Annotated in this window: 44 protein-coding genes (2 of these 44 cut by a window edge); 21 read left to right on the forward strand and 23 right to left on the reverse strand. The window is 38.9% G+C overall.

The genetic code is table 11. From position 1 onward, the window contains the following. On the reverse strand, positions 1-241 hold the start of the coding sequence (locus tag KCG35_RS00490) for a 5'-nucleotidase, lipoprotein e(P4) family (protein WP_215817694.1). The gene continues 596 nt to the left of window position 1, outside the view; the window shows 241 of its 837 coding nt (coding positions 1-241); it begins with the start codon at positions 239-241; its stop codon lies beyond the left edge, outside the window. A gap of 276 nt (positions 242-517) precedes the next feature. Here KCG35_RS00490 and KCG35_RS00495 point away from each other — a divergent pair, with 276 nt between their 5' ends. Together KCG35_RS00495 and KCG35_RS00500 are read left to right on the forward strand one after the other, a co-directional pair. After that, the gene (locus KCG35_RS00495) at positions 518-1,117 is read left to right on the forward strand and encodes a CDP-alcohol phosphatidyltransferase family protein (protein WP_215817695.1); all 600 of its coding nucleotides are present in this window, start codon (positions 518-520) and stop codon (positions 1,115-1,117) included. A 116-nt stretch (positions 1,118-1,233) separates the two neighbouring features. Further along, a complete protein-coding gene (locus KCG35_RS00500) occupies positions 1,234-1,620 on the forward strand; it encodes a hypothetical protein (RefSeq protein ID WP_215817696.1) in 387 nt (128 codons plus the stop codon). A 304-nt stretch (positions 1,621-1,924) separates the two neighbouring features. On the opposite strand, the gene KCG35_RS00505 is transcribed toward KCG35_RS00500, so the two are convergent. Together KCG35_RS00505 and KCG35_RS00510 are read right to left on the reverse strand one after the other, a co-directional pair. Continuing rightward, positions 1,925-3,289, reverse strand: a complete 1,365-nt coding sequence (locus tag KCG35_RS00505) for an L-serine ammonia-lyase (protein WP_215817697.1) — start codon at positions 3,287-3,289, stop codon at positions 1,925-1,927. Between the two features lie 33 nt (positions 3,290-3,322). Next, positions 3,323-4,603 carry an aromatic amino acid transport family protein gene (locus KCG35_RS00510; RefSeq protein WP_215817698.1) on the reverse strand — a complete coding sequence of 427 codons (1,281 nt, stop codon included), beginning with the start codon at positions 4,601-4,603 and terminating at the stop codon, positions 3,323-3,325. Between the two features lie 701 nt (positions 4,604-5,304). Between KCG35_RS00510 and nfi the strand changes: the two genes are divergently transcribed. The 4 genes from nfi (at position 5,305) to phnP (ending at position 9,450) form a co-directional block, all read left to right on the forward strand. Continuing rightward, positions 5,305-5,988 carry a deoxyribonuclease V gene (gene nfi, locus KCG35_RS00515; protein ID WP_215817699.1) on the forward strand — a complete coding sequence of 228 codons (684 nt, stop codon included), beginning with the start codon at positions 5,305-5,307 and terminating at the stop codon, positions 5,986-5,988. 140 nt (positions 5,989-6,128) lie between these two features. After that, entirely contained in the window at positions 6,129-7,007 is an 879-nt protein-coding gene (locus KCG35_RS00520) for a substrate-binding periplasmic protein (RefSeq protein WP_215817700.1), read from the forward strand. 287 nt (positions 7,008-7,294) lie between these two features. Then, complete coding sequence (locus KCG35_RS00525; RefSeq protein WP_215817701.1) at positions 7,295-8,569, forward strand: hypothetical protein; 1,275 nt, start codon at positions 7,295-7,297, stop codon at positions 8,567-8,569. A gap of 122 nt (positions 8,570-8,691) precedes the next feature. Then, positions 8,692-9,450: a phosphonate metabolism protein PhnP gene (gene phnP, locus KCG35_RS00530; RefSeq protein ID WP_215817702.1), complete on the forward strand. Its 759-nt coding sequence runs from the start codon at positions 8,692-8,694 to the stop codon at positions 9,448-9,450. A 65-nt stretch (positions 9,451-9,515) separates the two neighbouring features. On the opposite strand, the gene KCG35_RS00535 is transcribed toward phnP, so the two are convergent. After that, complete coding sequence (locus KCG35_RS00535; protein ID WP_215817703.1) at positions 9,516-11,831, reverse strand: mechanosensitive ion channel family protein; 2,316 nt, start codon at positions 11,829-11,831, stop codon at positions 9,516-9,518. 471 nt (positions 11,832-12,302) lie between these two features. Between KCG35_RS00535 and KCG35_RS00540 the strand changes: the two genes are divergently transcribed. Both KCG35_RS00540 and KCG35_RS00545 read left to right on the forward strand, forming a co-directional pair. Continuing rightward, positions 12,303-13,397, forward strand: coding sequence for an ABC transporter substrate-binding protein (locus tag KCG35_RS00540; protein ID WP_215817704.1), 1,095 nt, complete (start codon positions 12,303-12,305; stop codon positions 13,395-13,397). Between the two features lie 386 nt (positions 13,398-13,783). After that, positions 13,784-15,301 (forward strand): trypsin-like serine peptidase, encoded by a 1,518-nt coding sequence (locus KCG35_RS00545; protein ID WP_215817705.1) that lies wholly within the window; start codon positions 13,784-13,786, stop codon positions 15,299-15,301. A 91-nt stretch (positions 15,302-15,392) separates the two neighbouring features. Here KCG35_RS00545 and KCG35_RS00550 read toward each other — a convergent pair whose 3' ends face one another. The 11 genes from KCG35_RS00550 to KCG35_RS26615 all read right to left on the reverse strand — a co-directional run bounded on the left by KCG35_RS00550 (position 15,393) and on the right by KCG35_RS26615 (position 28,675). Continuing rightward, a complete protein-coding gene (locus KCG35_RS00550; RefSeq protein WP_215817706.1) occupies positions 15,393-16,517 on the reverse strand; it encodes an RNA ligase RtcB family protein in 1,125 nt (374 codons plus the stop codon). Positions 16,518-16,791: 274 nt separating this feature from the next. Continuing rightward, positions 16,792-17,172, reverse strand: coding sequence for a hypothetical protein (locus KCG35_RS00555; protein ID WP_215817707.1), 381 nt, complete (start codon positions 17,170-17,172; stop codon positions 16,792-16,794). A 54-nt stretch (positions 17,173-17,226) separates the two neighbouring features. Then, positions 17,227-18,150, reverse strand: a complete 924-nt coding sequence (locus KCG35_RS00560; protein ID WP_215817708.1) for a substrate-binding domain-containing protein — start codon at positions 18,148-18,150, stop codon at positions 17,227-17,229. 270 nt (positions 18,151-18,420) lie between these two features. Next, a complete protein-coding gene (locus tag KCG35_RS00565) occupies positions 18,421-19,152 on the reverse strand; it encodes a glutamine amidotransferase-related protein (protein WP_215817709.1) in 732 nt (243 codons plus the stop codon). Positions 19,153-19,171: 19 nt separating this feature from the next. Beyond that, a complete protein-coding gene (locus KCG35_RS00570; protein ID WP_215817710.1) occupies positions 19,172-20,368 on the reverse strand; it encodes an iron-containing alcohol dehydrogenase in 1,197 nt (398 codons plus the stop codon). A gap of 4 nt (positions 20,369-20,372) precedes the next feature. Continuing rightward, complete coding sequence (locus KCG35_RS00575; RefSeq protein WP_215817711.1) at positions 20,373-21,767, reverse strand: aldehyde dehydrogenase family protein; 1,395 nt, start codon at positions 21,765-21,767, stop codon at positions 20,373-20,375. Positions 21,768-21,827: 60 nt separating this feature from the next. Next, on the reverse strand, positions 21,828-23,180 hold the full coding sequence (locus tag KCG35_RS00580) for a glutamine synthetase family protein (RefSeq protein WP_215817712.1): 1,353 nt from the start codon (positions 23,178-23,180) through the stop codon (positions 21,828-21,830). 131 nt (positions 23,181-23,311) lie between these two features. Then, on the reverse strand, positions 23,312-24,748 hold the full coding sequence (gene eat, locus KCG35_RS00585; protein ID WP_215817713.1) for an ethanolamine permease: 1,437 nt from the start codon (positions 24,746-24,748) through the stop codon (positions 23,312-23,314). A gap of 465 nt (positions 24,749-25,213) precedes the next feature. Continuing rightward, a complete protein-coding gene (locus tag KCG35_RS00590; RefSeq protein WP_215817714.1) occupies positions 25,214-26,143 on the reverse strand; it encodes an endo alpha-1,4 polygalactosaminidase in 930 nt (309 codons plus the stop codon). 463 nt (positions 26,144-26,606) lie between these two features. Then, complete coding sequence (locus tag KCG35_RS00595; RefSeq protein ID WP_215817715.1) at positions 26,607-28,397, reverse strand: GspE/PulE family protein; 1,791 nt, start codon at positions 28,395-28,397, stop codon at positions 26,607-26,609. A 146-nt stretch (positions 28,398-28,543) separates the two neighbouring features. Further along, positions 28,544-28,675 carry a hypothetical protein gene (locus tag KCG35_RS26615; RefSeq protein ID WP_255561848.1) on the reverse strand — a complete coding sequence of 44 codons (132 nt, stop codon included), beginning with the start codon at positions 28,673-28,675 and terminating at the stop codon, positions 28,544-28,546. A 175-nt stretch (positions 28,676-28,850) separates the two neighbouring features. Here KCG35_RS26615 and KCG35_RS00600 point away from each other — a divergent pair, with 175 nt between their 5' ends. The 5 genes from KCG35_RS00600 (at position 28,851) to KCG35_RS00620 (ending at position 31,975) form a co-directional block, all read left to right on the forward strand. Beyond that, positions 28,851-29,909 (forward strand): Mut7-C RNAse domain-containing protein, encoded by a 1,059-nt coding sequence (locus KCG35_RS00600; protein ID WP_215817716.1) that lies wholly within the window; start codon positions 28,851-28,853, stop codon positions 29,907-29,909. A gap of 165 nt (positions 29,910-30,074) precedes the next feature. Beyond that, positions 30,075-30,281, forward strand: a complete 207-nt coding sequence (locus KCG35_RS00605; protein ID WP_215817717.1) for a hypothetical protein — start codon at positions 30,075-30,077, stop codon at positions 30,279-30,281. 515 nt (positions 30,282-30,796) lie between these two features. Next, the gene (locus KCG35_RS00610; RefSeq protein ID WP_215817718.1) at positions 30,797-31,000 is read left to right on the forward strand and encodes a hypothetical protein; all 204 of its coding nucleotides are present in this window, start codon (positions 30,797-30,799) and stop codon (positions 30,998-31,000) included. Between the two features lie 164 nt (positions 31,001-31,164). After that, positions 31,165-31,488, forward strand: a complete 324-nt coding sequence (locus KCG35_RS00615; protein ID WP_215817719.1) for a hypothetical protein — start codon at positions 31,165-31,167, stop codon at positions 31,486-31,488. A 1-nt stretch (position 31,489) separates the two neighbouring features. After that, positions 31,490-31,975, forward strand: coding sequence for a hypothetical protein (locus tag KCG35_RS00620; RefSeq protein ID WP_215817720.1), 486 nt, complete (start codon positions 31,490-31,492; stop codon positions 31,973-31,975). 185 nt (positions 31,976-32,160) lie between these two features. Here the strand turns inward: KCG35_RS00620 and KCG35_RS00625 are convergent, their stop codons facing one another. Beyond that, positions 32,161-34,038 (reverse strand): ricin-type beta-trefoil lectin domain protein, encoded by a 1,878-nt coding sequence (locus KCG35_RS00625; RefSeq protein ID WP_215817721.1) that lies wholly within the window; start codon positions 34,036-34,038, stop codon positions 32,161-32,163. A 213-nt stretch (positions 34,039-34,251) separates the two neighbouring features. Between KCG35_RS00625 and KCG35_RS00630 the strand changes: the two genes are divergently transcribed. The 4 genes from KCG35_RS00630 (at position 34,252) to KCG35_RS00645 (ending at position 38,305) form a co-directional block, all read left to right on the forward strand. Continuing rightward, the gene (locus KCG35_RS00630) at positions 34,252-34,848 is read left to right on the forward strand and encodes a hypothetical protein (protein WP_215817722.1); all 597 of its coding nucleotides are present in this window, start codon (positions 34,252-34,254) and stop codon (positions 34,846-34,848) included. 390 nt (positions 34,849-35,238) lie between these two features. Beyond that, entirely contained in the window at positions 35,239-36,432 is a 1,194-nt protein-coding gene (gene proV / locus KCG35_RS00635) for a glycine betaine/L-proline ABC transporter ATP-binding protein ProV (RefSeq protein ID WP_215817723.1), read from the forward strand. Between the two features lie 49 nt (positions 36,433-36,481). Beyond that, positions 36,482-37,327, forward strand: a complete 846-nt coding sequence (locus tag KCG35_RS00640) for an ABC transporter permease (protein ID WP_215817724.1) — start codon at positions 36,482-36,484, stop codon at positions 37,325-37,327. A gap of 111 nt (positions 37,328-37,438) precedes the next feature. Continuing rightward, entirely contained in the window at positions 37,439-38,305 is an 867-nt protein-coding gene (locus tag KCG35_RS00645; protein WP_215817725.1) for a glycine betaine ABC transporter substrate-binding protein, read from the forward strand. Positions 38,306-38,462: 157 nt separating this feature from the next. On the opposite strand, the gene KCG35_RS00650 is transcribed toward KCG35_RS00645, so the two are convergent. Both KCG35_RS00650 and KCG35_RS00655 read right to left on the reverse strand, forming a co-directional pair. After that, complete coding sequence (locus tag KCG35_RS00650; RefSeq protein ID WP_215817726.1) at positions 38,463-38,969, reverse strand: protease complex subunit PrcB family protein; 507 nt, start codon at positions 38,967-38,969, stop codon at positions 38,463-38,465. 283 nt (positions 38,970-39,252) lie between these two features. Further along, a complete protein-coding gene (locus KCG35_RS00655) occupies positions 39,253-41,103 on the reverse strand; it encodes a cellulase family glycosylhydrolase (RefSeq protein ID WP_215817727.1) in 1,851 nt (616 codons plus the stop codon). Positions 41,104-41,866: 763 nt separating this feature from the next. Between KCG35_RS00655 and KCG35_RS26215 the strand changes: the two genes are divergently transcribed. The 3 genes from KCG35_RS26215 to KCG35_RS00670 all read left to right on the forward strand — a co-directional run bounded on the left by KCG35_RS26215 (position 41,867) and on the right by KCG35_RS00670 (position 46,651). After that, positions 41,867-44,431 (forward strand): glycosyl hydrolase family 18 protein, encoded by a 2,565-nt coding sequence (locus tag KCG35_RS26215; protein ID WP_230408918.1) that lies wholly within the window; start codon positions 41,867-41,869, stop codon positions 44,429-44,431. A 249-nt stretch (positions 44,432-44,680) separates the two neighbouring features. Next, the gene (locus KCG35_RS00665; protein ID WP_215817728.1) at positions 44,681-45,808 is read left to right on the forward strand and encodes a hypothetical protein; all 1,128 of its coding nucleotides are present in this window, start codon (positions 44,681-44,683) and stop codon (positions 45,806-45,808) included. 51 nt (positions 45,809-45,859) lie between these two features. Beyond that, a complete protein-coding gene (locus tag KCG35_RS00670) occupies positions 45,860-46,651 on the forward strand; it encodes a crotonase/enoyl-CoA hydratase family protein (RefSeq protein WP_215817729.1) in 792 nt (263 codons plus the stop codon). A gap of 14 nt (positions 46,652-46,665) precedes the next feature. On the opposite strand, the gene KCG35_RS00675 is transcribed toward KCG35_RS00670, so the two are convergent. Together KCG35_RS00675 and KCG35_RS00680 are read right to left on the reverse strand one after the other, a co-directional pair. Beyond that, positions 46,666-47,535, reverse strand: coding sequence for a YjjW family glycine radical enzyme activase (locus tag KCG35_RS00675; protein WP_215817730.1), 870 nt, complete (start codon positions 47,533-47,535; stop codon positions 46,666-46,668). Between the two features lie 38 nt (positions 47,536-47,573). Continuing rightward, complete coding sequence (locus KCG35_RS00680; protein ID WP_215817731.1) at positions 47,574-49,103, reverse strand: YjjI family glycine radical enzyme; 1,530 nt, start codon at positions 49,101-49,103, stop codon at positions 47,574-47,576. A 222-nt stretch (positions 49,104-49,325) separates the two neighbouring features. Here KCG35_RS00680 and KCG35_RS00685 point away from each other — a divergent pair, with 222 nt between their 5' ends. Beyond that, positions 49,326-49,946, forward strand: a complete 621-nt coding sequence (locus KCG35_RS00685) for a hypothetical protein (RefSeq protein ID WP_215817732.1) — start codon at positions 49,326-49,328, stop codon at positions 49,944-49,946. Between the two features lie 123 nt (positions 49,947-50,069). Here the strand turns inward: KCG35_RS00685 and KCG35_RS00690 are convergent, their stop codons facing one another. The 3 genes in view from KCG35_RS00690 to KCG35_RS00700 are tightly spaced (at most 8 nt apart) and all read right to left on the reverse strand, a layout consistent with a single transcriptional unit that may run on beyond the window. Next, on the reverse strand, positions 50,070-51,356 hold the full coding sequence (locus KCG35_RS00690) for a retron St85 family RNA-directed DNA polymerase (RefSeq protein WP_215817733.1): 1,287 nt from the start codon (positions 51,354-51,356) through the stop codon (positions 50,070-50,072). An 8-nt stretch (positions 51,357-51,364) separates the two neighbouring features. Continuing rightward, positions 51,365-53,224, reverse strand: a complete 1,860-nt coding sequence (locus tag KCG35_RS00695) for an SWIM zinc finger family protein (RefSeq protein ID WP_215817734.1) — start codon at positions 53,222-53,224, stop codon at positions 51,365-51,367. Then, positions 53,217-57,671, reverse strand: partial view of a HEAT repeat domain-containing protein gene (locus KCG35_RS00700; RefSeq protein WP_215817735.1) — the 3' portion only. It continues 2,067 nt past the right edge of the window; the window shows 4,455 of its 6,522 coding nt (coding positions 2,068-6,522); its start codon lies off the right edge, out of view — the gene reads right to left on this strand; its stop codon occupies positions 53,217-53,219. Before KCG35_RS00700 ends, KCG35_RS00695 begins: the two co-directional genes overlap by 8 nt.

The following is a 57,671-nucleotide window of genomic DNA, read 5'->3' on the forward strand; positions in this document are numbered from 1 at the left end:
AAGACAACCGCCTATCAAGCTGAAGTTTTGCGATATTAAACGCTTGATGACATAAAGCACGGTACTCACCTGCACTATAGACCCACAACGCACTCAATATAGACTGTTGTGCTAATTGTTGCTTATCAGTACTAAAGGTATTATTCGATGTGGCACAACCAGTAATGCCTGGACCCATTAGGCTTAAAAGCATAACCCATAACAATAATAAACGTGAGCGCACCTTGTAAGCCAATACCATAATCTGATTCCCTTCTACTCTCAAGAAGTTTACCAAATAAGATTAGCCAATAGCGTAAATCTTAACCTAACAGTTAGGTTACTTAATCGTGGCATTAATATTTATTACTTATTGTAGTGTATAACTATACTTTAATTTTTATATTTGTTTATAAACAACAACTAATAATATACTACTAGAAGTGGAAAAAATGAAAAAAGTATATGTTATAATAAGCCACCAAAATAATATAGTTACTATTTTGGACTAACCAACTTTTATTAAGAAAAAAATGCTATGCCAACAATTTATGATTTAAAACCTAAATTTCAACAACTATTACAACCTATCGTTAATAAGCTTGCACAAGCTGGATATACGCCAAACCAAGTAACTATTTCCGCATTAATTATGTCAATTATTTTTGGGAGTTTAGTTGCATTATTCCCTGCAAACACAGCTCTATTATTACTACTTCCTTTTGTCTTATTCATAAGAATGGCGCTTAATGCAATTGACGGTTTATTAGCTAGACAACACAACATGGAAACAAAACTTGGACAATTAATTAATGAGTTAAGCGATATTATTTCGGATACAGCTTTATATCTTCCCTTTGCACTTATTGAAAATACCTATGCGCCTTTCGTCATCATCTTCGTAATACTAGCAATTGTTGCAGAAACAACAGGTATCCTTGCGATGGTTATAAGTCATCATCGGGCTTATGATGGGCCAATGGGTAAAAGTGACCGGGCTTTTTCATTTGGATTGCTAGCTATTTTACTTTCCTTTAGCACACCAACCTATTTAATCAATTGCCTATTAGCTGTTCTTATGATCCTCTCGCTATTAACAATAACAAACCGTTGCAAAGCAGCATTATCAGTAAATTAACAACACCTAATAAATAATCACCTTAATATTTAGGCTGGCCGAATATACAGCAATTAAACTATTGACATAATATGTCTTATTTCGTAAGGTATCTACTGCGACTTCAGGAGGTTCCTATGACAGCCCCAACGCATGATAGCTTTATACAAGCATACCACAAAGGCAATGTTCGTATTCAGTTTGATATGGAGCAAGCATTAGAAATACTCTTGCAACATCAGACTGATCCCAATATTCACAAAGCCTTCTTAAAGCTGAAAAAAGCTAAAAAGAATACTAAGTGGCTACTTGCTGGTGGATTAATTGCTTTATTAACACCATTTAAAGCGCTCTGTTTCCTTGTTCTACTATTCCTAGCACTCATGTATCTGGGAGAACGTTACGCAAGAACTTATATCACACGAGAGATGTTATCTAATGAAACTTTTTATAACGAAATGATAAAACAAAAGGTTGTAAATATAATTGTAAATCAATCTAGCAACTCAATACCAGAAATGTAGTGATACAGCACTCATATCATATTCGAGTTGTACTTCGATTGGGTCCATATCTTGAAAATAATCTTTACTAGCAAACAGCCAAGGAAGGCAAATTATCACTTTTCATATACGTCACAAAAAATACTCTTCGCACAGGATATACTAACGTTAATGAATCACTGTATATAATTTATCTGTGAAATTTTTTATTACCAAATAAAGCGAGTACTTCATTTATACCTACTCAAAAAGAATACATTATTAATAAAGTACTCGCTGATAGCTCCGTTAACAAATAATGTCGTTATAAACAAAGGAAACTAGTTTAACAACGTGCAATAATTTTAACAGCAAGTCCTCCTTGAGACGTTTCTCGATACTTACTATGCATATCCTTTCCTGTTTCATACATAGTTTCTATTACTTTATCAAGAGAGACTTTTGGAGAAGATGAGCGACGCAATGCCATTCGACTTGCATTAATTGCTTTCACTGCAGCTAAAGCATTGCGCTCAATACAAGGTACTTGTACTTGCCCAGCAACAGGATCACAGGTTAATCCTAGGTTATGCTCCATGCCTATCTCTCCAGCAACAGCAACTTGCTGTGGTGAACCGCCCATAATTTCGGTCAGCCCAGCAGCCGCCATAGAGCATGCTACTCCCACCTCTCCCTGGCAACCAACTTCTGCGCCAGATATTGATGCATTCATTTTATATAACTGACCAATACCACCTGCAGCCATGAAATAAGCGTTCAATTCCAAATCTCCTACAGGATGAACAAACTTATCATAGTAAGCCAAAACAGCAGGTATTATTCCTGCTGCACCATTTGTTGGTGCTGTCACAATCCTGCCACCAGCAGCATTTTCTTCACTCACTGCCAATGCATACATATTAACCCAGTCTAAAATTGTCATCGGGTCAACAGAAAGCGCATTATTTGCAGAGAGATAACGATGTAAGGCTGCAGCCCGACGAGGCACTTTAATTGGGCCAGGAAGATACCCTTCAGTCTCTATTCCTCGAGCAATTGCTTGCTGCATTACATTCCATATTACTTTCAATTTAGCCGCAACAGCTGACTTTTCATAAAATGAGAGTTCATTTAAGTAAATAACTCGACTTAAACTTAACCCATGTTTATCACATTGAAGCAATAACTCTTCTGCAGATCTGAATTTATATGGAAGCTCTTGTTCTGTGGGAGTAGCATCCCTACTGTACTCTTCATCCGTGACAACATACCCACCACCGATAGAATAATATATTTCTTTTATCTGCTGATTCTGCCCAGTTTTGGCTATAAAGCGCATACCATTTTCATGTTTTGGTAATGGCTCAGGAATAAAAGAAATACTACGAGAAAACCAAGGGACCGATGGTCCCCCTGGTAAATCAAGTTTTTGGTTATCGGCAACGCTTGCCAGCAATTCAGTGATTATTTCTGTAGGAACACTATCAGGCTTGTAACCAAGTAAACCAAGAATAACTGCCTGGTCAGTACCATGCCCCTTGCCCGTTAAAGCTAATGAGCCATACAGTTCAACCCGGATAGAGGTTACCTGAGATAGCTTTCCCTGCTTTGCCAGCTTTCCTATAAATTGATAAGCGGCAAGCATGGGACCAACAGTATGCGAACTTGATGGTCCAATCCCTACTTTGAATAAGTCAAGAACACTAAACATGATGCCTACTCCACAAGGCCATTAAAGGACCTGCTATGCCACCAATTGATATAAAATTGCAGAAATTGCGATGCAACCCATTATTGAGACGAATACATTAGTCCATACCCCACGGTATTTTTGCATAGCAGCAACTTTACGTATGGCTATCATAGGCATAATGAATAATATAGCCGCTATGATTGGCCCACCTAAAGACTCAATCATTCCCAAAATACTTGGATTTATAATGGCAACAATCCAGAGTGTTACAATAATAAATACTATTGTTATCAGATTTACAGTTTTTTGAGGAATGTTAATACCTGCACTTTTAGCTTGTTGAGAAATAATGCCATTTAATCCTTCTCTAGCACCTAAATAATGTCCAAAAAATGAACTAACAATAGCAAGAAATGCCACAACAGGCCCTATGTAAGAAATAATCAGACTGTCTTGCTTATTGGCTAAGTAAGATAAAATAGAAATATTTTGTGCTTTAGCTTCTGCTAACTCAGCAGGATTTAAACTTAATACACATGAAAATACGAATAACATAACAAAGCCCAATAACAAGCCTGCATTAGCAAATAAAATACGTTCAGACTTATGGATTGCTTTATTATCATATTCACGGTGTTGAGCTAAAGCGAAACTTGATATTGCTGGAGAGTGGTTAAAGGCAAAAACAAGCACTGGTATTGTAAGCCACAAAGTAACACCAATTGAGCTTAAGCTGGGCATATCTGACAATGAACTCAAATTCCACTCAGGAATCAGCCAAAAAGATAATACAGCTAAAATAGTGATTAGTGGGTACACCAAAAGCTGAGTCACTTTCAGCATAAACTTCTCACCTAATAGCATGACAGACATCATACCCATTATTAACACTAGTGATAGAATCCAGCGCGCGGGAGAGGCAACTTCAAGCTGATTCACTAAAAAACTGTCGACGGTATTTGTGATACCAACACCATAGATTAATAAGATTGGATAAATAGCACAAAAGTAAAGAATGGTTATTAGTTTTCCTGCTCCTTGACCAAAATGTTCTTCCACAACCTGAGTGATATCACTTCCAGGCTTTCCAGATGATAGTACAAACCGGCATAGCCCTCTGTGTGCCAAGTAGGTCATAGGACCAACTAAAATTGTCATAATAACTAATGGCCAAAACCCTGCCATTCCTGCATTGATAGGTAGAAAGAGAACGCCTGCTCCAACCGCTGTCCCAAACAGGCTTAATACCCAACTCACATCATTTTTTGTCCATGTCGACTTCTGTACGTTATTCTCTACAGAACTACTCTGTACTACTTCTTCGTTATTCATATAAGCCACCTAAGTATTATGTAGGCAAAAATAATTTATTTTATTTGTCTATATATTTTATTTGTCTATATATTGAACAGACTTGAGTTAAGTCTATTGTTTTCGTAGATGTCTCAATTAAAGAAAAACATGTCTTCCACAAAAAAGACGTCATAGGTATTATTACCTAAATATATGCGCTATAAACTTAGCAAAAAGTGACATATTTTTAAGTAGTTTCCACATTAATTTATTATACATGCAACATCAATACACTTTCTAAAAAGCTAGGTAGGATATAAATAACTTTTTCAACAAAAATACATAGTTCAAAAAACAACCAAAACTTTAATTCAGTCACATTATTTTAAGTAAAATAATAAGGTTTTAATGACTATAAACTCGGTAGCAAGACTGTGATAAATACTTACAGAATCTTCTTATCGTCATCTTTGATTTTTAAAAAGTCTAATTTTTATTCAATTAGTAGCCTTATTATCTATAAATCATTACCTAGCTATATAGTTAAGTACGTTCATTAATTATCTTTCTGGTAAAATTCTTACCTAGAGAACGCTGATAAGAGGAAGCTTGGTAATAATAGAAGGGGCTCGTTGTTAACAAAAACTAATAATTATTTTCAAGTATTAGTAGAAATGAACTCTATATACGAAAAACTAATGATTCTGCATAAGACAACACAATAGGTATAAAAACTGACTATGAATATGCACAAAAGCCATTCTTGGGACTTAACGGTAGATCAGGCTCAACAATTACAAGATGAGTGGTCAAATTATGTAAAACTTAGACCGCTTGAAAAAACCATAAATACTGTAGCAGGAGTTGATGTCGCATACGATACAGATCACCAACTCGTTGTCGCTGGCGTTGTATTACTTAATGCAGACTCATTAGAACTTATAGAATATCATGTCACTTACCATCAAAGTGCTTTCCCTTATCAACCAGGATTACTCTCCTTTCGGGAAATTCCCGCCATTCTTCCAACATTAGCAAAACTGAACCAAGCTGCAGACCTAATAATCTGTGATGGCCAAGGCATTGCTCATCCTCGCCACTTTGGGTTAGCTAGCCATTTGGGTGTGTTACTGGAGATACCCACTATAGGATGTGCTAAAACACATTACTGGGGAGAATATACACCTCCTCTATTTGTTCGTGGCAATACTTCTCCAATCCAGGCAGATAATCAAGTGATTGGCAATGTGGTATGTACACAAAACAATATCAAACCTGTTTTTGTCTCCCCAGGTCATCTCACCAACCATCAGGATGCTATTGACTGGGTACTCAAATGCAGTAACCGTTATAGACAACCTCAAACCACACGCTTAGCAGACCAACTGGTTAGAAAACACCTAAAACTGTTACAGAACAACTAATAAAATATTGAAGTTAAAATTGAGTTCCACAAACTGCAGCGAATGAGAAACCTGAAAAAAGTGTAAAAAATCTTTCTACCCGCTAATACGCTATACTAATGCAGATACAGTTATAATTATGTTCGTTTTGATGTCAAAACATGCCAAGGTTACTTAAAATCAGCGTTAGTTTAATATTGGGAGCACTTAGTTACGCCTGTAATGCATCAGAGAAAATTGATGTTATCTACCCAAGGCCTGTAACAAGTGATGACCAACGAACTGCTTACCCATCCAAGTTGCTAGCACTTGGACTGGAAAAGTCAGGGGCACCTTTTCACCTAACGAGTAGTAATAATGTAATGCTACAAGGTAGGGCCTTAAAGATGTTAGCCGCAGGCGAACAGGTTAATGTTGTTTGGTCAATGACTTCCAACGAACGAGAGACTGATTTACAACCCATTAGAATTCCAATTTATAAAGGACTTATTGGATGGCGTTTACCATTAGTTAATGATGACCGAGTTATTTTTTTTCAAACGGTTGAATCTCTGGCTCAACTCAAACTTTTAACTGCTGGACAAGGTCACGACTGGCCGGACACAGCAATTCTTAGACAAAATGGCTTTAAAGTTCTTGGCGTTGCATCGTATGAGGGATTGTTTCGTATGCTTTCCCTTCATCGCTTTGATTATTTTCCCCGTTCAATTGTAGAAATCTGGGCAGAAGCAAAAAACCATGCCCAACGAGGTATTGTGGTTGAGTCCTCAATCATTATCAAATATCCTACAGCCTTTTACTATTTCGTAAATAAAAAAGACAGAGATTTAGCTTACCTACTCAATAAAGGTTTAAATATTGCCATTGAAGATGGAAGCTTCGATAAACTTTTCCTTGAATACCATCAACCATTACTTGAAAGAGCCAAACTTAAAAAGCGGAAGGTGTTTGAAATAGATAATCCTATCCTCCCTAAAGAGACACCTCTAGATGACAAACGACTTTGGCTGGATATTAATGCATACTCGCAAAATAATTAAATGTATCCATTAGTAACAAAGCATCTCCTTTAATACCATTAACCATCTTGTTAAGTATGTAGTTATTTTTCATCATGTTACTGTTAAAAAAAGTTTATTTGCGATAAAGCATAAAACCATCCTATTCTTACTTCTTATTAAAGCCTTTACTCCTAAAATCACACCAAAAAAACCTTGTTAAATTAATTCCCTTAGATACCAACCAAGCATCAAAAACACTTTAACCAAAAACAACCAAAAACTACATTCTAAAAAAGTAACATCAAAATCACAGGGAGGAATAAATCATGATATATAAGGTTTTTAGTTTATCTATTCTGATATACTATCTTTCTCTTTCATCGATCACCCATGCTCTCACTACCAAACCGAATTTAATAATTCCTATCACTGTAAATGCTCAGATACATTCTTATTCACCATTAACAAACAACACGGCTATAAATTACACTATACTCATACCTCAAAATGAAACCACGTTAACATTCAGTACTTCAATGACAGGTATTGAAGATAACCTAGAAATCAATGTTGTCGAGGATCCTAATTATGAACACTTAACCTGTCAGTTTACAAAAATTGATAACAAAGGCCATAGCACCTGTAGTATTTACATTGTAAAGAAAGGCATCTACATTGTTCAAATTAGACCTAAATATTTAATACATACCATAAAACTAACATCAAATACGGAACACCTAAGTGTAAAAACAGGTTATTGTTACCAAGAAACACAAACTCCAAAATCGGATTTATCTGATTTAATTAGTCAATTTCATGGTACAAACTGGCTCTCCACCCTAAAATCAACTTACGATAGACGTTGGCCAAGTGGGGCTATGCTAGTTAGAGCACAAGCAAATGACCCTTATTTTTCACAGTTTATTGATAAAACGAGCTTTAGAAAAATGGCTGAGTCACTTATGGTTGCTATTCATGAAGAGACTCACATGTATGACCTGAACTCAAAAAGAACAGACTGGGAGCAAAATCTTACCGCCTTTGTTAATCAATACTGGCAGCCAAAAGTACCAATACATAAGGGATTTCCTCGTAAAGAAATCCTTCCATTAATTGAAGGTAATGCAACTAAATCCTGGGATGATATTTATTTACGTGATAGCGTGCAGGGTAATTATTTAATGCAGGGCGTATTAAGTGAACTCAATGCAGGATTAATGGGGTTAGCAGGTGTCGGTATTGTCGGCGAATTTGTTGATGGCTATGGGGCAAGTAATGCTAGAGATAGTGCCACAGCCTATATGTATCACTTACAGCTTTACTTAAGGCATGCCAAAACAAACCATCCGAGCTATTACAATAAAATTAATAACGAAAAACTGTTCAAAGACTTCGTACTTATTCAATGGCTAAGAATGCACTATTACCTTGAGTTTACAAAAAAATTTAGTAAGTTAGACACTAATTCTTCTGCAATTACTAAGCTTTTGTACCATCCCCATAATATTGAAGCTATAGAAAATATCACGGGACACTCATTACTACTAGGAAATAACAAAAACTGCTTACCCGAAAATGATCCTTTTGAACCTCCTTTTTAGCTGATATTTTTTATTATCAATAAAACCAAATCACTTAAAGGCTTTCCAACCAGCTATAATGAGTGCATGTAATACGCTAAGTAAAGTCATTCACTATTCGGATTGGGGAGCCTAATAAGTTGATGAAATTAACTTTTTTAGGAACAGCAGACGCCGGAAAAGTACCACTATTTGGTTGCAACTGCGCAGCATGTTCGCTTGCCATAGCGCATGAAGGCTATCGACGAGCACCTTGTTGTGCTCAGCTTGATGTTGCAGGTCATAGTTTATTACTTGATGCAGGGCTGCCTAATTTAGATATGCACTGCCGTGCTCATCCACCTACGGCTATTTTCCTCACTCACTACCATATGGATCATGTCGCAGGTTTATTCTCAATCCGGTGGGGAACAGGAAAAAAAATCCCTGTGTATGGCCCCAATGATCCTCATGGGTGTGATGACCTTTTCAAAAACCCAGGACTCATCGATTTCCATCCTATAATTAACCCCTTTACACCACAAACTTTGTGTGGAATGACCATTACCACAGTCCCCCTCCAACACTCCAAACCAACTCAAGGTTATTGTTTTACCCATCCACAAGGGAAACTTGCTTATTTAACAGACACTGTCGGCTTGCCTGATGAATCCATGAAATTTTTAAAACAGTTTGCTCCTGATTATATAATTTTGGATTGCACACACAGCCCTGAGCATACTCACCCCAAAAGTCATAATAATCTGACTATGGCCCTTGAGATTATTGAGCAGCTCAGCCCCAAACAGAGCTGGCTGACACATATTAGTCATCAAATGGATAATTACTTACTCACCCATAAACCACAGTTGCCAGCCAATGTATCCATAGCAAGGGATAATATGATGATTGCTCTCAGTTAACCGTTAGCCCAGAGCCATGCTTATCACCAGAATAAAGAGATATGCCTAAGTTTAAGCACTTTTCTTTAAATATCGCCTTCATCTTGGTCAAAGCTATCCGCTTTATTATCGTCAATTCTATTTTGCTTTTTGATTTCGTCTGCAGCCAGTACAGCCGCTATAGCAGCCGCTGATTTAGCAATATGAGATGGCAACGGCATATTACCAGTCGCTGCTGATCCATCTTCACCTTCATCTGGAAATTGCACACGTACTTCACGATGCGCAAACTTAATACCATTCTCTTCCAAGGCTTCCTTCACTCTACGATAAGCTTCACGTCGAATCACCCATTGCTCACCTGGCTTACATGTAAACTTCATACGAACAATTAATGCTGACTCTTCAACTCGCGTAACACCCTGTGATTTGAGTGGCAATAAAAAATGCTGACCGTACTCAGGGTCTTCAGCCATTTGCTGTCCAACTTTTTTGATAATTTTCCGGACCTTTTCAAGATCAGTATCATAGGGCAAGCGCAGTTCTAACTTCATTGTTACCCAATCACGACTTAGATTAACGACTGTGGCAATCTCACTATAAGGCAACGTTTGAACAGCTCCTAAATGGTGACGCAAGCACATTGATCGTATAGATATACGCTCAACCGTGCCTCTTAAGCCTGCAGCTTCGATATATTCACCTCGTCTAAAAGCATCATCCCACAGAAAAAACACACCAGAAATAATATCTTGTACAAGTTTTTGGGCGCCAAAGCCAATTGCTATGCCAACAACGCCTGCTCCAGCAATTAATGGTCCTATTTGCACCCCAAGCGACTGTAAAATGGTAATGATGACAGTGACAACAATAACAGCCAGTAAAAAAGTTCTTAATAACGGTAGAAATGTTTCAACACGTGATGCCCCTGCTCCACCACCTTCACCTTCCAAATTCCCAGCCTCATCTTCAGATGGTGGCTCTGGTAATTTACGCTCTATCAGTGAATGGATAACTTCCCAAGCAATATACGCCATTAACAGCGTAATCATGATATCCACAGCAGCATAAATCACTCGCTGACCTACTGCAGTATTCAATATCGCTAAAGCACCATACCCCCAGGATTCTGCTAACGCAATAATGGCAGAGCCAATAAGCAATATACGGAAACCTAACTGTAAGACATGAACAAAGCGGTAGGAACGCGCTGGGAATGTTCTACTTTGCAGCCAGTTAATCGTTATGATTTTAAGCAGCAAGCGGTAAAAAATCCGGTCAATTAAAGGAAAGAACAGCGTAATCCACCAGGCGATACTGACTTTATTTGCAAGCTCATAATTGCCTGCGATTAAATTCATCGCCCAAACCCCCCAAAGTGCAATAATCCAAAAGGTAAATAAAAAAGGCCATGCTTGTGCAACAATTTGTACTGCAGTTGAGCAGTCTTTTTGCTCCTTCTCCTTAGGTTGTGCTAGCTTTTCTTTAAACAACTCAGCAATAAGTTTTCGTTCTCGCCAGGCAAAAATAATAACCAGCATTGCTAATAGAATACCCACCAGAGTAGAGACAGCAAAATCATTTAACACCTGCGGCAAACCATGGGCTAACGCAAGAGTGAATATTTCCCCCATGGAAAAGTATATGACACTGAATAAAATAACCCAATGATGGAATCTTGCAGCATCCATACACTGCAAAGGAAGCGGTCTAATACCTTTGCTATGAGGCGCAAATATCGCTCTAGATAATACATAAACGATCCGGATGTTTATAATTGCATAGAGGACTGAAAGCATTGCATTTTCAGTACCCTCAAATAGCTCAATCCAAAATATAAATAAAGCACAGCCCGCAGCAAAAAAGCCGACACTCATCAAATTAAAACAAACGCGCAGCAAAAAATAACCCAGGACGGTCGTCCATTCATGTGATTCTTGAGTTAAAATACGCTGATTAAACTGATTCAGTTTAATACCCAACACTTTCTCGACTAATACGCCAAACAGCAACATGCCAATAGTAAACATCAAAAACTGAGCAAAACCTCCACCTTGCTCTGCCAAAATGTTTTGATAAAGTTGATCAGATATTTCAGGCCACTGATTCAAACCCGCTTTAATTGCTTTAAAACGATGTCTAAATAAACCCGCTTGGTCACGAAACGTGTTAAACATATGCTGACTTTTCCGTGATTCAGCATCAGCCGTCATTTTCTCGATCAGTAATGATCGAACTTCTTTATCACTCAATGGCGCTATTTTTTCTTCAACGGATACCTTTGGATTAACCTGTGTCGTTTCTGCCGCATAAGACGTATTTAGCGTTATAACAAACCCTATCCATCCCCATAAAAAATAACTTACTATGAATAAAAACGTTCGAGACCACAACAACGGCATGGACTTATCCTCCAAATCCAGTAGTACATAATGCACTTTGTGTCATCCAAATTAACATAATAATTATTTAATATAACTTCATAAAAGAAGTTTGTAGGCGTTATTCATCAATGAAGAGAAGATATAGCCTTAATTCAGGATGGTTTAGGTACAAACATAGCTATTTAGCTTTAGCTGTAACTTCTCAAAGATCAACAACATTCATGCTGAGCGGCAATATTTAAATATATTCTTCATTAATATTCAAAAAATATGTTATATAATTGGCTAATATATACCCATAGCAAAGTATATATTCCCCCAATAAGTCGCAATCAATACAAATGACTGCTATACAAATGTAAAACCGCTATACAGATTGAACCTCACTGAAAAGAAGAAAAGCTACACTAAGACTTCTTTGAAATGTATAGCAAGATCGATGACATCAACCAACCTTACTATCAATCCAGCGTCAGGAGCGAGCCCGTTATGGTTGCAACAATACAACGTATTTCATTAATTTGCTTACTACTAATTACCACCTGTGCGGTTAATGCCAAAACGCTTGCACTTATTACTACTCGCTCCGCAGGAGATTCATTCTGGGGGCCTGTTGAGAGCTTTATGCATGCAGCTTGTAAAGACTTAGGTATGGAGCTCAAAGTGTTCTATGCAGAAGGACGCCGTGACAATATGATTTCAGCTTTTCAGCAAGCTATTAAAGAAAAGGTTGATGCCGTCGTATTCCCCAACTTTCAAAAATCAGCCTACCAACTCATTAAAGCAGCCGAAGAAGCCAAAGTGCCCGTTTTCTTATTTAATTCAGGTATATCCAGTGACCATGCAAACGATGTTGGTATGCCTCGAGCAAAATATAAGTTTTGGCTAGGAGAAATGTTACCCGATGACCAAGGTGCAGGAGCAAACCTAGCAAACACACTTGTTGATATGGCAAAAAGTGCAGGGAAATTAGGCAAAGATGGCAAAGTTCATGTAATCGCTATTTCAGGCCATAGTGCTGATGGTGCTGCGATTGAACGTAACAAGGGCTTAAAGAAAGCCATGAAACGTGGTGATGCCGTACTTAAACAAGTTGTTCCTGCAAACTGGGATAAAGACACTGCAACTATAAAATTCACAAAACTTTACGAACGTTACCCAGAAGCTTCAGTCGCTTGGGCTGCTAGTGATCTTATGTCAATTGGTATTGTCGATGCGATTAAGAAACTAGGAAAAACACCTGGCCAGGATATTTTTACTGGCGGAGTGGATTTAAGTAAAGAAGGCATGGAAGCAGTAAGCCAAGGAACCATGTCAGTCACTGTTGGCGGTCATTTTATGGAAGGAGGCTGGGTTGCAGTGATGCTCTATGACTACTTTAATGGTATCGATTTTGCTGACGAAGGCCTATCCATTCGCTCAAAAATGAGTGTTATCAAGAAAGATGCTGTTAAGGAGTACTTAAAACGGTTTGGAAAAGGAAACTGGGAAAGTATCGACTTTAAACAGTTTTCCAAAAAGCATAACAGTAATCTAAAAAAATATAACTTTGGTTTAGATTCAGTCATGGCTCAGTCTAAATAAATTAAGTGTTAACTAAAGTAAGTCCACTTCCTAAAAAGCAGCCTTAGAGAAATAATACCCATAGCGAAGGGTTTTAGGCGCGGCCGTCAAGTGATGAAGCCCCAGGAGCTTATATTAATAAGTGACTGGGGTGGCAGTTAAATGCTCCTGCATAAACTGCATTCCCACCATCCTTGGTCTTCAAGAACGCTGACAACAAAGCCTAAAAATGATTTGTGAAGGGTATATCTATAAATAATTTCTTTAAGGCTGCTTACATGCAACACGACTATTCTCTTTTGTCTCCCGACCGATAAGTTCCACAAGCTGCACGACAACTGGTGCTTATTATTGAGCACATGTTTAGTAACATAGTACAACAGTTCATGACTAACTGGAGTAAAAACATGTTACTAAGAAAAAATGGACGTTTTTTCATTCTTTCCAGCTTATTCACTACAACCCTATTATCTCCTCTTACGACAACAATCGCCTCAATTAATCACTATGACTGGGGTGAAGGTCTTGTTAATTTCAGCGACTCAACACTACTCAATAACCAACAGGGAGAACATAATCACTGGCGTGCTATTGCCCGCGTGTCTGTCAGTGGTGGCATGACCTGCACAGGTACATTTATCGATACAGGTAATGATAGTGGACCAGCCTATGTCATAACTAACGGACACTGTACAGGTGTTTGGAATGAAAATGAGTTTCAACTTAATAAAGAAACATCAGGTTCTGTCATTTTTAACTATTTCATTGATACAAAAGAACAACAACAATCCTATCCTGCAAAAACAATAAAATGGGCAACCATGCGGGGCCATGACTTAGCTATTATTGAACTATCCGCTACCGTTGGAGAGTTAAAGCAAGCAGGTATTACACCTATGAAGCTTGCAACAGAAGTTTTACCAGAAAACAACGACATTCTTATCATTGGTGCACCAACTGATGGCGTACCTTATGATCAGTCCTATATGCGCATCGCAGCCTGTACTCAAGAATCAACTCATGATGTTATCGAAGCCCATTGGAATTGGTTTTCAGCCCAACGCAATAAATGTCATGATATTAAAGGCGGAAGTTCAGGCTCGCCCGTAATCAATCGATACACAAATGAAGTTGTCGGCGTTTTAAATACAACAACAGCAGGTAGTAGCGAATATGCTGTGTGCTTTAATGGTGCTCCCTGTGAACTCACTGAGAGTCGCGTAGAAAAACAAGAGGACAGCAATTATGCCTTTCCAGTTACACAGTTTAAAAACTGTTTTGTAAATGGTGTTTTTGAGCTAAATGCATCCTCTTGTACTCTCGATAAGGGTAATAGTGTCACATTAGATTATCGTTACGGTGATGCCAAACCAGAATTAGATGACCAAGGCATAGCCCATTATCCAAGCTGGGAAGCTACCGTCAAAGGCCACGACTATTATCGGTATAAAGTAACCTCATCTCATGCGGCCTGCCAAGATCTATACGACTATAGTGGTGTTATCTCAACAACACTTCAACCAGTTATTCAAGATACGCTTGGTATTCAAGAAGGTTATCGCTTTTTATGCGTTATAGGTGGTGATAGTCCAGAATACTCTGAAAGCTGGCAATCACCACAACATGCGACAATGGCCCATAAAAAGCTTGATAGCACACCGCCCACAGTGAAACCACCATTACATATTTCTCCTGGAAACGATAGTGTATTTGTACAGCTTGGTTATTTACCACCAGAGGTCAGTTTATTTAAAGTAAAACAGGGGAAACCAGATTCAATTGATTGTGAAAACCCTGAAGGTTACCGTATTCCATTTTGGACCAACTTTTTCTTTAAGCGAGAAGAGTTACCACAAGTACTTTGTGTCATAGCGGCTGATCAAGCAGGGAATGAGTCAACCCCTTGGCGATTTGATATTAAATAAATCAATCCATCTTTTTGGGGTAAAAAGGAGATCAGCAATCTCCTTTTACTTTATTCAAGAAACAAAAAATATAAAACCATATATCAAGCAATTAATCATAAGGCTTTTTAAACGTAATAACAGGTTTTAATTTAGCTATCTTTGTTAATAAGCCAAAATGCTCCATCGTTTCTATAACATGGTTAATATCTTTATACGCCTCAGGTGCTTCTTCAAACAATAATTCACGATTATCACAAATAACACGACCACCAATTTTGGTTTGTTGCAATGCACTTACTGTGTAACGTTTTTTTAGTCGTCCATAACACTCACTACGTTGCCATTTTCGCCCTGCACCATGTGCTAATGAATTTAAACTTCTCCAGTCCTCATGAGGTTGTACTAAATAGCTATAGTCTCCTCTTGAACCCGGAATAACCACGGAGCCTTGGTCGGCAGGAACAGCTCCTTTACGGTGTAACCAACCTGATTCACCGTTAATACACACAGGACTCACTAAATTATGTGCCACATCCAATAAACAATGCATTTGACACTTCATTGCCTTTTGAATACGCAAAGCAATTAACGCTCGATTTAGTTTTGCCCAGGTCAAAGCCTGATTATGTTGTTCAATATAAGCTTGCTGAGCCTGCTGACTTGATAATGGCTTATGGCCAAACTCGCGAATATGGTTCGCCAAAATTTGTTGCCCTAAACCACGGGAACCTGAGTGAACTAGACAATAAAGTCGATCTTTAGCCACTGCCAAAGACTCTACGTTTTCATAAATCTCAACCACTTGCTGAAGCTCTGCAAAATGATTGCCGCCGCCAACGGTCCCTAATGATCTATTCTCAGGTAAATCAGGTATTCCCGACTGTTGCAGAAATGAATAATATTCATCTTCTACCAATGAGGGTAATTGACTCAGCTGTTTTTCTAACTTAGTCAGCTTCAAACGATGTACCAATACGTCAGTACAAAAAAAAGCAACACCACAACCTATATCATTACCCACTAAAGCCGGATACAACGACTGTTCAGTACTCCAGCAAACCGCACCTATCGGATAACCTCGTCCTGGGTGTAAATCAGGCATACCTACAACCCGACGCATACCCTCTAATTTTGCTGTTGTTTGTAATTGTTGAACGGATCGTCCTTCTATCCAACACTCTGCACTTGCTACTAATGCGGTTTTATCATCAAGAATGCGCAATGAATTGCCCATAAACAACCTTGTAAACCAATAAAAATATCCAAATACCCATTGCGAAATGCACTGAGTAACACTTAAAAACTATTGGTTGCAGGCTAGCTCATTAGGCTAAAAAAGGAAGGTATAACCTATTAGGAAGGATTTCTGCTTAATGTTAGCCTGCAAATGATGGGTTATCGTTAGTTACACTCATATATTCTCCTTTCATATTAATTCTGAGGTGGCCACAAAGTATACAGTTAACGTAATAAACTGACAAGGCTAGCCTTATTCCTCGACTAATAATTCATTCCCCAACTTTTGTTAATACTACGCCATCAACCACCATTTGCCAGATTCCATCCACTTGTTTTGGTGGAGTAGATACCTCAAATCGGGTCGTTAAAAATAACAAACCAACCTCAAAATCATCTTCTATAAATTCTGTAATCGGACCATTAACTGATGTCGTTACTCCATTTTTCCACCGCTTATAGGCTACAGTTCCATCACGAGCAATGAAAAGTCGCATCTCTTCACTTTGCCACTGACCAACATAGTCCAATTTATTTTCAGGGATTGGTTTACCACATCCAGATAATAAAAAGATCAAACATATTAATATCACAAATCTGGACATAAGGTACTTTTTTGGGGTTACTAGCGTATTGGCATTTAACCTATTCATTCTGTTTCCTACGTCCTTCGCTATCAGTATTTTCCTTTTTGAACGCCAACATCTTTATTGACTATTAAGGTTCTGTTCTCTTTGTATAAGATCGCTAGCAGTGATAATTTTAATTGGCAAAAAAATATTCTTCTTTACTTTTTCACCGTTTAGTAAACGTATTGCTGTTTTAACACCGAGGTACCCCATTTGGAAAGGTTGTTGGACGACCAAACCTTTCAACATGTTTTTTCTGAGACCTTCCTCTAAGAAGTCATTTGAATCGAATCCAATTATGACTGGAATTTTATTAGCATCCATTTTATAAAAAGCCCGCAATAACCCCTCAGTGGTTGCTTCACTTGGCGTAAAAAAACCATCAATATCATGTCGTAAATTTAATAATTTAATTACCTCATGATACACTGAACCTGTACTAGGACCCAAATAATCTTCAAAAACAATATTTACTTTTGCAGTATTTTTTATTGTATTAATAAACCCATTTTCTCGCGCTTCAGTCGATGCGTTTCCTTTGCGAAACCGTATCACAGCAATGTTGGCATTTTCACCCAAAAACTTTGCCATAAAATCTGCTGCTTTAGTGCCCGCTAGATAGTTATCAGTCGCAATAAAAGAATCATAGTTAACGTTATTTATATTTGAATCAATCACAACCAGCTTAATATTACGGTTAACAACCTCCAGCAAAACCCGTTGTAATTTGCTATGATGACTTGGCGCAATGACGATAGCATTAATTAATTCACTCTTGATCATTCGTTTTATATAGCCCGCTTGGCTTTGGTTCTCCTGACGAGGTCCAGACCAAACAATATTGGCATCAAGCTCTTCTCCTGCTGCTTTTGCTCCTTTTTGAACCTCATCCCAAAACTTTGTCGCTGTTGATTTCGGTATTACACCAATATTGTACGGTGCAGCCTGCAGCGAACCAATGAGACATAGTAAAGCAAGCAATAAATAATTAACTGTCCGCATATAAATAGCATTTACTTATGAGTTATCTGTTATTAAGCATAGACCACTCTTTTGTCATACTTTACTAAAAGGCCATTAAGAAATGAGTGTTTACAAAAATTGTAATTTATTGAAAGATTAAGGCAGTATTACAGCCTAAAACAGTGAGCATAAGACTAAGCAGTTGCTCACCACTCAACCATGCTTTTTTGAAGGGTGTGTAAGGAACAATAGAAACATCAATTTGAAAATAACAGCACTCATAAAATAAGGACAAGTAGACTCATATCCCTAATACAGTTTACTGTAAGTTTGACGTTTGAATTCATTAAAGAAACTCATTATCCATTGGGCACAAACTTGGCTGTCCTCTTTATCACTAAAACTCGCTAATGCATTTTTCATTACCTGTTCAGGAACCACGTCTATGCGACAAGTGAGTAAGTCTTTTCCATAAGCTTTTGAAAATTCAGGATGGCCTTGAATACCCAACATATTCTCTTTATATAGCGCCATATAGTTAGCACAAAAAGTACTCCCACCAATATGAGTTGCATCAGAGGGTAAGTGAATGACCTGATCCTGGTGACTCGCCACTAAGCTAAGGGTCGTTTGTGCAGGCTTCATCCAGCTCATTTTTAATAAAATATCATTCTGATAAATACCAACGCCCCACCCATTGTCAGCTTTTGCCACCTGACCGCCAAACGCCTGAGCCATTACCTGATGACCAAAACAAATGCCCACGATAGGTATATTCGTTTCAGCTATTTGCAAAAAAAATGCTTCTAAGAGACGTATCCAAGGAAGGTCGTCATAAGCACTGAAGCGGCTACCTGTCGTAATATATCCATCACATGCAGTGACATGATCAGGAAACTCATTATTATGAACTTGATAAGTAGAAAACTCACAGGGAGACCCTACGTTTGAAAGTAACTGTTGAATCATTGAGGGATAGTTACCATGCTTACCGACTAGTTCAGGTCTCACATCATCACACTGTAATATACCCAGTTTCATTTCTACTTATCCTTTATTTTTACAAAATTCCTTTAAGTGCATTGCTGCATAATAACTGATAATCCTCTACAGATAATAACTGTGGGTTTGTCGCAGCAGATGGATCAACATTCGCCGCTTTACCCACAAAGGGTAAACAATCCTCATCAACGCCAACCTCTCCAAGTGTATGAGGAATCTCAAGTGACTCTCTTAAACGAAGAACCCAATCAATAAGTACCGTAGAAGCAGACTGATTGGGTTGCTTTGACGTTAACTGAAGGTATGCAGTTAAACGCTGGAATAGGGTTTCACAGCAAATTGCATTGGTATGCAAAACATAAGGCATCAATATAGCATTCAGCAGTCCATGATGAATATTATAATAAGCACCTAAAGGATGAGCGAGCGCATGCATTGCTCCCAAGCCAGCTTGAAAAGCTGTTGCCCCCATCATTGAAGCAGACAGCATATTCATTCTTGCGACAAGATTATTCGGCTGTTGATAGCTTAAGAATAAGTTTTCATGAATTAAACGGATTCCTTCTAACGCAATACCTTTAGCCATTGGGTGATAGCCTGGAGTACATAGTGCCTCTAAATTATGTGCTAAGGCATCCATTCCCGTAGCCGCTGTTATTTTTGAAGGTAAATGAACTAATAATTCAGGATCAAGTATTACGCGTTTGGGCAGTAGCATTGGATGAAAAATGATGACTTTTTTCTTAGCTTCATTATTAGTAATAACTGCAGCTCGTCCTACTTCTGACCCTGTACCCGCTGTTGTTGGGATAGCGATAATGGGATGTATTTTTGAAGCATCCGCTAAAGTCCAGTTATCACCCACATCTTCCAGCTGCCATAATGAAAGATTCTCTTGATGCGCCATTAAAGCAATGGCTTTTGCAATATCTAATGCACTACCACCACCAATAGCGATCACAGCATCGCGCCGACCTGCTCTAAACTGCTTAATGCCAGCAGCTACATGGACTTCACTTGGGTTTCCTAAAAACTGATCAAAGATACTCAAGCCAGAAGACATATGTTTTATAGAACTAAGCTGCTCTATTAGCGACTGAATCTCAGCCATAGATCGTAATTGAGCGTCCACAACCCATAATGGATTTTCTATACACAATTGATCGATACAAGACAAAAGATGCTGCCGAGAGCCTGGTCCTGCAATAATCGTAGTTGGATAGTTCCAGGTGTTGATAGAGGTCTCTGTTGCCATACCCTTAAGCCTCTGCGAGTTGTAGATTATAAGACTTAGGTTGTGTTAATTGATCATAGCCAAGAAGGGATAGTGTACAACCACGTCCAGAGTCCTTAACACCTGTCCAGGCTAAAGCAGGGTCAAGATAATCGCAACGATTCATAAATACAGTACCGGTTTCCAAACGCTCACCCAACGACTTAGCGACATTAATGTCCTGTGTATAAATGGCTGCAGTTAAGCCATAGTCTGAATCATTCATCAGGTAAACAGCCTCGTCATCATTATCAACAAACATGATTCCTGCCACTGGACCAAACGATTCTTCGTTCATTATTGACATTGAATGGTTTACATTAACCAATAGTTGCGGAGCTAAATAAGGCGTACCGGGTTGTGATAAGGCATATTTAAACTCATCAATAAGCATGGTTGCACCACAAGCTACCGCTTCTTTTATTTGTGAACGTACAGCAGTTGCGGCCTGTTTACTGATCATCGGTCCTAGGGTAGTTGCTAACTCATCAGGACGACCAAGGTTTAATGCTTTAACCCATTGGCAGGCTGCCTCAACAAAGTCATGGTAGACTGCTTTGTGCACATAAATACGCTCAATACCACAGCATGATTGTCCCGCATTAAAAAAAACTCCATCCATAACTGAAGCAACGGCTGTAGCTAGATCAGCATCTTCCCGGATATAAGCAGGATCTTTTCCTCCCAACTCAAGCCCAACCCCTTTAAAATACTGAGCAGAACTACTTGCTATTGAACGCCCTCCCGCGACTGAACCAGTAAAAGCCACAAAATTTATTGCTGGATGTTCAATAACTTGTTCACAACCTGCATGAGTTAAGTGTAAATACTGAAAAACACTATCTGGAAAACCAGCTTCCAGAAAAATTTCTACCAGTCGTTCAGCACATAAAGGGGTTTGAGTAGAATGCTTAATAATCACAGTATTACCCGCAACAAGCGCAGGAATTAATGTATTAATTGCAGTTAAATAAGGATAATTCCATGGTGCAATTAATAACACCACACCCAATGGCTCCTTCTGGATATAACGAATACGGGTATGATTACCTGGAACCTGAATAGGGGCTAATGCTGACTCAGCAATGCTTAACATATACTCTGCACGTTCAATAACACCATTAATTTCCCCTCCCGCATGTACAATGGGTCGCCCCATTTGCCAGCAAATTTCTCGGGCTAATTGGTCTTGTTTTGTTTTTAATAATTCAATTGCTTGTGTACACAATTGCACACGCTGTGTAAGCGGTACATTTTTCCAATAGATGTGAGCCTTTTGTGCTTCTTCCAAGGCAGTTTGTATCTGCTCACCTGTCGCATATTCTCTTTCAACATAAATAGAGTTATCCACAGGACTTATGGTTTGGAATTGTGTAGACATAATGTGCATTCCTTGCTGTGGTATATATCCTTCGTTATGGGTATAGATTAAAAGTTCTGTCTAGATGATTTCAAAATACCGATCCAGCTCCCAACTCGATATATGCTTCCTAAACTGTCTGACTTCCCACTCTCGGGTATTCACAAAGTGCGATACAAACTCTTCGCCTAAAAAAGTTTTTGCTACCATTGATTCCTTAAGACGCTGACTGGCATCCCATAAGTTATTAGGCAATACAAGTGAATCATCTTTGAGGGCATAGGCATTTCCTTTAACAGCAGTAGACGGTTCTATCTGTTGTTGAATGCCCCACAATCCAGCAGCCAGCACAGCCGCTAACACTAAATAAGGATTTGCATCAGCACCAGGCAAACGATGCTCCACTCGCTGGCTATATTCATTACCAGGAATTACCCGTAGTGCTGTTGTTCGATTTTCGACTCCCCACGTTGCATGAGTTGGAGCCCAATAATCAGGTATAAGTCGGCGATAACTGTTTATTGTTGGAGCCATCATTGCAGTAAATTCAGGCATGAGCTGCTGCAAACCCGCCACAAAATACTGTTGTATTTTGCTCATATGATGCGTCTCACTTGCGTCAAAAAACAATGGTTTCCCTGTTTTTTTAGAGCGCAGTGATACATGTAAATGTCCACTTTGACCAGGAAACTCAGGAGACCACTTTGCCATAAATGTAGCCATCAACCCCCGTCGTTGGGCAAACACTTTTGTAAAAGTTTTAAATAAAGCTGCTTGGTCTGCAGCTTTTAAACCTTCGCAATACGCTAAGGCAGCCTCAATGACACCTGGACCCGTTTCAGTGTGGATACCTTCAATAGGAAACTGCATTGTTTCCGCTAACGACAATAACTCATGATATAATTCGGCATGAACAGAATTTCTAATAATTGAATAACCAAAGTGGTCTGGCGTAAAAGGTCTCAATTCAGCAAACTTTTTATCTCTTACTGAGTCAGCATTTTCTGCAAACATAAAAAACTCATATTCAAACGCAGCATAAACATCAATATCCATTTGTCCTGCTTGCTGTAAAACTCGCTGTAATACTTGTCTTGGGCAGACCCCTGCTGACTTACCGACAAACTGACATAAAAATAAAGGTAGATTATTTTCAAAAGGAATGGTACGCACTGTTTCAGGAAGTATCTGTAATGCGGCATCTGGATATCCAGTATGCCAACCGGTGTGCTGTACATTATCATAAAGTTGATCTTTGCTATCCCAACCTAATACGACGTCACAAAAATTGAAGCCATTCTCTAATGCGCTTATAAATTTCTTTTTACTTAAATATTTCCCTAACATAATACCATCAATATCAAACACACCGACTTTGATATGTGATGCAGGGTGATTATTTATCATTTGTTTGGCATTTTTTAAACTATCCATGTTACATCCTTGTCATCATACACACGTATTTTCCTCTTCATGAGAATTACTCTAAAATAGTCACTTTTTATGAAAGAAAATAGTGCAAAGCTAACACAGCTATCACTGTAAAAATGCATTTCAGAGGACCCTTAAGAGTAGATCTGCTTCTCAGCCTTACTCACTACAGCAAACTCTTCCTCAGGTGCTGATGCAACTAAATGAAAGCGACTATACAAAGCAAAATACAAAATCATAATTCCAAAAAATATTGCTGCCCAACATGCAGCAACAATATTTGCAAGAAACGTACTCATAAACGCGACAATTGCCAAAATTAAAGCAACCCAAGAAGTTACAGCACCGCCAGGCGTCACAAACTTTGACTTTTTACTTGATGGTCTTTTCCGTAATAACAAATGAGAAATACACATCATAATATAAGATAATGTTGCCCCAAACACCGCCATGGTAATTAACAAGTCTCCTTCCCCCGTCAACGATAATAAGAAACCAAATACGCCTGGAATTATTAACGCTAAAACGGGTACTTTTCTACGAGATGTTAATGACAAACTTTTGGGTAAATAACCTGCACGAGAGAGGGCAAATATTTGTCTCGAGTAACCATAGGTAATTGAGAAAAAACTAGCTATTAAACCTGCCAAACCTGCAATATTAACAAATAATGCTGCACTTGATGATTCACCATGAACGCTCTGAATAGCTCCGACTAATGGTGCCGTATGGTTTTGCATGTTGGCGGAACCGGCAACGCCAGGCACTAAAAACAAAACAAAAAAAGCAATAATAATTAAAATAGTCATCGCATAGATAATACTTTTAGGTATATCTTTATGGGGCGTATGCGCTTCCTCAGCAGCTAATGGAACACCTTCAACGGCTAAAAAAAACCAAATGGCAAAGGGTATTGCTTCCCAAATACCCATAAAACCATGGGGTAAAAAGAGATTTGCACCTAATGCGGCCTCACTGACAGGTATATCAAAAAGATTCTGAACATTAAAATGAGGTAGAAGACTTACAACTAATACAGCTATGGCAACAACGGCAGTTCCTGTAATCACAAACATTAATTTGAAGGCTTCACCTACCCCTAATAAGTGTATCCCTACAAATACCGCATAAAATAGAAAATATATAAGTGGCCCATCAATCCCGACCAAAGAGTTCATATATCCACCAATAAATACCGCTATTGCTGCGGGGGCAATAGCATACTCCAAAATAATCGCTGTGCCCGTGATATACCCTCCCCAAGGCCCTAAAGCACAACGTGAAAAACCATAACCACCACCCGCTGTAGGCAACGTAGATGACATCTCAGCCAAGCAAAATACCAGCAATAAATACATAATTGCCATTAATATGGTTGCTATCAGTAAACCACCAAAACCACCCAGTGCTAAGCCAAAGTTCCACCCAGAAAAGTCGCCAGAGATAACATAAGAAACCCCTAAGAAGGTCAGTAAAAACCAGCCTACAGCCCCTTGCTTTAATTGACGCTTGCTTAAATAGTTTTCATCAGCCGTAGAGACGGATGATACGTCTGAGTCTGTGCTAACCATGCCTGCGTTTTTCCCTATCTTTTTATTCTACTCTTTACAATGAGTAAGTTATTTTTATATTGCCATCCTGGCTGCCATCGAATTGAATATGCTCTTTGTTATGCATATACAACATTTTGTATTTGTAACGGGTATAGGAAAGTATTGTCAACAAATTGCTATAAATGATCAATGACTTTTTCATATTTCAACTATACCCTTCACGCATCATTTTTAGGGTTTGTTGTCAGCGCTCTTGACCACCAAGGATGGTGGGAATCCAGTTTATGCAGGAGTTTTAACGGCCGCACCCTTGTGCCCAAGGGGTATAAAAACCCTACGTTTTAGGTATATTTATCCTTAACTAAGATAAATAGCGGTCTAAGAAAGGGGGTTTGTGGCATCAAAAACAGGAATGACCAAGCTTTCCCACAATCATTGAAGTGAGTCATGATGACGGCAGAGAAAGCTTTTATGTTATTTATATTACTTACAGATTACAACTTGTTTACCATCGAGACCGGTGTTTTTTTTCCAAAGGGAAGCAATATTCTGGCTTTTAAAGTAAGGGCATGCTGTTTTTTCGTATTCCGTTTTACTTAAACCATCAGCATCACCATATTCCTGACTAAACACCGCTTTATTCTTTTTCAAGAAAGTTGATTCATATTGTACACATTCATTATCATACGCAAAACACTGTTCATTAACTGCAAAATCAAAGAAATCAACAAGTTCTCCCACTTGCTGCATATCATTTTTCAATGCAACAGCCAACTGATATTTATGTGCTGTACTCGCTAGCCATTTATTATACTTCAATTGGTCTTCATATTTGATAAAGCCCTTGGTCTCACTGGTATTTTCGAAACCATCAACATTATCAGGCTCAACAGCATCACAACCAGCTTCTTTTGCAAGTTTGATTCTGTCTTCTATTATACTTTTTATTGTCACCAATGCTTTTGAATCACCAATATTCAACCAGGTTTCATCTGGCCAATCATCCATGTCGCCATTGGGAATCAATGTTTCTTTGGTAAAACGTTTAGCATCACTTCGCCACTTTTCATAAGTACCCACACTAAAATAACAAACAACTTTTTTACCTTGTTTCTTAAACTGATGAATCTTACTATTTTGGCCACCTTCACTGGCATCAAACAAGTCAATGTCCACAACATCAGAATCTATGTCGGTAGACATTGTGTCGCTGTTTTCAATCTGCCACCACCAGGTTAAGCCAGGTTTTGGCTGCCACCATGTTTTAGTTGGCTTACCCATAATATCATCGTACGAATCTGTTATAATAACAGCATCTGAGTCGTCATATACTTTACCTGGCTGTGCATTACACACTGTGGACATCATACATATAATTAAACCACCGTATAATGTTTGCTTGTAACCCTTCATACCCAACCCTCAGCCTAAACTTCAAATATTTTTGTTATGGGCACCTCTAGAAATGCACTATTTTTTAGAGGTGCCCTTGAGTTTGTGACAACCTAACTACATTATTTTTTATACTTATTATCAAAAATTAGTTTTGATTGTTAATTCGTTATTTATTTCTCATTTTACAACCAAACAAAAGAGAACCTTACCCTCAACTGAGGCTATATTAATAAAACTATAACTTCTATTTATTTATAGAGTTAATTCTATCCAAATATTCATATGATATATATGATAACTAATTCATATAACTCTATTTGAAAGGCAAAAATGGGAATATAGTCAATGATAAACACCAAAAATGATGTTTAATGTGTTGTGCGCAACACTCAGTTGTGCATTGAGTATACTGTGTATGAGAGATACCTATAACAGTTTTTCATTGCTATCATGTAGCATGCTTATAATTATAGTGAAAAAACTATACGCGTTTAAATGTAGGTGCTTGATAAATCACTTCATCTAACGATGTATAGCCTTGTTGTGCTTTAAAGAGTGCATCATGAAACATACTACGCATACCATGCTGATGTGCATAATAGTAAACATCCAAACCAGTATTGCCATTTAGAATCATTTCTCGAATACGATCATCTACCTCTAACACTTCAAAGCAGCCTACTCGTCCCAAGTAGCCTCGATGATTACAATACTCACATCCCTTGGCTCGATAGTAATTATTCGACCCCAAATCTTCTCTGGTTAACCCAAGCATTTGCAGTCGCCCTTCTGATAACTCATCAATAACCTTACATTGAGGGCACAGTATACGCAGTAACCGTTGTGCCACTATAACCCGCAGTACATCAGAAAGTACTGAAGCATCAACACCTAATGACAGTAGCCTGGGTATGGCAAATGCGGAACAAGTGGCATGTAATGTTGAGAAAATCAAATGTCCCGTTGAAGCAGCTGTAACAGCAACTTGTGCAGATTCTCGGTCTAATATTTCACCCAAAAGAATAACATCAGGGTCTTGTCGCAATACATCAGAAAAAGCTTCAACAAAATTATACTTTTTATTTACATCAACATGAATTTGGCTGACACCACTGATTTGATACTCTATAGGCGATTCCATGGTAATAATTGAGCAGAAATCCCTGTTTAAAAAGTCTAATGCACCGTATATGGTTGTTGTTTTACCACTGCCCGTTGGCCCTACATTTAAAATTAATCCTTGACTGGATTTCAATGCTTTTAAAAACGTCTGGTACTCTTTTGGAGGAATACCTAAATCATTTAACTCAAGCACCCTACGATTTTTATCCAAAATACGCATGGCAATCCGCTCACCATGAATCGTTGGCACGGTAGATAATCGTATATCAACACCTGCATCGACAATATTCTGATAGGTAAAACTGCCATCCTGTGCATAAGTGCTCATTGTTGAACGAAGGTTACCCATTACTTTTATACGATTAAATAGTCTATTTTGGATTATTTTTGGTAAGTACCATTGAGTTGCTAATATACCATCTTTACGTAAACGTACTTTAATTGCATCCTCAAATGCTTCAAAATGGATATCACTAGCACCTATATAAATCGCATAATCAATAATTTGTTGAATTAACATAGAGACACCCACTTCACCCTCTGCAGGCATCTCTGCTTTATTCGTAAAAAGTGTTATCTCTCGCTTTAATGCTTTACCTAAAGGTTCAGTCCAAATGCTAATTTCAGGTTTGATATCCTTGCGCCCTTCTACCTCGTCAATTGCGTCCTGAATAACATCATTAAAATTTTTACCCTCCATGTACGAATAGTGCCTGACGACTGCACGAAGTATTGTCTTAAAATAACAAACAAAGCGTTTAACGGGATATCCAGATTTCTTTTCAATCTGGTCAACTAGCTCTTTATCTGTAGGGTTAGACATCGCTACAAAAAGCGTATTATCCTCAAGCCGGAAAGGAAAAATCACATACTGAAGCACCAACTCATTGGGCAAAAGTGACAACACTTCTTCTGGAATGTTTATTTTATTTATTTCATAAAGAGGATCAATGACAGGGAAACCTGTTACTTCTGACAATATTTTATTTAACTGGTCAACAGACAACAAGTTTAAGTCATAAAGCACTTCATAGATCAAATTATCAGAATAGCTTGTGATTATCTTTGCCTGAATAAGCTTCTGCGGTGGAATCAGATTTTTTTCCAGAATATAGTCTACTACTGCACGCTCAAGCTCATCATTAGTCATGCTATATCCTTACTGCTACATCGATATTACTTACTTATGCCTTAAACAAGTCAGCATTATGAATGATAGAATTAATTAACAAAAATGATGGCAATAATTCGCTTTTAAAAAATACCAAACATAACAAAATGCAATATAGATTTATTTTAACGACCACTCCATAACGACAACTCAGCTACTTTATTATTCACGATAGGCCACACCCAAGAGTCAAAGCTAAGCCTGACACGACTTGCCTTATCAGAAAATATTGGTATTATTGGCCGTGGTGTAGCCATACGCCTTCTCTCCACAAGAAAAGAGCCATCGCTCTATGGTTATTTGCTCGTCATTTTATGGGAGCATTACATGATTAGTAACGTTATCTAGTATGTGACTATCTGCAGTGTGGGGCATATCAGGAGTCACGAATATTATCGATAACTTATTATACTAGTGATGTAGGACATCCCCATGACCAAACCATTATTTGTCACGCCTGATACACTAAAAAAACAGACTAAAACACTCATCAATTACTGGCCTGAATCAATCAAAGTATCAAATGCCTACCAGATACTCTGTAAACTCTATGGATTTAGCTCCCTACACCATTACCAAAAACAAACGAAAAGTTCAGTCATTAACTACCAACCACAGGAAAATGCTGACTATATAGCACAGCAGTTCTCTAATCTGGCTTATCAACTTAGTCAGTTAGGTGAAATTAGTTTTGCAGATGCTAAAGTTGTTTTGTATAAAATCTGGCCAAAATATATCAGTAATAAAATATACAATACATCGCCAAAGGAGCATCAATGTACTTTCATAATGAACGGCGAATTAACTGATTTTGTACACGTCCCAAAAATAAACTACGCATTTGACCGATTCCCTGCCGTAAAAGATGCCATAGAAGCAATAGGTATTCCCCATACAGAAATTGGCGCTTTATTTGTTAATAAGCAACTACAGCCGTTTAGTTATCAGCTCAAGAATGATGACAACATAACACTTTACCCAGTACGAGATATTATCCAACAGCAACAAGAAACAAACCTACCCATAAAACCAATTAGTCGACCTCGCTTTGTTTTAGATGTCCACCTAGGCCGACTATGCAATTATTTACGGATGCTGGGCTTTGATACACTTTATTGGAATCATGACTTAGGCGATGAAAAGCTTGCTACCATAGCAGAAAAAGAACAACGGATTATGCTTTCTCGTGATTTAGGTTTATTAAAGCGTAGTAATGTTAATTTTGGCCGCTGGTTACGTAACCGAAAACCATTACTCCAGCTTAAAGAAGTTGCAACCCTTTATAATCTAAAACAAGACATTAAATCCTTTAGCCTATGTATTCGTTGTAACAGTAAAATCACAACGGTTTCAAAAGAAAAAGTCAAAAGTCACGTGCCTGAAGATGTATACTCCAGTTTCACTATTTTTAATCAGTGCATTCATTGTCAACAAATTTATTGGCATGGAAGTCATGTCGATAAAATGAAAAATATTATTCATATGATTTAAATTTAGTTGCTAACAATTTACATTGAAGACTGTAGGTATATCTACATATAAGATTCCTTTTAGCAGGCTATTGAAATCAACCTATACTTATATCCACGGAGAAGGGATCAACCTCTCAGTGCTGTATTGTTTTATGCAATAAAGCTATGTCAAGAGGATAAAATTATGACTGGATACAGTAAGGAAAAAGCTAATCGCCTGATTAAACAACATGAAGATGCGGCAGCCAAGTTAGAGAAAGAAGCAAAAGAGGCAGCAAAAAGTGAAACCTTTCAGACCTCTCATTCAAATGAATTAAAACAGCAAGCAAAAAGGGAAAGAGACAAAGCAGACAACCTACGACACTTAAAAAAACACTGGGGTGATGATTAACCGTTATGAAACAGATTTATTGTCATCACTGTGGTGGTACAGGCATGATTAGTCGTTCTGAACAATGCCCTTATTGTAGAATTTCAAGCCTTAAACCCAAGGGCAGCTACTGTCCACATTGTCATGCAAACTTAGCAATAGATGAGCCGCATAGACCTCATTGTCCAAATCACACACATCATCCACTAAACCGATTGTACTCCAATTGGTATTGAGTATCTGAGGACTTCAGTAACTGAAATAGCTATTTGCTTCAGCACTTCTGTTACTTGAAGTCCTTCCCCCTCCTTACCTTCGAACTTCCTGCCACGGAACAACGTTATTCAACTCTCCGATAGTTACAAAACTTTACAAATTAAAAGTAAACGATTTTGTCTTTTCTCTGGATATAACTATTAAAGACGTCAAATTATGTATTTTATTTAAATATATCGCTTCTTAAAGCATCCATAGACGTAAATTATTCATCATTTATACGAATATATGCGTATAAATATCTAGGAGTAGATAGACTTATGGTAGCGGTTGTCAGTGGCTATGGGTTAGGTTTATTTAATACCACAACGATTGGCTTAGGGAACAAAGCGGAGTTTGGACAAGGCAAAGAATCCATCAAAATTAATGCAGTAACGGGAAACTTAATTCTTCAACAAGAAGATGATGCATTAATTAGCCAAGGTATCAATGCTCACACCAGGGCACTTTTTGGCATAACTTGATTTGAGCTGTTTATAATTAATTAACGGCTCAATTGTAAGTAACAATATCTGAAACCATTAATTGATTGATCATTTATAAATTATTTCACACCAGAATAACAAAATAATTAATATATACTATATTCAGTGCATCCAGCATATACGATCAGTCATTGAGGCAAAGCATGAATAGCAGTGATCAAGAGTATATTGCCGTGTTGATTAACTACTTTTGGGGTGAAGGCACCGCTACCTCAAGTGCTATAAATGGTAATGTTGTCAATACAGTGTATGAAGTTCTTTTAGAAGCTCAAGCTTGTTCCAGTTCGATGGATTTAGTACCACGTCCAAGCGGAAGTGTAGCAGGTATTGGTTATGCAGTTTCGCAGTTAGTGAATATTGGTAAAAGAATCGCTTCAGGTGATACTCGACTATATATTACTTGCAAAAATGTCGCTGCCGCTCGCTATAAAACAAAAGTAATATTAGTTTTACGCAGCGGAGGTTAATATGAAAAAAATGTTAATCCCTCTTATCCTAATAATTATTACAGGCTGTTCAACCCCCAAAACACTTAGAGTTGCCTATTCAGGTCATAACTTCTATCTACCGCCAAATCCAGAGATGGTTATATCAGAATATGGTATAAATAATTTACTAATTATAAAGTATGGTAGCAACACCAATAAGAGTTATATTGGAATTACTAAAGAAAATGATTTATATACTGGAAACTGTGATTATAAAACTTTTTTTCACGATGTTTTAAACTCCATAAACAATAGCTTATGTGATGATAAGGCTGTTAAATTATTTAGAGGTATATACCTTAATGGATCTGTTTGGCGAACATCAAAATATTTATATTATTATTTTACAACGAGTGACAACGAAAGCTTTGTCTTTTTTACTAACAACGATTCAGAGTTGATCAAATTAGATTCCGACTTTTTAACTATAGAAGACTGGCAATCTATGTTGTTACAAATTGATTAGGTAAAGCTATTTGCTATTTATGACACAGAAAAAGTACGTCAAAACTTTATTATACCCAATTGCCTTGTCTCCTGCTGGGTGTAATTTAAATAGAATAAAGGCTGCTATTAAGAAATAGCAACCTTTAACTTTTAATACTTTTTTGTAATGCCCTCTCTGAGATAGGGGCTAACAGGTATTAAAAACTACCGCCAAGACCAAGTCATATCATGATCAGGAGTGATCATAACCTGCCAACTAGTTGGATCGTAGGTTAAAGATAAATCGAAGTTAGCTAAGTTGTGTAAATAATTGCCATTCCACTGCCAACGCTGGGCACGGCTATTATTGCAGCGTTCAATTACTAGTTTTCCTCCTTCATTTATTTTTGCTGTGGCACACATATTAGTTGCATGAGCTGGGCGTAAACGACCATAGCTGTCTTGCCACCATTTTTGGTTATTGCCTGAATGACAGTCCCAGGCAAGAATTAAGTTACCATCAGTCGTGCCACTATCTGCTACATCCATACAATATCCATCACTAGATACTATTTCCCGCCAGGTGTCACTGGGTGTATTACTATCCTCAGAGGCACGGGTAAATAATTCGTTTACTACTGACGTTAGGGGCTGGCCATAACGAGAAGCTTGCTTAGCTTTATTTTTCCAGTTTGCTGGGACGGATTGGTCTGAACTCCATTTACCGGAACCGTTCTGCCAGGACTGCGCCATGGCATTTGGTGTTGGTGTCCATAAGAAATCGGGATGGCGATTACTATACCACTCACCACCTAAGATTTTACCTTGGTTATTTAATTCTAAGTCATAGTAATAACTGACTTTGGTAATACCATCATATTGAGGGCTATCAGTACGACGATGAGAGGGGTTGGTTTCTACTACATAAGACACATCCATTCTTACCCCAACAACATGGGTAGATTGATTGCCACGGTAATTGCTAAATTTATCTTTGGTATAGCTAGATAGTGGAATAGTAGCTGCTTGAGCAGAAGTATAAGTCGCGTTGGTCTGTGGATTGAAATAAGTGACTTTATAAGACTGAATAGGCTGGTTCCAAACCTGATAGTCATAAGTTGCATCCATAATTAAACTACGACCAGAGATGCCTATTTGGTTAACCAGTGAAATATGCCAAGTCCCTGGATTAGTGTCAAAGCACCCATTATTAATTATTCGACCATTACTATCCCGCTGAGGATTTTTTGTATTACAGCGGCTACCAATAAAACGGTTATCAAACCTGGCATTAGCCCATAGTAAGGTGGCTAAAGCTTTAATGTCAGATGGGTAAAAAGTGAGATTTTCTCCATTAGCATCTTTAACATTTAACGTTTTTATTGGTCGAGGTAGCATGTAAGCTGCAGGAGCCCAACCATGACATAACCCCATCCACCGTTCCACTTTGCCGCTACGCTCATAATAGCCTTTACCACTATTCCAAGCATTTGTTGTCAGAGTGTAACTGGAATCGCCCATTAGCAGGTCATATTTTTCAGCGGGAGACAAATTATCCCGTGCTTGACCGTAATAGGATGAAACAGGTTTAGTCACATAGCTGAAGTCCCAATAATCTTTCCAACTATCGGGTGATGCGCGCCATAAGTCACTATCCGCATAACGCCAAGCCGCAGCACCAGAGAAAAGAGGCCAATAAGTATCTGACCAAGGTTGTACTTCAAGTGCACGTTGTTTAGGCGCTTTGTTATCAAGTGTATATAAGTTACTAATAACATTAGTACCTAAGTCTACTAATCGTGCAGGGTTATCATTGCTATAATTTATCGGTGCTCTTGGAATATCTAGTCGAGCACTGTTTCCTCTCATAATTTTTTGGCGGGCTTGATCTTTATATTGAATATAATCTTTGTTATTAATCGCTGTATCAGAAAATAATGTGTTAGCATGCCCTGTTTTAGGGGGGAGTTGATCCATTATACCCGCAGGATCTTGATGAAACTGATCCATATAAACTTTTATTTCTTCATTCACTCCTGCAAATGTCCAGGTAGAGTACATTGCTAATGTTAAAGCTGCTAGCGATAGCGGTTTGTTATTCATGAATATTCCGTTTCTTTCTTATTTTATTTAGGTCCAATTAACGCGATTAATAACCTTAGTGAATCAAGATTACATTTTTATAATCACAGATAAAAAATGCTTTAAATTAGCATAAAATCATTTAACACGTCTAACTACTATAAAAATGAAGAGAGGACATTTGTCTTAATAAATACATATCACCTTAGATGGAAACCATCAAAAGGCTTTCAATTGTTTAACATCACAGATAAAACCTATAATCCAATAGGTTTATCTGAACAGGATAAGCTATTTGATACTTCATACGATGATGTTTTACTGGGTAAAATTGAAAAAGGTGAATACTACCCTGCCATTATTTCAGCCAAAAGAGTTTATCGTCCTATCATTCATGGAACGGGTGAAATCCTACTACCCTTTGGGTATCGTGACCGTTCTTTTAGATTAATAATTTCAGTAAGAAATAAAGACAAAATTGGTGGTGTGCAAATAAAAGATGTTAAAGTCGGTCATCATGCTTACTTTTTAATGGAAAACCATGGTGCAAATAGTAGTGCCCAAGCCAATAGTGACGCATCACCTACTTTTGTAGTAACCAGCAATAATGCTGCAGGGGAAGTATCAATTAGTACTATCACCGGTGATTTAGTTGGCCATGAACTATTTCTACAAAGTCACCAAAGTGAATATGCAGTAAAAAATAATAATTCAGATGAAGAATTATTTTCAATGGGCATTAAAACGCTCACATCAGATGAATTAAAAAATGGATTAACGCTAAAGTATTCTAATATTGAGTCTGCAAGCATCGTGTTTGAGGTTTTTTAAATAAAAAATAAGAACAAGAGGTAAGTTACCTTGACTCTTGTTCTTAGCTTACTCAAAACTTCAGTTTCTGCGTCAAATGGAAAAAATGAAGGCTATCTGCAACCCCATAACAACTATTTATTACTTGGTTTAAATATGAATGATGTAGGGTCCGCCAAATAGCAACGCTGTAATAAAGCTTGAGTATAGTAACTCAGCAGAGCTGCACGATGATCAACTATTGTTGGTTTGCCTCGCTTCCCAAGACCAACTAAGGTTCCAGTATGCTTATTGAGTTAACAACTAGATCATACACTCCGAGCAGAGGACGTTTTGCCCTATCACTTTTCTGAAGGTCTTCCTTTTTCTCGTTGATACACAGCCCACGAGGTAGACCAGTCAGGGATTTCCATGACAGAGAAAATCGTTGTTAAAGACCTTTATAAGATATTTGGGCCAAGTCCCGAACAGGCACTGACGCTGTTAGCCGAGGGAAAGAGTAAAGATGATATCTTCAAGCAAAGCGGTAATACGGTAGGTGTTCAGGCGGCCAATTTCACCATCAAAGAAGGCGAAATCTTTGTCGTTATGGGGCTATCCGGCTCCGGAAAATCCACCCTGGTGCGGATGCTCAACCGTCTGATTAAACCGACAGCAGGCACAGTGTATGTCGATGGTGTGGATGTTACCCATATGTCTCGTAGACAGCTTATCGAATTGCGCCGTGCAGAGATGACCATGGTATTTCAATCCTTCGCACTGATGCCCCATCGTACCACACTGGAAAATGTTGCCTTCGGCCTTGAGGTGGCAGGGGTCGAAAAGTCGATTCGCCATGAACGAGCCTACCAGGCTCTCGATCAGGTGGGCCTCAAGGCCAATGCGCGCAGCTACCCAGATGAGCTGTCTGGTGGCATGCAGCAGCGGGTGGGGCTAGCACGGGCACTGGCGGTCAATCCCTCAGTGATGCTGATGGATGAGGCTTTTTCTGCGCTGGACCCGCTGATTCGTACCGAGATGCAGGATGAGTTATTGCAGTTGCAAGCGCAGTCCCGACGTACCGTAGTGTTTATCTCTCATGATCTGGATGAAGCCATCCGTATCGGCGACCGCATCGCGATTATGGAGGCCGGAGCTGTAGTGCAGGTTGGTACTCCTGAGGAGATCGTCAATCATCCAGCCAACGAATACGTGCGCTCGTTTTTTTACGGGGTTGATGTCAGCCAGGTATATAGCGCCAAGGATATCGTTGACAGTGAGTCCGTGCCGGTATTTTCGTCACCTCAATTAACTGTACAGGCGGCGCAAGAGGCACTGTTCAAGCAGGCTGCACACTGTGCGGTCGTAACTGATGAAATGGGGCACTTTCTTGGTATGGTGACCATAGATTCTCTGCAACAGTCGCAAGCAGCGCAGCAAGCTACGCTGAGTGATGCGTTGGTCACCGCAATTTCCACAATTCCGGCCGGTATGCCGCTGCATAAGCTGATCAAACAGGCAGCAGATAGCACGCTGCCATTACCAGTGGTTGATGAGCAGAAGATTTATTGCGGCTCAATAACCCAGAATAATGTGTTGAAAACACTGGTTCGGAAGGTGACCTGAGTGTAACAGACACACGTCGCCCGATATCCAGTAATAAATGGAGCATAACATGGCTCTTGAAGGTAAGTTTGATATCCCTATCGGTGAATGGGTTGAACGCGGGGTGGATTGGATCCAGGTCAACCTTGAGCCAGCACTTGATAGCTTCGCTGCTGTGGTGGGATGGGTAGCTAACTCTCTAGAGGACAGTTTGTTGTTTATCCCGCCCTGGCTGTTGGCTTTGGTTATCATCAGCCTATCTTGGTGGCGTGTGGGCTGGCGGTTTGCACTGTTTGCCGTGATATCGATGGTACTGTTGATGGGCATGAATCTATGGGAAGAGTCTGTCGCCACCCTGGCACTGGTGATCGCCGCCAGTTTGGTTGCACTGCTAATTGGTGTACCCATTGGTATCGCCATGGCCCGTTCTGACCGTATCGAGGTAATCATACGTCCGGTGCTCGATTTGATGCAAACCATGCCGCCCTTTGTGTACCTGATTCCAGCGGCGATCTTTTTTGGTCTCGGCAAAGTGCCGGGTACTATTGCCACGGTGGTGTTTGCCATGCCACCAGCGGTGCGGCTGACCAACCTGGGTATCCGCCAGGTGAGCCGGGAAAATGTTGAAGCGGGCCGCGCTTTCGGCTGTACCGAGGTACAACTGCTGTTCAAAGTACAGATTCCTCTGGCAATGCCATCGATCATGGCAGGGGTCAATCAGACCATCATGCTCTCACTGTCGATGGTGGTGATCGCCTCGATGATCGGCGCTGGTGGGCTGGGCAATACCGTGTTGACAGGCATTCAACGTCTCAATGTCGGCTTAGGATTCGAAGGTGGACTGGGAGTCGTAATCCTGGCGATTCTGCTAGATCGCCTGACCCAAAGCTTTGCACCACGATGGCGTCGCAAGTGAAATGCATCAATAGAGCCAGAGACTCATAGGCAACCTCGCTGAGCAGCTAACACCAAGTAGCAAATTGCCGAGCGGTGTCACTATTTGATTTAGCTAAGGAGAGTAAATCTAATGCGAAACGCAACCGTAAAACTGATTGTCGGGCTATTGCTAACCCTGGGGATAAGTCTGGGGGCAGTGGCCGAGCCGATAAAGATAGGTTGGACTGCCTGGTCAGATGCTGAGTTTGTAACCAAGCTGGCAGCTCGTCTAATCGAGAAGCGTATGGGACATGAGGTGAAATTAATCCAGACCGATATCGCCCCACAATACCAGGGGTTGGCCACTGGTAGCATTGACTTTATGATGATGTCCTGGCAGCCCATCACCCATGAGGACTATATGAACAAAGTCGGCAATAATGTGGTGGATCTTGGTATTCTCTACGGATATGCCCGGCTGGGGTGGGTGGTGCCAGACTATGTACCACAAAGCCGAGTAAACTCCATTGCTGATCTCAACAAGAAATCAATTCGTGAAAAACTAGAGGGACGCATCACTGGCATCGATCCTGGGGCTGGCCTTACCCGGCTATCTAAGAAAGCCGTCGAGGTCTACGGACTAAAGGACTACGAGCTGCAGATTTCCAGCGGTGCCGGTATGACTGCAGCGCTGGAACGTGCGATCCGACGTAATGAGTGGATTGTGGTAACAGGCTGGAGTCCCCATTGGATGTTCGGAGCTTATAAACTGCGCTACCTGCAAGACCCAAAAGGAGTGCTGGGCAGTTATGAGCGGGTCCATGTCATTGCCCGCCGTGGCTTCTATCAACAATTCCCAAAATTAGCATTAATGCTAAGCCGAATGTTCCTGCCCATTGATCAGCTACAGCACGCCATGTACGACGCCCAACAGCGCTCGTATGAGAAAGCCATTGATACCTTTATCAAGGCTCATCCCCACCAAATCAGCTACTGGTTAACCGGCGAACTCAAGTGAATTTAGCAGTCAATCGATACCTACTCACTATTTTGGTCAAATCATGATGCGAAAAAAGCAAAAAAAGAGGACATCCATAGTTGAACACCAACCAAAAACTAACAAGATCACCTAAGTATTAAGTTGTCACTTAAATTTAGGTGATACAATTTAAAACTTAACGGCAATGATAAACTTGGTAGTTTTCCTTAAAGACTATATCGGTACGTGGATCTGCAGGAATGAGTACAAGTTTAGCCGGTTGAGTAAATGCCATAGTCACGATACAGCTTGGACCTGGAACTTTTGATTTAACAGATACTTCAATATATTTTCTATTGTTTGTTTCTTTTTGAACGGCTTTAACAACATCAATGTTATAGCCACCAGTTGCCTTACTGCCCATGAATGCCCCAATGACAACATACTTACTAAAATCAACTTCATCAGAAGCATTATTTCCATATGGAAATAGGCTGGCAAGCTCTTGTAGTTTTGCAGAATTTCTCACAGCTTCAAGTCGTTTTCCATATTGAAGCGAGTGTAGACCTTTAGCAATCACTTTTATTGGTAGAATGCTCTCCGTAGAATTACGCTCGTCATCAGCCGATGCTGTTTGTGCTACGGACAAAGAAAGTAATGTACAAAATAAACTTGCTGTTAATCCTTTGATTATAGGTTGCATACGACGCTCCTTATGTCGAATGAACTTGTTGCAGAATATTTTTTACCGAACAATTGTACTTCTAATGACGTATTTTTTATTGATAAAAATCAAACCATATCCAAAGGCTTTAGTTTTACAGCTTTCATGGTTTATTAGACTGTGTAAAAATTTGCTTATTGTTAGTTATTTTAATGATACCCTAAAATGTACAGTTAATACTGAAGAACACCCTAGCATGACTAGCAGTGTCCTTCTTATCTAGCTTAAAAAATAAAAAAATACTGCTGGCTTATATGGCAGTTCATTGAAAGCTTACAGGGCTAACCCGCTGATGTATGCTATTTCTTAACTGAAGCTGTAATAAATTTCTTTGTTCAGTAGGTATAGTCTCTGCTGGTGCTATTAATATAAACTGCATACGTTCTTCAGTGGGAGCATAACGATAAACACGTCCACCTTGTCCTTCTGTCATTATAGAAATATCACTTAACTGACTATATTCACCATTCCAGTTTTCAATAGAGTCCTCTGTAATCAGGACTAATGGTTTTCCCATAAACCATCCAGGTAAATATAACTCTAAGCCGGCGTTTAATGGCTTGCCATACCAAGTAAGCCATACAAACGGCTTATTTTCCAACCATACTTGATCATTCAGTTTTATTGAGGCCCAATAAGCTTTTTTACCTTTTGTATTGGGAATACCGCCTTCGGCAAAATAAAAATGCTGCAGTTGTCCTGGGATACGTCTTGGATAGGCTCGCTCAATGAGTTTTTGAGCAACATTGTATGTTTTACCCCAATCCGCCACTACAGAGAAGTCTTCATCATTCCAGGCATCTTTAGTTTGCATTAATTTATTTGAATTAAAGTTTTGTAATTCATGGTGGTTTCCATAGTAATAGTCCCAATGCCATTGGGTAGATGATATAAATGGACTATAAAATACCTGACGAGTACCCTCTTCAGTCACCTGGGTTGATAACCCTTGATATATTCCTTGTAGCATACGATTGGTATCTTTACTGCCCTTTCCATGTAGCCACATACCAAACTCACTAACAAACGGTGGCATTTTTAAAAAATCAGCTTCTTCAACTATCTCCTGAAACGAGTCTACATACGTTTTATTTTTAACTTTAGATAAATTCCAGCTCATTCGCGCAGCATCATAAAAGTGACTATTAAAAACAAAACCCTGACCGGGTGACTGCCACAAATGATGTCCACCTGTTGCTGGCGTTATAAACCCAACATTTGTATTCCAAAACACCAAAGGCTCAGCAAAAACCCAACGTGCTTGCCAACCTGACTCATCCATAACAGACCTCACACGTTGGTAAAAAGGCCACAAGCGTAAATTGTCCCACTCTTCCGCTGTTAAACCATTCATTCCACCATCAACTGGTTCATTAAAAGGATCTAACCCAACAATGTACCCAAACTCATCAGTAGACAAGTTCTCTTTTAAAAACTGCAGAACTTTTTCTAGCTGCCATAAATATTCATCTTGAACATATCGCTCACCTTTTTCAGTATTTACTGCAGAGTTCTCCCAGAAGCGTCGAAAGGCCAAACGTACCGCTTCATTGGTTAAATTATGTTGACTCCAGCTAACACATACTATTCCACAATACTCTGTAGGGTATTCATCCGTGGGCACAATCCATGCTGGTGCTCCATTTCCTGTATGCCAAGAGCCTTCATTAAACAAGTGGCGTGCATATAAATCCTGATGATAATCAACCAATACAAAAAAACCGTTGTCGATTGCTACTTTAATTTGAGCCACTACATCAGCAAGGTATCCATAATCTATACGGTCAACTGCAGGATGAACTCCTTCCCAAGCAATTAAAAACCGAATTATATTCGTGCCTGTTTTATCTTTTAATTGCTTGAGTGCTTTTTTTGCATCACTTACTGAACGAAATGGCTTAAAACCTTTTTCAACATGTTTAGTTGATCCTGAAACATTAAAGCCTCGCCAATAAACCTCACGCCCATAATGATCAATAAAGTTCCAGTGACCACCCTCACGTTGAGTAACACTAAGCATTGAGTCAGAAATTGTCTCAGCATGTAACATTGTTGACAAAAATGCTAAAACTATATATAAAAATTTATTCATAAAGCTACGATACTTATACATCAGCTCACCTTTATTTTAATTATAATTTCAATGAAAAACTAAGGTTATGGATAAATAATGACAAGAAAATGTTTTACTTAAAGTAAGAACCATTGAGATAAATTGATACAATATAAAAAATGATCACCTCCAGCACTTCATAAATATGGTATAATTTTTAATATCTATAAAAACCCATTTGATGTAAACCATTTATACGAATTCGATAGCTTATACTACTAAATAAACTCTAAAACTGCTTATATTAATCCATTCAACTTACATCATGTTTGCTCTTAATGATATAGGTCAATCCTATTTGGTATCGATAGTTTAAAAGAAAATCCTTCATCAATTAATACTTAATTAAAACATACTTATATATTGCACACGAAATTAACACTTGCTAATTTAGTATTTAAAACTTAACCTCTCACAGTTTATTTCAGCAAAAAAAATACACTCACCATAATTAGAATCAGTACCTTATATAGAATTTAATATTCATACATCTCATTTCACTAATAATTGATATTAGAAACGTAGAAGTCATATTATATGATTGACAATAAATATTTAATGGTTCTTACTTATTGTGTGAATTATTTTTTGCAAACTTAATTCGCTTCGCGAATTATTTAGTCACTCTAGAGGTAATACAGCCAAATAATGAGCAAATAGCTCAATAAATAAATCACTCAATATTTTTAAAACAATAAATTCTTTACCGCAGTTTATGTGGCCAGTATTTTTTGCCTATAAAAACGTATCAAGGAGAGAATATATGTACTCCAACATAATCAGACACAAGCTTATAAATACATTTATAGCCAGTCTAGCCTTAAGCTTAAGTTCTTCTTGTTTTTCAAATACAACAATATTAACCAATAATACTGAACACACTTATATAAACACTAATAAAGTTATTGGTACCTATTTTGTTGAGTGGGGGGTTTACGGCCGAAACTTCCACGTTAAAGACATTCCAGCTAAAAAACTAACCCATGTGCTCTATGGTTTTATTGCAGTTTGTGGTCCTAATGAATCATTAAAAAAAGAAAACCCTCAAGGCTATAGTGCACTTAAGCGAGAATGTACTGATCAAGTTGATTATACTGTAACGATTCATGATCGCTTTGCAGCACTTGAAAAAAGTTACCCTGGAGATAAGTGGGACGATCCTATTCGTGGAAATTTTGGCCAACTTATAAAACTAAAAAAAGAAAACCCTCATTTAACAATATTACCTTCAATTGGTGGTTGGACATTATCAGATCCCTTTTACTACCTCGCTAAAGATCCTCAAAAAAGATCTATCTTTATTCAATCAGCCATTAAGTTTTTAAAAACATACCCTTTTTTTGACGGAATTGATGTCGATTGGGAGTTTCCTGGCATTCCTGGAGCAAATCCAAACCTTGGTTCTCCAGAAGATAAAATAGCTTTTACCACCTTAATGCAAGAACTACGAGAAGCATTAGATTCACTGAGTCAAGAAACAGGAAAACATTACCAATTAACAGCCGCTACCAGCGCTGGGCCAAGTAAAATTAACAACATTGATTATGCTCAAGTAAGCAATTATGTTGATTATATTTTTGCAATGACCTATGACTTTTATGGTGCATGGGACAGTGTTCTAGGGCTCCATACAGGACTTTATGCTGCTTCTCATGAAAAAATACCAGCGTTTAATGCTCATGATGGTGTACAAAACATGATAAAGGCTGGCCTACCTGCATCTAAAGTTGTGCTGGGTGCAGCTATGTATGGTAGAGGATGGACAGGTATACAAGGAGGACAAACCCATTATCCTTGGGATGGCGAAAACGGTAAACCCATTCAGGGGTCATGGCAGCCTGGGGTCATTGACTATAAACATATAGTCAATAAATACCTGGGAGGTACCAATGGACAAGGTATTAACGGCTTTAAATATTATTATGATGAAACAGCACAAGCTCCCTATTTATGGAATCCCAATAAAGGAGAACTGGTTACTTTTGATAATCCACGCTCAGTTAAAGCTAAAGGTCAATATGTATTGAATAACGATCTTGCAGGTATGTTTACTTGGGAAATTGATGCAGATAATGGTGATATTATTGATGCTATCCATAAAGGGATGAATGCTGCTACAAACAGGAGTTATTCTAACCACTCATTAACAACTGTAGATTCAGAAATTGTTGACCCAAATACACCAATAGAAAACAGCCATGTGATACCACTCAGCAAAATAAAAGAAAGAGAACAAGAACTAACCAATACTGACCTTATGCAAAAAGTTAAGGCAAGTATTACAACCATTGATAATACAATAGTAGAACAAATTAGTGCTGGAAATTCAGCTAACCCTGATAATGTTAAACGCGTAGAAGCCATTATTTCTCAAGCAGACTGGGAATATCTCTTCCCCAAAAGAGCTCAGGAATATACCTACAGAAACTTTTTAAAAGCAATAGGAAAGTTTCCCGCATTTTGTGGTAATTACGACGATGGAAAGAATGCAGAAGCTATTTGTCGTAAATCATTAGCTACCATGTTTGCCCATTTCACTCAAGAAACCGGTGGACATAACCCTCATATGGATGTGCCAGAATGGCGTCAGGGATTGCATTATGTGAGAGAAATGGGTTGGGATGAAAATATGAAAGGAGGCTATAATGCTGAATGTAGCCCCGAAACCTGGCAAGGGAAAACCTGGCCATGCGGGAAATTCCCCAGTGGAGAGTACAAAAGTTATTTTGGACGAGGTGCTAAACAGCTTAGTTATAACTACAATTACGGCCCTTTTTCAGAAGCAATGTTCGGTACCACACACACGTTATTAGATAATCCAGAAAAAGTAGCTGAAACATGGCTAAACCTGGCCAGCGCTGTATTTTTCTATGTTTACCCACAACCTCCCAAACCTAGCATGTTTCATGTTATTGATGGCTCCTGGCAACCTAACGAACATGATAAAGCAGGAGGATCAGTGCCAGGATTTGGCGCCACAACACAAATTATTAATGGTGGTGTTGAATGTGGTGCAGCCACTGAACATCGACAATCCATTAATCGCATTAACTACTACAAGCAATTTAGTCGATATCTTGAAGTGCCCATTCCTAGCGATGAAATATTAGGATGTTCCAATATGAAGCGCTTTGATACTAAAGGCAATGGTGCTCTAAATATTTACTGGGAACAAGATTGGAGCTGGGATCAAAGTACACCATCTGGAAAAAGCTACAAATGTAAACTTGTAAACTATCAAACATCATTTAGCGCTTTTAAAGAGGGTGATTATATTAAATGTGTCACTCACTTTTTCGATGATATCATTATTGATGAAAGTAAATAGTCTTATATAAGTAAAAGGTGGAGGCTTCGTCATTTGAGATCTTCCCTAAAAATATTTCGCTGAGATTAAAACCAGGGTAACTCTTAAAATGCAATTTTTTAAGAGGTACCCTGATTTTAACTTAATAATACCTTTCTCACTCAGCAAACTCTTTTGATACATCACAATATTTCCTTCCCTCTATGCACAATAATTTACTTTAAAGATAATTTTTATAGGCTCTATCCTTAAACGAGGGGAATTCAAACGATGAATATCAAAAATATAAAATATAGCCTTATCTCTATTATATTTATTCTAATTTCATTTAATTCCTATGGATCACCGCCCCTGCTTAGCAAAGTAGTTAATATTCTTAATGAGACTGTAAATAATATGGCGGATGATGCACTTTATATAAAAATGCAAAAGCACTATCAAACATTACGTTTATTAGATACTGAAAATCAATGGGTTACACCGAAACTCAGTTCCATTTCAGACCAGCTACTACCCAAAAATATAAGTAAGCAAGATGCAAAACAACTTATTAAAGAAACTGCAAACAGTCTGGAGAAAAATGAATACCTTATAACTTTTTTGGAAAAAGCAGAAAATTATACTTTCAATGATCTCATCAATAAATCTTCCCATAACCGCCAGCAGCATTTAGCGGATGTTATTGCTTATGCGCTTGTCCAACAAAATCTAACCACAGCTATGTATGATGATTGGAAAATCATTGAAGATTGTAAAACAGTCTGGGCAAAAGCACGCACTAAAACTGATTTTTATAGTCAAATGGGACTTTTTTCAAAAGTAAAACTTGTTTCTGTTGAGTATCCAATTAGCAGAATCATTTCATTCCATAAAGAGAATTATGTTCCAGAGTATTTTACTAAACTATTACTACCACTCAATATTCTCGAAGCTGTAGCTGTTGATACTGAAAATGGCTTTCTTGACAACGCCATAGCAGGGTTAGTCTTAACTGCAAATAACCCAGGCGAACTGCCCAGTCGTTTTAATGATAATCATAAATCCATTCTCATTAGTATGCCATTACCTAAAAAGTGGGCTGATCTTTACAGCGTTTGGAATCTGGCATTTGTGTCACGCTATGAACATTTTCCCTACACAATGGTTAAGTTGTTAATTCCTAAAGTGAATAACTATTATGCTCAACCCGACGAGTATATTTATAACCGTGCTTTAGCATTATACACTCATATTCACTTTACATTTCTCGGTAGTGCTGATCGGGCTATAACTGGAGAAACCACATTTGACTGGAGTGATGAAGCATTTACTAAGCTTTTTGGGGAAGTTAATCGTGACAGTGCTTATGATTATGAAAAATCAGTAATAAAGTATAGACTCTCACATTCAGAAGAATAGTGTTTTCCTTTCACTTGGGGAATTCTAAATATAGTACTAAGGAGTCAAGCAATGGGCTGTATAAAATATGAAAAAGAAGGTCCACTCGCTAAAGTAGGTCTTAATCGACCTGAGAAGTATAATGGTATCAATATGGCTATGTTCAATGAACTCATAGCCACAATAGAAGAAATTTCATCGGATAAAACGATTCGCGCAGTGCTGCTATATGGTGAGGGTAAAGGTTTTTGCTCAGGATTGGACTTTACGGAAGTTGTCCAACAACCTCAAAACATACCTTATTTGATGAACTTTTCAGATGAAAAAATAGCCAATAAGGCTCAACAGGTAGGTTATGCCTGGACTGAGTTACCTGTTCCTGTAATCGCTGTACTTCACGGCCCAGTCTTTGGTGGTGGTTTTCAAATTGCTATGGGTGCCGATATTAGAATAGCTTCCCCCTGCGCAAAATTATCTATTATGGAAATCAAGTGGGGACTCATTCCTGATATGTCAATTACGACAACGTTACCTTATATAGCATCCTTAGATGTCATTAAAGAACTGATGTGGACAGGTCGTAAAGTATTAGCTGAAGAAGCTAAGGAACTTGGTTTGGTAACCTATGTTGATGAAAACGCGATGGCAAGAGGGTTATCTTTAGCACAGCATATTTGCCAACAATCACCCGATGCGATTTCACAAAGTAAAAAAATGCTTAATGAGGCCATTCAACTTAAACATGCAGAACGCTTAAAACTTGAAGCTGAATTACAAAGTAAGGTATTAGGTAAATCCAATCAATTAGAAGCCATGCAAGCTAATTTTCAAAAACGTACTGCTAATTATAAAGATCGTCAGTGACATTTTATTAATTTTTAGAGTAAAGGTTTGACTAACGTAATATTAGTCAAACCAAACCGCAATAGCTTTTCATAAAAATAATTCAGGTCCTCGATTGTGGCTGCTCTATGTTTCTCTCTATAAGGTAAGCGTACCCCATGCTGCTGAAAACCCATGATTTTCAACTTTACATTAAGTTCATATGATTCATAAAAGTCTACAAGTGAATAGATATCTGTTGTTTTATCATTAAGCTCTGGAATCAATAAATAACGAATCTCATACAGCTTATCTTTACCTGCTAAATAATTAATTGTCTTACATACTCTGTTATTTGACCTACCTGTTATTTTTTTATGTAACTCATCATCAATTGCTTTTAAATCAATCATCGCTTTATCATAATAATCATCTAATAACTCCCACCTAGAAATAGGTAAGCTTCCATTACTATCGATGTAAATTGATAAATGTTTTGTCGCAGGATCATTCTTTATTGCTTTCGCAACGTCAATAATAAATGGGTATTGGAGCGTAGATTCACCACCTGAAAAGGTGATACCCGAAATAAAGGGTGTTACTTTTAAAATCTGCTGCATAATTTCGTCTACTGAAAAATATCTGGTCGTAGGATTAGCAGACCGAGGACAACGATCAATACATTTTTCACACTGGATACAATCAGTAGGGTTATAAACTAATTTATCATTCATTAGTTGTAAACAATGCTGCTCACAGACTTCAATACATTCACCACAGTGATCACAATGACCAATAGTATGTGGATTATGGCAGTTAATACAATCAAAGTTACAGCCTTGTAAAAAAATCACCATACGGCTACCAGGTCCATCTACACAACTAAATGGTATAATTTTACTTACCCGTCCAGTGATACTATTCATAACAAGCTTTTCTTTAACACACTATTCGTACGGAATTTTTACAGTGCTTGAACACACCGATGAATAACTTTAGCATTATCTATAGCTTCGCTACCTAATGCTGTACTGTTCAAACGTGAACCTTCCTTTTTATACTTTTCAATATCAGAGCGTCTTACCATGTAACCTGTAATTCTGACTAAATCGCGATTAGCAACATTAGCAGTAAACATTCTTAACCCTTGACGCATAGCACCCTGACATAGCTCTAACAATGCAACAGGATTCCGCTCAATGGTTTCATCAATATTAAAAATATCACTGATGCCTGCGGGAAAATACTGATGCATTGGTAAAACAGCAAGAATATGAGTAAGTGTTTCAGGCTCCTCTCCAGTAGTAACCCGCGTACCTTCAGTCACATTGATATCTGAACTAATACCTGATTGGGCATGAAAAAGCACTTTTTGGTTTCTACAGTAATGTACTTGCTTGTTTTTTATTAAATCTGCATATGCACTTATAATACGCTTACCCAGACTATTTGCGACTTTATCATGGCCATAACGTCCCCCCTTACCTGTTAGTTCCATTATACTATTAACAAGTTCAGCTAAACCAAAAACACCAAACATCGCAGTAAATCGATCCGCAGATATAAATCCTTCTTTCACCAGAAAATGATTTTCAAAAAAACCAGATTGTTCGACTAAATACTTTATTCTTGCTTCCAATATTACAAATAACAGTTCAGCACATTGGGGAATAGTGTGTTGTATATAATGCTCTTCAATATTTTTTTCCAGGGGAACTTTTTTTAGTGCCAGCTTAAAACTCTCTGCCAAATTCAAACGCACTAATGAAAAAGCTCCTCCTCCCAAAGGCAATGAATTATAGCAACTTGCAACTCCATAACCTTCAGGGAAATCATTATTGATTAATTGGTGATTTGCCACATGAGGCTTATTACATTGAATAATACTGGTAATGGCGTCTTTCAACAATTCACCACTACTACTATTTTGGTCATCATATTTAAAGGTTAAATTAGGTGTTGCTTGTTGTAAGTTACGATCAACCTTCAATATTGCTTGTGCCACACGGTTGTTTACTGGACCAATATTCGCGTGCATAAATGCATCAGGTAACGTCCGATCTAAATATTGCCAAAATAATCGCAGCTTTTTATACAGATAGTCCTCCGACATTTCTTCTGTAATAAAAGGCAGTAGTAGCTGATCAATATCACCAAGATAGACAGGAAATCCAGTTACTGATGGCACATGATGATACATGATCATCAAAAATTGAATGGCTTCATCAAGATCTTTTGGGGGGGCTAATTCGAGGTATTCACAACCATTGCTCAGCGCTTTTTGATAATCTGGAAGCACATAGCGAGGCTTGTAAGGGGCATGTCCTTCATGAAGATCACAAATCAAACCAGATGCTAATGCTTGCTGTGCTTCTGCTGAAATTTCAGGATAGCCAAGGCTTTGAACTGCTAGTTGCGCTATCTGCATTTGCTTTTGTGCAGGACTTAAGTGAGGATGATTAGCAATCTTTCTTACTTCTGCTTGAAGGTTCACGTCATTTTCCCCCATTGATCTGGTCACGGTGACGCTTAAAGAAAATGAGTATACGCCTGTTTTCACCACTGATTATTAACAAACATCAATATATGCCTTATGTGTGGCTATAACACTTACCTTTATCTTTCTCGTTCAATTGGTCACAAAAACAACCATTAGAATGTGCTAAACTACCTACTGTTCACGAACATCAATACAGTCCTTCAGTACAGGAAAATAATGAGTTTAGTTAGCTATAATTCATCACTTTTTTCATTTAGTCCAACCATCGAGGTAGATGAAGACTTAATTACAATAAAAAGTTCGAAGGCACTACAACTTCTTACACTTTTTTTATTAATAGAATCTGTGATCATTGATAGAAAAAATAAGAAAGTAATTATTTTTCATCGTTTTTGTTATTTCTTCACATCAAAAATTATTATTGCATTTGCTGAAATTGATTACCTTGATTACAGTTTTAGTGATTTTGCAACGGGTTGGGGATTATCCCTTGATGAAGGAGGTATTACCAAAACGGATACTATTGAAAAATACACTCTTTCAGTTTCAACAAAACAAGGTGAAAAATATAAACTCTGCTCATTTTCTGGAGAAGGTGCCAAAATGACAGGGCTGCTCGGTGTACTTACAGGTGATGATTTGATTGATTTTTCAGGAACTCAAGGAGAGGAATCTAGACAGCTTGCCTTTGCTTTCTGCAAAATATTTGATGTGCCACTAGGCAAACAGTTTGAGTTTTCTAATAGCACAGTCTGCCCTAACTGCAGTCGAAAAATATCAAACCAAATTAAACGTTGTTACTATTGTCGTGAAGTTATTGAAAAAATTGATGAATAATTATTTTAACGATAGAGGTTTATATCTACACGAAGGGTATAAATTAACAAACTAGCCCTTTCCCCTAACTAAAGGGAAAAGGAGTTTAATATTTTCTGTTTATTTTTCTGCTCTGAACAATCACTAGACTGATTGAACAATTTGTTGAAACTGCGCTAAAAAGCGTGCGCCTAATTCCGGTTCAACCATACGAATAAAGTTAATTTTGCCTTGAAGGTGTGACAATGTTTCATCCTCATGGAGTGATTTCCCTTTTGCAAGGTTATGCAACATTGCACGTACCTGACGCTTCGTCGCCCTTGGCACACGTGGGTGAGCATGCTCATTAACCACTAACCCTGTTATTTGTTGGCAACTTCCTGGCCGCAAAATACGCGTTTTTTTACTGTTAATGTTAAATCCTTCATCGTTAACAACTTGGTGCACAATGCCCATTAGTTGTTTTATATTTGGTTCCTTCTGAGAACCTATCCAGCTAAATGTTAAATCATCGGCATAACGGCTATAACGCCATCCATTTTTCTCAGCAAATGAGGTTAAGCGACGATCCATAGTCTTACATAATATATTGGTTAATGAGGGACTTGTTGGTGCACCCTGAGGCAAACAGCGATCAGCTAACGCAATAAAATAAGTTTTGTTCTCATGCTCAATACGTTCACGAGGAGCCTCTGTACATAACAAAGCTAATAGTGTTGCTACTTGCTCTTTATAACCAGCTTTACGGAATATTCCTTTCACACGTCGCCAAGAAACTGAAGGAAAAAATTCTGCAAGATCAAACTTAACCACAAGCTCGCTTTGTGTATGCTGTTGAGCATTGGTCAAAATAGAACGACCACCCACAAAGCCATGAGCAGCACCGTGAATTAACATACGTTCTACGATATTCAACAATATCCAGCGTTGCGCAGCTTTTAATTTTGGCTTTGGCGCCCAAATGCTGCGCTCTCCTCCACTTCGCTTAGGAATAGAAAACGCTTGATAATGACTATACTCTGCAGCGTTTCGGTGATAGGTAAACCAGCGCAACTCACTGATAGATAACTTTAATTGTTCTGCCAGTTGCGCAGGGGTTCGAATAACGGGCAATTGATAACCCACCAATGCTTTATCTGCATCTTCTCGATCATATTTATCCCAGTCATCATTGTCATTCCAATAAACCTGATCACCTAAATAGACAATGTTATTTTGTTTATAAGCTTGCCAAGCCTCTTGGTTTAATTTTCGCTTGGCTTCTGCCTCTTGTTTGAGCTGCTGTTTATAACGAGCAAGCTCTTTAGCCGACAATTGTTTTGCATCCAGCCGCTTAACCAAATAACCTTTTTCCTGCAGCTGCTTGTTTACATACGCTTCAATACTGCCTGCGTGCTGTATATCCTGCCAAAGTTGCTGAAAGTCAGTCATTGGTCATACTACCTTGCTGTTGCATCAATAAAGCCACGCGCTAATAGGCGCTGCTTTTGCTCATTAACGGCCGACTGCGCTGCTTGCTGAGTATTAAAAACCCATTGCTGCATTCGTAATGAAGTGCCTGCTTTTCCCCAACGAAGTGTTACGCGTTGCTGGTGACGTTGCACTAAATAAACATGCTCACTCTCAGCATCACGACGAGTAAAATAATGACGTTCGTAAATAGGATCGCTTTCAGGCTGCTGTAGTTGTTGAAAGTGTGTCATACGCAGCGCAATAATATGTGCGCATGGCCCCTGACTCATGCCTTGTTTGACGAATGTGAAGCAACTGCACTCTGCTTTACTAACATGGCCTTCTTCAGTTACCTGAATCATTGTACTGATGGGGGACTTACTTGAAGCATTCAATATAGCGGTTAACTCAATGGTATCGCCTGGCAACCAATGCTGTTTAACATCAGAAACGGCCTTGTTATTAATTAAATTTATTGCTTCAGCAAACACATCATCACGATAACGAAGCTGCTGACTATCAGGTAATTGATCCAATAAAGGCCGATAATAAAAACACTGTTGAACTCTGTTAAAACTAATTAAACCATGCTGTATGCCATATTGAGTCAGCGCGAGAGTGTCAGATGACGATAAGTTTAATTCAGTGTTCAACGCATCAAGACTACTTGGCTGTTTTTGTAAGCATGATAACAATTCATCGAATTGCTCAGTGTTTATGTTTTGATGTCTTGGTAACAATAAATCGAAGCGTGCAGCTTGTGACCAATTTGCAGTAGTAAAACCACTTAATACCAAGGTTAATCCAACACCTTCGCCTTGAGCCTGCCAAATACTGGGTAAACCACTACCCAATAAATGTACAGAAATATATTCAGCATGTGATAAAAATGCCTGCAAATGCTGTAACCGACGACGTCCCCAAATCCGTACAACCTTTGGCTCTGAACCAGTCCAACGTTCAGCAGAAGACTCAATAACTTTTTCCCAAGGCTCTAAGACAAGTTTCGGGTATTGATTTGGTACCAGCTCAATTTTAATACCACGTCTTTTACCTTTTACATCACGATTTAAGCGTAAAAAATGCAATACATTATAGAGATCAATGGGTGCCAGCTTAAAACTATCGCCAGGCAATTGCATGGCTGATTGAATCTGCAATAACCCTCGTAACCAACTATCCGGTAAGTGCGTTTGCTTTGCTAACACTTCCCCTTGCTGCGCTGTTTTCAAGCCAACCGCTTGCTGGCCTATATGGATTTCAGTGGTTTTATACTGCCGTAACTGTTGAACCCCCTGAAAAAAGTGATCTGAAAAATCGACATTCGTTGTACCACAACCCACAGGTGCCAATAATTCCAACTGATTGTGAGCAAGACTTAACTGTGCATAACAACTTTCATCTTTACTAAATACTTCAAAGGTCGTGCAGTCAGGATGGACACTGACCACAGGATCTAACACGCAATAAGCTAGCGGATCATTTTCAGCCAACCAGTTAAAGTAAGCTTGTTGTGCAGATAAAATATGACGACGTTGATTAGTACGCTGCAGTTCCTTAAAAGCTAAATATTGAGCACGATCTTTTGGTTTATAACGTAAATCACTGCATACAACCTGATATAGAGCGGATAAACCACTGCGCATGACGGCCGAATGAGTCAACCGAGCATGAAGCTCAACAGGCTGCCGAGCCAGTGCACTAAACAGCGACAACTGTTGCTGACTCTCAGAGGTATGTACCCCACTAACCTGCTGATAGGTTAAGTGAACAGAAGTCGTATTCATGTCCACCTCAGCATTTTGATTATTTTGTGGGGATAATGACTGTTGTGCCTTGTCACTCATACTGCTCTCCTATTTCCAGTGACTTACCACTGACGTCATCACCTAACACATCAGCAACGTTCAGCTTGGTTGTTTTACATTGACGGGCTCGCTGACTACTACGCAATGCACGATAGGCCGTTTTTTGCAAAGATGGTGACAATGACTTGGCTTTAATGAGCTGTTCCAGTGCTTGTTCAGCCGCTTCAGCTTGTAAATAACCTAATGCCAAGAGAGCATCGGCACGTTGCTGGGTAATGAGTTGCTCATTGTTAACTAACGATAATAGAGATTCTATTGAGTGTTGCTGCTTACCAGCCAATGCCAACAATGGTTGTTGTGTGTCTTCTTCCAGTGTTTGCAGAGACTCTAAAGAAGGTTGCCCTAACCAGCGCTCTGCCAACGTATCAAACGAGCTCATTGTAGAATCAGATAAAGTGGATGCATTTTGCACTTTACTCAACAATGCACATACCTGTTGCTGCAGGCTACCTTGCACATGATCTGTGAGTGATTTCAGCAACTCAACGAGCTGTTCACTTAAGATGTCCGACTGTTGTAGTTGAAGCTGTATAGCCTGTGAAATTAGTGACTGTACCGCTAAATATTTAGCAGGTAATTGGTAAACGACAGTAAGCACTGTATCTGCTGCTTGGTGTTTAATTAAACACCATATGCCATCTCGTAAACAGTTCTGTAATTGTTTACTCTCATATGTTTTCTGATCAACCTCTATAACTTGCAGAGGCAGTACTGAACGTCGGAAGTGTACTAACTGTCGCTGACACATTGCTTCAACAGCAGCTAACGCTGTACTCGAAGGCTCGCTCAAACGTCCTATCAGCCTCGCTGCCATCCCATTCACATCAGGGTGCTCATGGGTAATACCTTGCAATAATACTGACTCGTCATTAATTGGATTAGCTAAAAAGCCTTGACTTAAAAACGGCTTAGTTCTTGAACTGCAACTAGCCAATAGAAGTAAACGCTGCAGTCCATCCCCATAGCGCGCCACACGAATTAATAATTTTTCATTCCAATAACATGACTGATTTTTAAGAAATGCATAATCAATGTTACGAACCTGATTATCAACAACAGGCCAGATATGATCTGCCACATCCATCGCTACACTAATAACATGTGCATTGTCTTCATTCTCAACCAGTTCAAATAGCACACTCAAGTGTTGTGTATCTTGAGCAAATATCATTTGCCTCAATGCTTCAATACGATATCGAGGAAAAATCTCTTTATTCTTAATACAAGCAACCAGTGCTGACCAAGATTTAGGTGAATCAAACCATCGTAATGCTTTAATTGATCGATCAATTTGTGATGCGTACTCATTCTCGCCATGCTTCAGTATTTTGGTTAACAAGTTAAGTACTTTTTCAGCTTGGTCTGTATGCTTGAGGTAACCAATCGCTTCTATAGCATCATCTTGTAGAGCATGTTCCTCATTGGTCGCAAGATCCAGTAATAGGTCTACGGTATCTGTATCACCTAAGCGACCTAGCGCAATGACCGCACGTTGGCGATTTTCATGCGCTGGATCCATATCAATAGCCGCTAATAAGATGCTCTTACCTGCCCGCTGCCCCACCATAGCCAAACCTTCTGCAGCGATAAAGCGCACTTGAGCTTGTCGATGTGCTAGTAATTGCTGCAATAGTTCTGCACTTGCTCCACGGTATCTAACTCGCCACGCATAATGTTCAAGCAAGTTATAAAACATCGCGTCAGGCAAACACGGCATGATATTCGCCAGCAGTGTATTAATGTCAGTAGACTTAGCAAGCTTTAAGGGCTTCAGCAGTTTATCTAGGCGCTCACAATGCCCTAAATTCACGAGTGTTTGTACCAACAGCACAAGTAACTCATCATGCAATGGATACTTTGTAGCTTGCAGTTGCTGAGTAGGTGTACATTTTAATGTTTGGTCATAACCACTAATAACGGTCAGCGCATCAGTTACAGCACGAGTATGCTGATGTTTACTTAAAAGTTTGAGCAGCCGGGGCGCTAAAGCTTTTTGTCGATATTTAGCGACTATATTTAGCAAGTCTGCAACAGGAAGTGATTTTGAGTGGTTACTCTCAACCATCTGCATAACAGGCTCAACAATTTCAGGCTGATCAACCTGCCGCAATGCATTGACAATGACTCGTGTTTCACTCTGCTGCTGACTATCCGCTAATAAGCTTAACAACACCATCATCGCTTGAGATTGTCCTTGCGAAACAAGCATATTACCCGCTTGTAAATGAGCATCTCGCTGAGACGTTTGTGGCACTTCCTGCTGATAAAATGCAATAGCAACTTGGAGTGCTGTATCCCGCCAAGCACCCTGCATTGCTTCCACTAAAAGATTGAGTAATTCAGATTCACCCTCGTCATAGTGTTTTAGCAGCCATTGAACAGTATTTGTCCTCAACTTAGTTGAAAAGGCTTTTGTGCCCAACCTTGCTGCTTGAACTTCGCCTTTAAACTGGCTGTATAAGGTAAAAGCCTCAAACTCCAAGCCATCCGAACGCTCTTGCAAACATTGCTGCAAGACTGTGACTTCAGCATCACCCGCCTCTCCTGCAGCCAACAGCTGTAAGCCCGCTTTTGCAATATCCAAATGCTGACTTTGTAGTGCCTCTCCAATCAACAATGACTGTTGTTGAGTTCGAGATGACAATAATGTCCACGCACGCTGACGCACATCGGCATACTTATCATGAAGACACTGAATTAATACAGGTTCAGCTTGTTGCCACCATTCACCAAACTGATCTGTTAATTTAATGACGGCTTGCAACGCATTTAAACGTAACGCAACCCCTTGCGATGTCAGTAACTGTTGATGACTCAATAAGCCATACAAAACACCTAATGCCCACTGCTGTAAACATTGCTCGCTGGTAGGCTTATTTTTTTGGAGTTGCATTTCAGCGCTAAACTGTAATTGCTGAATTTCACTCTGATAACGTTGTTTAAATCGCAACCAGATTAATCGCGCACGTTTTGGCTCTTCAGATACCCACGAAAATAACTGGTAAGCAAAACGTGCCTTTAATGGAAGATTATCTGCCAAAAGAATAGATGTCATAACAGCAAAATCATCCACCGTTAGCAGTGTTTCAATGGTTGAACCAGCTTGACTAGCAACGTTATCGTCAGTTTTTTTAGTATGAGATGCCGACAAATCATTACTTTCTTGCTGAAGCCAACATGCAACACTTTGCTCAACCGTTTTCTGCAGAGCAGATTTATCATTGAATACCGCTAACGCTTGAGCAACATAAAGGTGTAGCGCTAAATCCCGCTGATTTAATAAATCTAATAAAGGTGTAGGATCTACTGCATTTGGATGTATATAAGGTAAAACACCCAACAAATAACCAAGAAGTGGTTGATTCTGAACAACATCAGGCAGAGTATTTTGGACAGTAATTTGCTCACCAGCCCCAGCGAGTGTTTTATTTAGGCACAAAAATACAGCCAGTTGTTGCCAAGAAGTTAAGGCTGCATTTTTCTGTTCAAGAACACCTGCAGCCTCATGCTGCCCTAACAATACCAAGCCCAGGGCAGCATAAGCTTGTTGTTGAGAATTATCGACTTGCAACAAGCGTTGTAACAAACCTTGCTCTGCAGATGATGCACACCAACTTAATGCGTAAGTGGCTGCAGTCGCTAATGGCTGGTGCTTATGCTGCAAGTAAGGGTGAATATAAGGTACAGCGTCTGTAGTCGCTAATTCAGCAAGCACCTCAAGCACTTCTTTTTGCCGACTCCGCCATTTGGTTTTACGTTCTTTACTCTCAGGCTCTTTTTCTGCAAGTAACTGAAATAAAGGTTGTTTTGCCCGTTCATCACCAACTACTGCTAGCGCTTTTGCCGCAGCCAAAACAATATCTTGGTGAACTGCACTTAGTGCAACCGCCACTTCATCCCAAGCTTGAGCCACAATAAGTGAATCAATGGCTTGCCGGCGAAGTTCAGGGTCTTCATCCGCAATAAACGACACCAGTAGTAACTGCGCAGCGTCAGAATTTAAATCAATCAGCTGATTTAAAGCTTGTTGGCGAAGATCTCTATGGACGGATTCAGCAGCGTACTGTAAAGGTTTTATGGGCTGATCTTCAAACTGCTTTTGAGCTGCAACAAATGCCTGAGAACGAACTTCATAAAACCCATCATTAAACATCTGCATCAATAGGCCTGGTTGCCAAGCACTTCTTTTATGCGCTAACAACTCTTGTAATGCGATAATATGACAGTCTTCAAAATGACTCTTCAGTAATAACAGCACTCCGTCCGCTTTACCTTCAGGCCAGGCTGTGTTCAAACACGCCTTAGCTGCTTCTTGTCTCACTCGCTGATGAGCGCTGTTAATACCTTGTAATAACCAGTGCTTACGATGCTGCAGCTCTACATCGTCATCCAGCATAGCCATTAATCGTTGTAATCCCTGAAGATG

The organism is Zooshikella harenae, assembly GCF_018837975.1.
Taxonomy (GTDB): Bacteria; Pseudomonadota; Gammaproteobacteria; order Pseudomonadales; family Zooshikellaceae; genus Zooshikella; species Zooshikella harenae.

Bases quoted from the DNA above. Each gene is read 5' to 3' on its own strand.
- KCG35_RS00495 (WP_215817695.1), top strand. From the start codon at position 518: ATGCCAACAATTTATGATTTAAAACCTAAATTTCAACAACTATTACAA.
- KCG35_RS00500 (WP_215817696.1), top strand. From the start codon at position 1,234: ATGACAGCCCCAACGCATGATAGCTTTATACAAGCATACCACAAAGGC.
- KCG35_RS00505 (WP_215817697.1), bottom strand. From the start codon at position 3,289: ATGTTTAGTGTTCTTGACTTATTCAAAGTAGGGATTGGACCATCAAGT.
- KCG35_RS00510 (WP_215817698.1), bottom strand. From the start codon at position 4,603: ATGAATAACGAAGAAGTAGTACAGAGTAGTTCTGTAGAGAATAACGTA.
- nfi (WP_215817699.1), top strand. From the start codon at position 5,305: ATGAATATGCACAAAAGCCATTCTTGGGACTTAACGGTAGATCAGGCT.
- KCG35_RS00520 (WP_215817700.1), top strand. From the start codon at position 6,129: ATGCCAAGGTTACTTAAAATCAGCGTTAGTTTAATATTGGGAGCACTT.
- KCG35_RS00525 (WP_215817701.1), top strand. From the start codon at position 7,295: ATGATATATAAGGTTTTTAGTTTATCTATTCTGATATACTATCTTTCT.
- phnP (WP_215817702.1), top strand. From the start codon at position 8,692: ATGAAATTAACTTTTTTAGGAACAGCAGACGCCGGAAAAGTACCACTA.
- KCG35_RS00535 (WP_215817703.1), bottom strand. From the start codon at position 11,831: ATGCCGTTGTTGTGGTCTCGAACGTTTTTATTCATAGTAAGTTATTTT.
- KCG35_RS00540 (WP_215817704.1), top strand. From the start codon at position 12,303: ATGGTTGCAACAATACAACGTATTTCATTAATTTGCTTACTACTAATT.
- KCG35_RS00545 (WP_215817705.1), top strand. From the start codon at position 13,784: ATGTTACTAAGAAAAAATGGACGTTTTTTCATTCTTTCCAGCTTATTC.
- KCG35_RS00550 (WP_215817706.1), bottom strand. From the start codon at position 16,517: ATGGGCAATTCATTGCGCATTCTTGATGATAAAACCGCATTAGTAGCA.
- KCG35_RS00555 (WP_215817707.1), bottom strand. From the start codon at position 17,172: ATGAATAGGTTAAATGCCAATACGCTAGTAACCCCAAAAAAGTACCTT.
- KCG35_RS00560 (WP_215817708.1), bottom strand. From the start codon at position 18,150: ATGCGGACAGTTAATTATTTATTGCTTGCTTTACTATGTCTCATTGGT.
- KCG35_RS00565 (WP_215817709.1), bottom strand. From the start codon at position 19,152: ATGAAACTGGGTATATTACAGTGTGATGATGTGAGACCTGAACTAGTC.
- KCG35_RS00570 (WP_215817710.1), bottom strand. From the start codon at position 20,368: ATGGCAACAGAGACCTCTATCAACACCTGGAACTATCCAACTACGATT.
- KCG35_RS00575 (WP_215817711.1), bottom strand. From the start codon at position 21,767: ATGTCTACACAATTCCAAACCATAAGTCCTGTGGATAACTCTATTTAT.
- KCG35_RS00580 (WP_215817712.1), bottom strand. From the start codon at position 23,180: ATGGATAGTTTAAAAAATGCCAAACAAATGATAAATAATCACCCTGCA.
- eat (WP_215817713.1), bottom strand. From the start codon at position 24,748: ATGGTTAGCACAGACTCAGACGTATCATCCGTCTCTACGGCTGATGAA.
- KCG35_RS00590 (WP_215817714.1), bottom strand. From the start codon at position 26,143: ATGAAGGGTTACAAGCAAACATTATACGGTGGTTTAATTATATGTATG.
- KCG35_RS00595 (WP_215817715.1), bottom strand. From the start codon at position 28,397: ATGACTAATGATGAGCTTGAGCGTGCAGTAGTAGACTATATTCTGGAA.
- KCG35_RS26615 (WP_255561848.1), bottom strand. From the start codon at position 28,675: ATGGCTACACCACGGCCAATAATACCAATATTTTCTGATAAGGCAAGT.
- KCG35_RS00600 (WP_215817716.1), top strand. From the start codon at position 28,851: ATGACCAAACCATTATTTGTCACGCCTGATACACTAAAAAAACAGACT.
- KCG35_RS00605 (WP_215817717.1), top strand. From the start codon at position 30,075: ATGACTGGATACAGTAAGGAAAAAGCTAATCGCCTGATTAAACAACAT.
- KCG35_RS00610 (WP_215817718.1), top strand. From the start codon at position 30,797: ATGGTAGCGGTTGTCAGTGGCTATGGGTTAGGTTTATTTAATACCACA.
- KCG35_RS00615 (WP_215817719.1), top strand. From the start codon at position 31,165: ATGAATAGCAGTGATCAAGAGTATATTGCCGTGTTGATTAACTACTTT.
- KCG35_RS00620 (WP_215817720.1), top strand. From the start codon at position 31,490: ATGAAAAAAATGTTAATCCCTCTTATCCTAATAATTATTACAGGCTGT.
- KCG35_RS00625 (WP_215817721.1), bottom strand. From the start codon at position 34,038: ATGAATAACAAACCGCTATCGCTAGCAGCTTTAACATTAGCAATGTAC.
- proV (WP_215817723.1), top strand. From the start codon at position 35,239: ATGACAGAGAAAATCGTTGTTAAAGACCTTTATAAGATATTTGGGCCA.
- KCG35_RS00640 (WP_215817724.1), top strand. From the start codon at position 36,482: ATGGCTCTTGAAGGTAAGTTTGATATCCCTATCGGTGAATGGGTTGAA.
- KCG35_RS00645 (WP_215817725.1), top strand. From the start codon at position 37,439: ATGCGAAACGCAACCGTAAAACTGATTGTCGGGCTATTGCTAACCCTG.
- KCG35_RS00650 (WP_215817726.1), bottom strand. From the start codon at position 38,969: ATGCAACCTATAATCAAAGGATTAACAGCAAGTTTATTTTGTACATTA.
- KCG35_RS00655 (WP_215817727.1), bottom strand. From the start codon at position 41,103: ATGTATAAGTATCGTAGCTTTATGAATAAATTTTTATATATAGTTTTA.
- KCG35_RS26215 (WP_230408918.1), top strand. From the start codon at position 41,867: ATGTACTCCAACATAATCAGACACAAGCTTATAAATACATTTATAGCC.
- KCG35_RS00665 (WP_215817728.1), top strand. From the start codon at position 44,681: ATGAATATCAAAAATATAAAATATAGCCTTATCTCTATTATATTTATT.
- KCG35_RS00670 (WP_215817729.1), top strand. From the start codon at position 45,860: ATGGGCTGTATAAAATATGAAAAAGAAGGTCCACTCGCTAAAGTAGGT.
- KCG35_RS00675 (WP_215817730.1), bottom strand. From the start codon at position 47,535: ATGAATAGTATCACTGGACGGGTAAGTAAAATTATACCATTTAGTTGT.
- KCG35_RS00685 (WP_215817732.1), top strand. From the start codon at position 49,326: ATGAGTTTAGTTAGCTATAATTCATCACTTTTTTCATTTAGTCCAACC.
- KCG35_RS00690 (WP_215817733.1), bottom strand. From the start codon at position 51,356: ATGACTGACTTTCAGCAACTTTGGCAGGATATACAGCACGCAGGCAGT.
- KCG35_RS00695 (WP_215817734.1), bottom strand. From the start codon at position 53,224: ATGAGTGACAAGGCACAACAGTCATTATCCCCACAAAATAATCAAAAT.